A 57,671-nucleotide genomic window follows, 5' to 3' on the forward strand; every position below is an offset into this window, starting at 1 on the left:
CCGCGGCACAAAGCTCCGGCCTCCCGGCAGCCACGGACGGAACAAGTTGCCGCAGAATACGACGATTTTGCCGAGGTTTAGAAAAGATTCAATAATTGCTTTCTCCTTGTACAGGTGCTCCTGATCGGCAATGCCATCAATCGCAAGGCAAATGTAGGGCGAAAGATCGCACTGGGCAAGCTCGTATTGATCCCCCAAATCGATTCCTTCCACGTTCGGAGGCGATCCCATCTGCTCGCCGGTAAAGTAAGTTTCCACCCGAAGCAGCAAAATACGTTGTTGGCTATTATTCATCGTAAAAACTCCTTTTTCAAAAACGATCCAGCTCTTTCAAGGCTCCGATCAAGCTCTGCGTGTACGGATGCTGCGGGCGGGCGATGAGATCCCGGACCGGACCGGCCTCGACGATTTCTCCGCAATTCAGCACAAGCAGACGATCGCAGAAGCCCGCGGTAAGAGCGATATCGTGCGTAATAAACAAGTAGGAGACCGAATGCTTGACGCTCAGCCGCTTCATTACTTGAAGCAGCTCGAGCCGCAGCGACGTATCAAGCATGGACGTCGGCTCGTCGGCGACGATGAGCCGGGGACGACAGATGAAAGCGCGCGCCAGGCCGACGCGCTGGCGTTCTCCGCCGGACAGCTCGTGAGGATAACGCGACATGTACCGTTCAGCCGTCAGCGAAACCTCTTCAAGCGCTTCCCTGACAAGCTCCCGGCGCTGCTCCGCATCTTCTGTCTTCCGTCCGCGAATGACTAGCGGCTCGGCGACAAGCTGCTGAACCGTCATTCGCGGGGAGAGCGATTCGTACGGATCCTGAAACACAGTCTGAATGTCCTGCGCCGCATGTCTGCGCTCGCGGGCATTCATCCTCAGCAGATCCTTTCCCTCGAACAGCAGCCTGCCGCCATCCGGCTTCTCCAGTCCGGCGACGATTCGTCCAATCGTGCTTTTCCCTGCGCCGCTGCCGCCGACAAGCCCGACGGTTTCGTTGCGTCCGACTGCAAAATCAATGCCGTTCAGAACATTGGATGCGCCTTGGCCGGGCAGCCTGTACGATTTGCGCAGCCGCTCCGCCAGCAGCACGGCTTCATCGCCCTGATTTTCTCGTGCGGACGGGCCAGTCTTCACAATCGCCAATGTCCGTTCCTCCTTTCATTCCTCTGCCGCCTTTGTCGCCGAAATCCGGGGAATCGCCTCCATCAACCTGCGCGTATACGGATGGGAGGGGGAACGCGCCAGCGTCGCCGCTTCTCCTTCATCGACAATTTTTCCGTTCTCCAGCATTACGATCTTATCCGCAAGCCGAAGGACAACGGGCAAATCGTGCGAGATCAGAATCATCGATATGCCCAGCCTTCCTTGCAGTTGCTCCAGCAGCTTAATAATTTCAATCTGCACCTTCACATCCAGCCCCGTGGTAGGCTCATCGGCGATAACCAAGGCAGGCTCGTTAATAAGCGCCATGGCGATGACGACTCGCTGACGCATGCCCCCGCTCAGCTCATGGGGGTAGGCGGAGCTCCAATCGGAGGATAATCCGACCTGTTCGAGCGCCTGTTCGACCAAACGCCGCAATTCCGCTTTGCCGATGCTGCGATGAGCGCGAACAGCTTCGGCAAGCTGCGCGCCCACCGTCAGCACCGGATTGAGCGCATTCATCGCAGCTTGCGGTATTAACGCCATCCGGCGGCCTCTCAATTGACGCAAAGCTTCCGGCGGCAAGCCGTTCAATTCCTCGCCCTGCAAACGAATGAAGCCGCCGCTCACCTCTGCCGGCTGCTTCAGCATCCCCATGATGGAAGAAGCAATCGTAGACTTGCCGCTCCCGGATTCGCCGACAATACCGACAATTTCCCCTTTGCACACTGTAAAATCAACGTGATTGAGCGCCAAGACCGCTTCGCCGGTCCTATTGTATGTCACTGTCAGACCTTCCACTTCAAGCACCGGACCCGCTTCGCCGGATTTCGGCTTCAATGCATTGCCCGCAAGAGCAGTCGCCCAATTCGCCCAACGGGCATGGGAGGACGCGCCGCGCAGCCGCGGACTCACTCGCTCCTCAAGATAATATCCGAGCAAGGAAAAAGAGAGCACGGTCAAAATAATGCACACTCCCGGAGGAATAACCCACCAAATCCAAGAATCCGTCAAAAAAGCGTTGCGGACGTTGGCGTAATAAAGAATGCTGCCCCAGCTTTTGGCCAACGGATCGCCCAAGCCGAGAAAGCTTAAGGACGATTCAAGAATGATAGACATATTGACCGCGCGAACAAATTGAGGAATAAGCAGCGGCAATATGCCGGGCAGAAGATGCTTTCTTAGCAAGTAGACATGGCTTGCTCCCATAGATTTGGCTGCAAGAACAGGGCCTCTGCCTCGCAGCGCCATAATTTGCGAGCGAAGCTCGCGAGCTTTGCCCGCCCACATAATCAGCGTAATGACCCCTATTTGCGTATGGAGACTAGGTCCCATATACACACCGATGACGATCATGAGCGGTAAGTAAGGCAGCGTCATGCTGACGTCCACGATTCGCATGAACACCGTATCCGTCCAGCCGCCCGAATAGCCCGCGATCAAACCGATAAGCGCTCCGATTGCCGTCGCCGCAAGCGCGGACACAATGCCGACCAGCAGCGATACGCGAGCCCCTTCCGCCAGCTCGGCCAACAGGTCCTGGCCCATGTCATTAGTTCCGAGCAGGTGAGACAGGCTCGGATGCTCGAACGGAGCACCGGTCTGCTCGTAGGCGTCATGGCTTATCAACAAAGGACCGGCAACAGCAAGAAGCAAGATCGTCGCCAGCAGCGCGAGCCCGGTCAACCCGATTTTACGGGATGCGGATATTTTCATCGTGCCGCCTCCAATGCCCGCCGCGTCCGGACCCGGGGATCTACAAGCGGATAGGTCAAATCCGCAAGCAGGTTCGCGATAATAACTCCGACGGTGATCATCAGAAACACGCCCTGCATCATCGGATAATCTCTTGCAATGACGCTTTCGTAAAGCAATCGACCGATGCCCGGGTAGGAAAAGACGGTCTCGACGATAACCGCGCCTCCAAGCAATATGCCTAGACTCATCGTAAAGTGCGTATACACCGGCAGCAGCGCGTTGCGCAGCGCATGCCCGTAGAGCAGCCTGCGCGGCCGGACGCCTTTCGCCTCCGCCATCGTCATATAATCCTGTCCCAGCGTATCCAGCATCGAAAATCTCGTCATTAGAAAATAAGTTCCGATCGACGAGAACGTAATTGTAATGACCGGAAGCACCATACGGCGCAGCACTTCAAGCCCGTAATCCAGCGTGTTGCCCGGATGGATGAGCGGCACGGCGCCGTAGGATGGCAGCCAGCCAAGCTGCACCGAGAATATGGCAATGAGCAGCATGCCCGCCCAGAAAACAGGCATCGCTTCCATCGTCAACATTAGGACGAGCAGCACAATATCTCTGCGCTTCGCCCGATGCCAGGCCGCATAGGCGCCGAACAAAATTCCGGCGAACGGACTGAGCAGCAGCGCCGGCCCGATAATGAGCAGAGACCACGGCAAGCTGTCCGCGAGCACTTCCGTTACGGGCTTGCCGAATTTGGTGGAGCTGCCAAGCTCCAGCGTGAACGCCCCGGCAAGGAAGTCCGCATACTGCGACAGTATCGAACGATCCAGCCCCAATTCGCTGTTCACCTGGTCTCTCTGCTCTTCACTGAGCGAATTGACCTCCGTGCCGAACAAATAGCTGAGCGGATCGCCCGGAGCAAGCCGCGGCAAGCTGAAATTGATCGTCAGCGCAATGAACAGCACCAGCGCGTATTGACACGCCTTGCGGCCGATTCGGCTCCAGTAGACATATTTACTCTCCCTGCCGTTAACCGTCGATTGTGCCATTCAACGTTTCCTCAGCTTTCTCCAAGCGCCGTCTTGCGGGCTTCGGCGGACAGGAAGGAAAACTTGTTCACGATTCCGTATCCCGGAAGCTTGACCCAATTGTCATATTTATCCGCTTTATAAGCGTATCTGCCTTCCGGATAATACAGCGCGATCGAAGTCGGCTGATTGTTGAATAACGTCTGCATCTTGAATGCGATTTGCTTGCGCTTCGCTAAATCGCTCTCTGCCTCCCATTCGGCAATAATGCTGTCCATCTCCGGATACGCAACGCCCTTGGTCCACAAGTAAGACGACTTGTGCGATTGGACGAATTGATCCGGGTCCGCTACGCCGTGCGGCACAATCTCGGCAATGAACATGTCGAATTCCCGCGTCTGCATAAGCGTGCCGATCGTTCCCGCATCCAGCACCTCGACTTTGATTTCAATGCCCGCAGCGGCAAATTGCTTCTTGAGCAGCTCCGCCGCTCTGATGTGTGTCGGCTCGGTTGACGCGACCTTGAGGGAGAAGGAGAGCGCCTTGCCGTCCGTTGTCTCCCGAATGCCGTCGCCGTTGCCGTCAACGTACTTCGATTGTTCCAAGATGCGGTTCGCTTCCGCAACGTCAAACGGTGTGCTCAGCTCCGGATTGGTCCAAGGCGAATCAGGGTGCGGATAGCCCTTGACTCCCGCCCGCGCCTTGCCGAGCAGAACGGTATCCACGATCGCCTGACGGTCTACCGCTAGTGCCAGCGCTCGTCTGAATGCCGGCGTACTGAACGGCTCTTTGTCATAATTCACGCGCATATCCACAATGGTCAGCGGCGAGGTTTCTCCGATTTTCATACCGGGCAGCCCGGCGAACGTATCCTGCAGCTCGGCGGGAACGCTTCTCGTTACGACGTCCACCTCTCCGGCACGAAGCGCGTTGAATATCGCGGTCGGATCTTTAATAATCGGTACGTTGAGCGTTGCCACCGTTGGAGCGCCCATGAAATAATCCTTATTCGCTTCGAACTTGTAATACTGCTCGGGCTTGTATTCCGTAAGCTTGTAAGGACCGGTTCCAATGGCGAGCTCGGTGAACTTGCGAGGATTTTCGACATTTTTCCATATGTGCTCCGGAAGAATCGGCAAATCCGCCAGCGTTACATTAACAAGCGTCGGACAAGCAGTCGCGCACGTAAACTTTACCGTAGAAGCATCTTCTAGCGTTATCGTCTTAATATTGGGCGTGTCGTTCACATGATGCGTATAACGGTTTGCAGGACCGTCCCTGTAGTACTCGAACGTAAATTTGACGTCTTCGGCCGAAAAAGCTTCGCCGTCATGCCATTTAATGCCGGAGCGGATTTTCACCAGCCAGTTGAACTCGTCAAGCTGCTCCGCCGATTCGGCCAGCCAAGGCTGAGGCTGATCGACATAAGGCGATGGCGCGTAAAGCTTGTCGAATACAAGCTCGACAAGATAGTCCAGGCTTGCGGCGCTCGTATAGATGTTAAGCGGACCCGCGTCTCCGGGAACGGCTATTTTCAACTCCGAGACGGCGTTGCCTGCCGTTGGAACAGCCGAGGCGGCGCTTGAGGCCGGAGGAACGCTGGAAGAGGCATTTGAGTCGGCCGAATTGTCCGAGGAACAAGCTGAAAGCGCTGCGGAAAGCAAAATACAAATAACGAGCGTAACAAAAATCGATTTGCTTCGAGAAAACATGATCAGGTCATCCTCCAATGTCAACTTATTGAATCTGTTATTAGCGCGCGAAGCCTTCCTCCGTACCTTCCTTTCGCAACCAAGCCATAAAACCGTACATGAACGATTTTCCTTGATCGATAAAACCAAGTCCGAGGTGGAACATCGGATCCAGCGACGTTACCAGCAGTGTGCCTTCGTAGCTGACATCGTCAATATAGAGGATTGAGCGTCCCTCGGGCGTATTGACAAGCGAAAATGCGCCTTGAGGCACCCCGAACGTGCCGTGGTAATGCCACTTTACATCCCGCATCCCGATATATCGAAACAAGGAGTGCGTCATGTTATCCAGCGATAGAGGCAAGTCTCCGTTCTCCTTCACCCACCAACTGAAATTGACAGGGCTGTTCTCCCAGTCCACCCCGGGCAGCCAACCGTCGATGACTTCGCCGAATACGATGAGCTTCTTCCCGGCATTAAGCATTTTCAGAAATAAAGACTGATACCGCTTCAATAGCTGAAGAGACATCCGCTCGGGAATGATGAGCGTGTCGTACTGAAGCAAGTCATATTCCTCCAGCCTTCTGATGTTGAGTACATCGTCGTACAGCGGCCTGAACTCTTCCATCTGGTAAAATCGGTAATGATAGCTGTACCCATTGCTCAGAATCGCGATTTTCATTGAGGATGCCTCCCCTCGTTGCGCGCGCGCTCCGCCCGAATCCAATTGACCAGTTGCGGAACGGCGGCTCTGGACGTATTGCCCGGGGAAGAGAACATCGCGGGATCTCCGCCTGCGCCGGCCAGAACCGTGCCGCCAGTCGCCAAGCGTTGGCTGTACATAATAACGCTGCCGGATTGATCGACAATAATCGGCTCCGCCCCATCCGGCATTTCAAAATAACCGCGGGAGAAAAAACCGCGAACGCCTTCCTTATAATTCAGATCATAAGGATCAATGTCTTGAAAAATCGGATGCCCGTCACCCGCCACAATAATTTCCCGATCCTTCAGCGGGATCGGAGAACGCTGCCAGAGCACGCCGCCGGGCAGCCATGGCAAGTATGGCTCCGCAAAAGAACAAACCACGCCGCCTGACTGCAAAAAATGATGAATGATCGATCTGTGCTCGTACAAATACTCCTCGTCGATATAATTTGTCAGAACGACTCCTGCATACGCCGACAAATCCGTATAAGGCAAATCGTACAGCATGACAGAGCTGAGGCCTGTTTGCCGCATTTCCTTGCTTAGTCCCGTAAACTGAATGCCATTGCTTACATGCGCGACAGGCTTCATAGACAGCCTCCTTATGCCAAGTTCTCGTTGAATGCTCTCGTTTACAAGCATATAATACATTGAAAATGATTATCAATATCAAAATTGGCATGGAAACGGATTGCAGCGGGCAATTTGCAACAACTCGCCTGCCGTTAGCGCTTTCATTACTTTTTTGGATAGTTTCATTCGAAAAAATTATCGTGCCCCTCATGCAAAGAGATGCCGTCCTCCAAGGCGTAAACAGCCTTGAAGAACGGCATCTCTGAGTGTATCGATCAAATGGGCTGCGCATGAGATTGAAAATGATTTTGCGCAATTGTGCAAAAGGCGGTTTCTATCGGAGACAATGACGCATTCTTGCGTATAATGATCCCGTTTCTTCGTCGAATATGCAGCCCTGAGACGGGACGGACGACCAGCTCTCCTCTTCGGATTTCGTCCGCAACAACGCTTGACGGCAAAAAGGCGAGGCCCAGATGCGACTTCACCGCCTGTCTGATCAGCTCGAAGTTGCTCATCTGCAAGAAAGTGACGTTAACCCCGCTGAGTTCCATCTGTTCGCTTACGATTTTTTGAAAATAACTGCTGCTGGGCAGCAGAATCTTTTCATTTTGAAGGTCTCTGCCGAGAAGCAGCTTGCGCGATGCCCATGGATGGTCGGAGGGCAAAATAAGCTGAAATTGTTCTTGAAACAGCTCTATATAATCAAATTGATCGTGAATATTTTCATCTTCGCTATAGTAAGGCATGAATGCAAAATCCGTTCTCTTCTCCATTAGCGCTCGCTTCAGATCATCGTAGCAGAACGAATAGATTTCCATAACCTGCTTTGGATTATCCCGATTGAACCTGTCGAGAATATCTGCAAAATAATAGTTGGACAAGTATATACTGGCGTAGACTGACAGCACCTGCTGTTTTGCCGATTTTCTGATTTGCTCCGATGCTTCCTCCATTAAACGGTTCATCTGCCGGGCGTATGCCAAATAGATCTCGCCCGATTTCGTCAGCTGCACAGCCTTCCCGGAACGCTTGAACAAGGAAGCGCCCACCATTTCCTCCAGCTTCTGAATCTGGTTGGTGACGGCAGGCTGCGAGCGATACAGCCGTTTGGCCGTTTCCGTAAATGAGCCGCATTCAGCAAGGACAAGGAAGGTTTCGATTTGCTCGATGGATTTCAATTGGAAGCACCTCTCAATGGTGACCGTTCTATTATTGAGAAAGATTATCATTATCGAAATACTTTGTCAATTTAATCGCTTCTTTTGTCCGCTGTCACGGCACGAAAAACCGCCGCTTTTCCAATGGAACCCGCGGCGGTCTTCCTGCATCGTTATCTATTAAGCAAGCTCCCCACATATTTCAGCAGCTCGTTGGCGCATACGGGGCAGTAGCCATGCTCGTCGATCAGACGTTTCGTTACTTCGTTCATGCGCTTGAGCTGATTTTCATCCGGCGTTTTCGTCGACGTCGTGATCTTCACGATATCCTTCAAGTCGGCGAACAGCTTCTTCTCAATAGCTTCCCGCAGCCGTTCGTGAGTGCTGTAATCGAACTTTTTGCTTTTGCGGGAATAGGCCGATATTCGGATGAGAATTTCCTCTCGGAACGCTTTTTTCGCATTCTCGGATACGCCGATTTGCTCCTCGATCGACCGCATGAGCCGCTCGTCGGGATCCATCTCTTCCCCGGTCAGCGGATCTTTCATTTTCGCCCAGTTGCAATAAGCCTCGATGTTATCGAGATAGTTCTCGAACAGCGTGCGCGCAGACTCCTCGAACGAATAGACAAACGCCTTCTGCACTTCTTTTTTCGCCAGATTATCGTATTCCTTGCGCGCGACGGAAATGTAATTGAGATATTTCTCGCGTTCCTCCTTCGTAATGGAAGGATGCTGGTCGAGGCCTTCCTTCAAGGCGCGAAGCACATCCAAAGCGTTAATGCACGGCATGTCATGCTTAATAAGCGCGCTCGAAATCCGGTTGATGACATACCTCGGATCGATGCCGGACATTCCCTCCTCGGGGAATTCGTTCTGCATTTCCTTCAGATCGGCTTCCTTGTACCCCTCCACTTCCTCCCCGTCGTAGATGCGCATTTTTTTGACGAGGTCCATTCCTTGCTTTTTCGATTCCTTTAACCGGGTAAGTATGGAAAAGATAGCGGCAGCTCTAAGCGCATGCGGAGAAATATGAATGTGGTTCATATCGGACTGGGAAATGAGCTTCTGATAGATTTTTTCCTCGTCGGTTACTTTCAAGTTGTAAGGAACGGGCATGACGATCATACGGGACTGCAGCGCCTCGTTCTTCTTATTGGATATGAAAGCTTTGTACTCCGTTTCGTTCGTGTGGGCAATGATAAGCTCATCGGCCGAAATTAACGCGAACCGCCCCGCCTTGAAGTTCCCCTCCTGAGTCAAGGACAGCAAATTCCACAAAAACTTCTCGTCGCACTTCAGCATTTCCTGAAACTCCATCAGCCCGCGATTCGCCTTATTCAGCTCCCCGTCGAACCGGTAAGCGCGCGGATCCGATTCCGAGCCGTATTCCGTAATCGTCGAAAAATCGATGCTCCCCGTCAGATCGGCAATATCTTGCGATTTTGGATCCGAAGGGCTGAACGTGCCGATCCCGACGCGGTTCGCTTCCGATATAAGGACGCGCTCCACGGGCAAACGCATAATGTCACCCTCGAATTCGGTACGCAGCCTCATCTCGCAATGCGGGCACAAGTTCCCTTCGATCCTTACCTTCAGCTCCCGTTCTGCGTCGGTCCTCAGCTCGCTCGGGATGAGATGAAGCGGGTCCTCGTGCATCGGGCAGCCTTTGATGGCATACACCGCGCCGCGCTCCGTCCGGGAATATTGCTCCAGCCCTTTCTTCAGCAGCGTAACGATCGTCGACTTTCCTCCGCTGACCGGTCCCATAAGCAGCAAAATCCGTTTCCGAACGTCCAGCCGACGGGCCGCCGAATGAAAATATTCTTCCACCAGCTTTTCCATCGTCCGATCCAGGCCGTAAATGTCCGACTCAAAAAATTTATAGCGCTTGTGCGCGCCCCTCTCCTCCACGCCGTGTGACTCGATCATGTCATAAACTCTGGCATGCGCGGTCATCGCAGGTTTAGGATTGAGGCGCAGCAACTCGATATAATCCCGGAGCGTTCCCGTCCAATTCAGCTTTTCACTCTCTGCTCGATAATCCGCAATCCGATCAAATAGGTCCATGCCGCTTCCTCCTCGCTCTCTGTCTCTACAAAAACGTATTACATACCTATGCGGATAGACGGACGAAATTGCCCGGAAAACAAATGAAAACATTCCATGCTCCGCAAGGCCGATCAAGCTCTAACGTTGAAAACGGAAGAGAGATTCTTTCATGGTATAATGGACGGAAGAGTATCGCAGCGAATGCCGAAGGAGGAGCCGTATTGGCTGTCGAACGAGAAACCGAGCTGTATCCGCCCGTCAAGGCGTTCTTCGCAAAGCGCGGCTATGAAGTCAAAGCGGAAGTCCGAGGCTGCGATCTCGTCGCCGTCCGGGCGGACGAACCGACGCCGACCATCGTGGAGATGAAAAAAACGTTCACGCTGCCCTTGCTTCTGCAAGGAGCCGATCGTCAGCGCACAGGCGCCTTCGTATGGCTGGCCGTGGAACGAAACCGTTCCAAGCGGGGCGCCCACAATCAACGCTTCCAGGAGCTGTCCGCGATTTGTCGCAGGCTCGGACTCGGGTTTCTGACTATTACTTTCTACAAAACGAAGGAGCCCGTCGCGGAAGTGTGGTGCGAGCCGGCAGGCTCCGGATCGGTTAACGCCGCGACCCGCATACGGAACGGATCCAGCCTTGCCACAGCGGAGACGAGTGCAGCCTATTCGTCTGCCGCAGCTGCAGGCGGGGGCAGACGACGCAAAGGCACTGCCAAGCTGCTGCAGGAATTCGAAAGCCGCAGCGGCGATTACAACGTCGGCGGCAGCAACCGCAGCAAGCTCGTTACCGCCTATCGCGAGAAGGCGCTGCAATGCATGCTGGCCATTCGCTGTCACGGCCCTTCCGCTCCGCGGCACGTTCGCTCTTGGACAGGGTGCCCGAATGCCGCCCTTATTTTAAGAGATAACTATTACGGTTGGTTTCAACGAGTCAAAAAAGGGGTTTACGGCTTGAGCGAATCCGGCCATGCCGCTTTGGCGGAATACGCGGACATCGCTTCCGTATGGGCGGCCCGGTTCGCTTGGGCGTCCGAATGGAAATCAGCGGCTTCCGATACGACGGCAGCCGATTCCGCATCGGCTGTCTCAGGAGGTGAATCGCTCACGTGAACGGAATAGATCTTGGAGAGCTTCATGCCTTTCCGGAGCTTCCTGCCAAAGTCGATATCGGGCCTGACCCTTATTGGCTCGTTAAAACAAACGACGGAGAGTATCGGCTGCTGTCCGGCATTTGCCCCATGCGGGGGGAGAAATCCGCCTCATCGACGGAGGCGTTCTATTATGTCCCCTGCACTTCTGGACGTTCGACTCCGCATCGGGCGACTGTACGAGCATGCCAGGCGAGAGACTTCTGTTTCGGCAAGTAAGCGTCTCGAATGGCCGCCTCATCGCTTTCGAATCCGACAAGTAACGTTTATATCTACTTGACAGCTTCCCTCACATCGATCGCCCCAGAAACTCTCCCATCGCCTCGATTAATCGGGCGGCGCCGGCCTTCATCTGCCGATCGTCGGCGAAAGCGAAAGTTAACCGCACCGTGTTGCGCTGCGGCTCCGTCGCATAGAACGGCGTGCCGGGCTGAAACATGAGACCCTTCAGCCATGCGCCGCGAAGCAGAGCTTCCCCGTCCAGCGCGGGCGGGAGCGTCAGCCACAGATGGATGCCGCCTTCCGGCGAAACCCATGTCAATTTCGGAACTTGCGACAATGCAAGCAGCTCGGTCAATCTTCTCATTTTCCGGCCGCATTGCACGTTGAGCATATCCAGAAGCGGACTAAGCGGCTGTTCGCGCAGCAAAGCGGCAAGCGCGGCTCTTTCAAGAGAAGTTGGCTGCAGCTCGGCCTGAACCTGCGGAGGAAGCCATCGCTCCATGTCCTCCGACGTTCCGGCTACCCACCCGAATTTCAATCCGCCTACCAATCCGGGAGGAAGCTGTCCGACGGATAGCACTCCTGCTTCCTCTCTTACGCCGCTTCGTAAATTCAAGTCCTTTTTGCCATACCGAATCAGTTCCTGCCGATCGTCTCGAAGCATAAGCACGCCTGCCTTCCGGCATAACCGGATTGCCGAGGCCAGCCTTTCCTTATTCCATGCGGCTCCCTCCGGATCCGTGCACGATGGGGCGGCGTACACGAGCCGCGGACGATGGATCGATAGAGCCTCCTGGAGCGCTTCCGGATTCATCCCCTCCCGGTCTCCTCCCACCGGTACGATCCGGACGCCCGCTTTGCGAAGCAGCTGCAATACCGAACGGGACGTCAGCTTCTCCGTCAACACGACATCTCCCGGGCTTAACAGCCTCTCAGCCAGCTTGCCAATCGCCGCATCGGCTCCCGATACGAGTACGAGCAAGCCCGCTCCTTCGTTTATGCCGCTGCCGGGCAACAGATCTCCGGCAATAGCGGCGCGAAGCTCCGAATCCGACTCGCTTTCCTTTCGAACGGGGCTCGCGGCACCGGACTTTTGCTCGGATGCGGCCGCCGCCAGCCGTTCCTCCCACTCCGAGGCCGCGACAAGTCCTTCCTTAGGCCAACCGCCCATCCAGTTAATGATCGTAGTCATTTCGCTCCCTCCCGTACCAGCCGTCTTCCCTACCATTGTATGCCGCTCTCTTCGCCCCAAGCCGAAGGATTAACGAAAAGAGCCCGAGAAGGCTCCCCGGCTCCTGGTGCATGACATGATTTGAACATCATAAATATTGCCGATCCTCGACCGAAGTCCTTCTCCGGCAAATCGCACGTTTTGTCACAACTTTTTGCGTTTTCTTTTTGCCGCGCGTTGGTTATAATAAAGGGAGTTAAGCGGAGGTGTGGAAGATGTTTCTAGCGGAAGAAGCCGTCAAACATGCAATTACGTTCCTCGGAATGTCCGACAAATTTTGGATTTGCATGCTCATATTCGTCCTGTTCCTGACCGCGATTCTTACGTCGTCTTACAATGACGACAAAACCAAAGGGCTGTAATTCTGCTCTAAAGAAACGGTCCGATTGCGGCTTGTGCCGACAATCGGCCGTTTTTTTATACAGTGCGCAGCCGGTTTGCCCGACTCGGCTCGGCTCGGTTCGGTTGTCGTGTGTGTAAAAGAAAATACGCATCTCTCCGCCTCTGCGGTCTGACGTGAAGTCAAACAAACTTCCCCTCCTAGTTCTCCTCCTTTGCTGCTGAACGGGCAGTTAAACCAACCTCCTCTCCCAGTTCTGCTCCTCTGCTGCTTGACGGGTAGTTAAACAAACCCGCCGTCCCAATTCTCCTCCTTTGCTGCCTGACGGGCAGTTAAACAAACCCGCCGTCCCAATTCTCCTTTGCTGCCTGACGGGCAGTTAAACAAGCCCACCGCCCCAGTTCTTTTCCTCTTTTGCCTGACGGGCAGTTGATTAACTGCAATAGATACAGCTATCCTTCCTCTTGAGCCACGCCGTTGGGAATGTACTGCAAAAAGTACATTTAATTTTTGATATTTCGGAGATTGACGCTAATAGCATCCTCAATACATGTACCATTTGCAGGTAATATCGCTAGAACACCGATCTATCATCAAAATAAATGTATGTTTTGCAGTTGAGCGTCGGGCTAGGCAAGGATCGGCGGGCTAGGCAAGGATCGGCGGGCTAAGCGAGGATCGACGGGCTAGGCGAGGATCGGCGGCTAAGCGAGGATCGACGGGCTAGGCGAGGATCGACGGGCTAGACGAGGATCGGCGGCTGGGCGAGGATCGGCAGGCTGGGCGAGGATCGGCGGGCTAGGCGAGGATCGGCGAGCTAGGCGAGGATCGGCAGGCTAGGCAAGGATCGGCGAGCTAGGCGAAGATAGGCGGGCATATGCGTCCTCAAGCAATAGCGCCAAAAAAAGAAAGCCGATCAACGCCAATAAGGCGCCGAACGGCTTTCCAGCTTATTTTACAGCCCGCCCATTTCCGACATGCAAGCGCTGCAGACGTAACGCTCTTTGAACTCCGAGACGCCTTCCATCGAAGTGCAAAATACGCAGCGAGGCCGATAACGTTCCAAAATAATATGATCACCTTGGACTAAAATCTCCACAGGATCTCCCTCGTTCATCTGATATCGCTTACGAAGCGATTTAGGCAATACGATCCGTCCCAATTGGTCTACCTTACGAACTACGCCAGCCGGTTTCAATGCAGTTCCTCCCATTCTTCCGCTACTCATGTTAGTTATAGTTAAACATGGAACCCAAAGCTACACCTATAGCGTTTCGATAAATGACCTCAAAAATCCTTCTTTTAACGCTAATTATCTTAGTATCTTACAAAACTACATATAAAAACAAGAGAAAATTCAAAAATGCTACGAACGATCTAAAAGTCCGGGAAAATCGGTCTGCCTAAGCGCCTCGTAAACAACGATCGCCGCGGAATTCGCCAAATTCAAAGAACGCACCTTGTCCGTCATCGGCATGCGCATCCCCGTATCCGGATTCGCGTCGAGAAGCTCCTGCGGCAGCCCCTTCGTCTCTTTGCCGAATACGAACATATCGCCGTCTCGAAATTCAAAATCGGAATAGCGCTTGTCCGCCCGAGTGCTCGCGAAAAAAAACCGGCTCTCCGGATGAGCCTGCTCCACTTCCTCGAACGAATCGTAATACGTAATGTTGACTGCATACCAGTAATCCAGACCGGCCCGCTTCAGCTCCCGGTCGTCGGTTGAGAAGCCGAGAGGCCGTACGAGGTGAAGATGCGTACCGGTCGCCGCGCACGTGCGGGCGATATTGCCCGTATTCGCCGGGATTTCCGGATGTACGAGAACGATGTGAAACGGCATAATACGTGTTCCTCCTCGAATGCCTGACCGCGCGAAAAAACGGAAATAGCGGCGACACCGCTATTTCCGAGATCGATCCCGGTTCGGTTATCCGTTCCGGCTTTGGAAATCCTTCATGAATGAGACGAGAGCTTGGACGCTCTCAGGAGGTACGGCATTGTAGATCGAAGCCCGTAAGCCGCCTACGCTCCGATGTCCTTTAAGCCCAACGAAGCCGTTCGCTTCCGATTCCTTGGCGAATTGCTTCTCCAGTTCCTCGCTGCCCATACGGAACGTGACGTTCATGATCGAACGGCTCGCGCTTTCGGCAAAGCCGCGGTAAAATCCGCCGCTTCCGTCGATTGCATCGTACAAAAGCTTTGCTTTTTCCCCGTTACGCGCTGCCATGCCGGCTGCTCCGCCGTTCGCTTTTACCCATTTCAGAACCGTATTCACCATATAAATAGCGAATGTCGGCGGAGTATTGTACAACGAATCGGCCTTGGCGTGGGTCGAATAGCGCAGCATCGTCGGTACGGTCATGGACGGCTTGCCGATCAAGTCTTCGCGAATGACGGCGATCGTAACGCCTGAAGGTCCCAGGTTCTTTTGCGCTCCCGCATAGATTAAGCCGAACCGGGAGACGTCGATCGGACGGCAAAGGATATCGCTGGACAAGTCGCCGATCAGCGGAACGCTGCCGCTATCGGGATAAGCTTGCCACTGCGTACCTTCGATCGTCTCGTTCGAGGTAACGTGCAGGTAAGCGGCGTTATCCGGAATCTTTACATCAGTAAGCGAAGGAATTCGCGCATATTTGTCCGCTTCGGAAGAAGCCGCGATCGCCGTATCGCCGAACAGCTTCGCTTCCTCGATCGCTTTGGTCGCCCAGCTTCCCGTCGCCACGTATGCGCCAACCTTGCCCGGAGAGAGCAGGTTCATCGGAATCATGGCGAACTGCGTGCTCGCTCCGCCTTGAAGGAACAATACTTTGTATCCTTCCGGAATGCCGAGCAGCTCGCGAAGCAGATTTTCCGTTTCGTAGTGCACTTTTTCGTATACGGCGCCGCGATGGGACATCTCCATCAGCGACATGCCGGTATTGTCGAATTCAACGAATTGCTCCTGCGCCTGCTGCAATACTTCCAATGGCAGCGCGGCAGGACCCGCGTTGAAATTGTAAGCGCGGTTTGCCATCCCATTCCCACCTTGTCAAAATAATGATAGGCTTATCATATCAAAGCCGACAGTCTGCAAGCAACATGCAATCCTTCCGTTTCGTGGCGATATGAGCACAATTCCGAACGAAAGCTGGCGACATATTGGAAAATTTTCGTCTTTTTGTCGGTGTCGCAGTGTCAAACGACGTTATTCGCGCAATGACGCCAATATTGAGCCAATTGTCGGCCTCCCTGCCGTTCAAACGTTGGACTCACCCCGCCGATTTGCACGTCACTTTGCACTTCTTGGGCGATGTAGCCGTTAATCGCGTGGAAAATCTTTACGAGGCCATGGCGAGAATAGCCCAGACTGCTTCTCCTTTTCGACTGCAGCTAGGCGAACTAGCGACATTCGGACAACCGGACGCCCCACGCGTCTTATGGTGCAAAGTAAGCGAGCCTGCGCCCGCTGCTGCAGCATCCATCGCCGCATCGCAAGAAGATCCGCTCGCGTCGCTGCATGACGCGCTCGCCACCCCTCTCGCCTCCGCGGGCTTCGCCCTAGAGGCAAGACCGTTCCGCGCGCACGTCACGCTCGCGCGGAACGGCAACGCGGCTTGCGGCCCGGCCGCCATCGCCGCGGCATGGAGCGAGGCGACCGCCCAATCGGGCGCGGTCGCCCCGCTGGCTTGGACGGCGGAACGCGTAACCGTGTTCCGCACGCACATCGGCCGGCGCCCGGGCTACGAGCGGCTGGCCGAATTTCCGCTGCGCGGAGCTCTCTAGCCGAACGCGCCGCCTCCCGCCTGCGTTGCCGCCGCGCCCCTAAGCCTGACGAGCCGCGCAATCATTTACTGCCGTAGCCTTCATCTTTTCCAACAAAATCTCGCTCGCTTTCTCAGCCCCCTGCCCTGTAACCTTCCCATCCATTATCCAAAAATACAATTGCAGCGACGCGAAGCGAGCCTGCTATCGGCAGGATTGCTTCGCATCGCAAAAAAGCCCCCGCCCGCTAATCGCGGACGGAGGCTTACGTATCAAACAAATATTAGCAGTCGAAGTACAGGCTGTACTCGTGAGGATGAACGCGGATGGAAACGGCTTTCGCTTCGCCGCGTTTGAGCGCCACGTAGTTGTCGATGAATTCCTTCGTGAAGACGCCGCCTTCGGTCAAGAATTCGCTGTCTGCTTCAAGAGCGTCAAGCGCTTCGTCCAGAGTGCCTGGAACGCTGCGGATTTCTTTCTTTTGCTCGTCGGACAGCTCGTAAATGTTCGTGTCGAAAGGTCCATAGCCAAGAGCGGCTGGATCGATTTTGCGTTTGATTCCGTCCAGACCTGCCATCAGCATCGCTGCGAACGCAAGGTAAGGGTTAGCCGTGGAATCCGGCGTACGGAACTCGATGCGGCATCCTTTAGGCGTAACAGCTGCAACCGGAATACGAACGGCTGCGGAACGATTGCCTTTGGAGTAAACAAGGTTAACCGGCGCTTCGTAACCAGGAACGAGACGTTTGAACGAGTTCGTGGACGGGTTCGTGATCGCGATCAGAGCCGGAGCGTGGTGCAGAATGCCTCCGATGTAGTACAGAGCCATTTGGCTCAGGTTACCGTAGCCGCCTTTTTCATAGAACAGAGGCTCGCCGCCGTCGAAGATCGATTGGTGAACGTGCATTCCGCTGCCGTTGTCGCCGAAGAGCGGTTTAGGCATGAACGTTGCAACTTTGCCGTATTGACGAGCAACGTTGTGGATAATGTATTTGTATTTCATAAGGTTATCGGCAGTCGTCGTCAACGTGTCGAAACGGAAGTTGATTTCCGCTTGTCCGGCCGTCGCCACTTCATGGTGGTGACGCTCAACGCGCAAGCCGGTTTCTTGCATAATGCGAACCATTTCGCTGCGGATATCTTGCTGGGAATCGGTTGGAGCAACCGGCACATAGCCGCCTTTAACGCGGACTTTGAAACCAAGGTTGCCGCCTTCTTCTTTGCGGTTCGTGTTCCAAGCCGCTTCCTCGGAATCAACCGAGAAGGAAGAAGAGTTCATCGTGCTTTCATAACGAACGTCGTCGAAAATAAAGAATTCGGATTCCGGTGCGAAGAACGCGGTCGTTCCAACGCCGGCTTTTTGCAAATATTCTTCCGCTTTGTGGGCGATCGAACGCGGATCGCGCTCGTAACGCTCGCCGTCAGGCGTGTGGATGTTACACATGATAATGAGGGTCGAGTGAGCGGTGAACGGATCGACATAAGCGGTTTCCGTATCCGGCATCATGACCATATCGGATTCTTCAATTCCGCGGAAGCCCGGGATCGAAGAGCCGTCGAATGCTACGCCGTTGACGAAAGTATCGGCGTCAACTTCAGTAGTAGGAAGAGTAATGTGATGAGCTTGACCGGCAAGGCTGATGAAGCGGAAGTCTACGAACTCGATATTCTTTTCCTTAAGCAAATCCAAAACTTTTTCGACTGACATTTTCGAGTTTCCTCCCTATTTCCGAACATTTAGAGTGTGTTACCAGTGAATCGTTCAAGTTTTCACTCAACGTATGACGTTATTATAGAACTCTGTTTAGGGAGCGTCAATACTTATGTAAGGTATTTTTTGCGAATATGTTAGCAATTCTCACACCTTTCATTAATTATTCACAATGCCAAAACCCTATGTCCCGCGCGGGTTTCTCACCTTTTTAATCGAGCAGTTCGAATAGATCCGCCAGCCTTTCGTAGCTGCGCACCCGTTTGTTAAAATCCGACATTATACAAGTAACCAATATTTCATTCGTTCGGTAACTATCCGCAAATGACTCCAGCTCTTTTTTCACCTTTGAAGGCCCTCCGACGATTATGCGCTTCCGATTTTCGGTTATCCGAAGCCGATCCCAATCGCAGTAAGGATATGCGTTCGCTTCTTCCATCGTCGGGAACGGCTGCTGGAATTGCCCTTTTTCCAAATAAAGCAAACGCAAATCCGTCAATCTCGCTTCCCCTTCCGCCGCCTCGTCCGTCTCCGCGCAAATGACAAAAACGCATGCGCTCACGTTCGGACGATCGCCCAGAGGTCCGGGACGGAAGTGCTTCAAGTAGTCCCGGACCGCACCTTGCCCGCCTTCCCCATTAATAAAATGGGCAAAGGAGAAGCCCGCCCCCATCTGGGCAGCGACGGCGGCGCTATAGATGCTCGATCCAAGCAGCCAAACTTCCGGCGTCGTATCCACGTGCGGCGACGCGTTCAGCTCGGCGAACGGGTGAGTCGGCTCCAGCCGCTCCCCCTTTCCGATGTAGGCGGCCAGCTCTCTTAGCGACTGCGGAAAATGCTCGTCGGGCTCTTTCGGAGAATCTTTGCGCAGAGCGCGGGACGACAAAGGCATGCCGCCCGGCGCTCTTCCGATTCCGAGATCTACCCGGCCGGCATAGAGCCCCTCCAGCACCCGAAAATTTTCCGCTACCTTATACGGACTATAGTGAGGAAGCAGCACACCTCCTGATCCGATGCGAATTCGCGAAGTATGCGCTCCGATCGCGGCGAGGAGCACTTCCGGCGAAGAGCCGGCCAAGCTTTTCGAATCGTGATGCTCCGACACCCAAAATCTCGAATAGCCCCATCGTTCCGCAGCCCTCGCCAACGCGAGCGTATGCTGCAGCGCCGTTGCGGCCGTTTCTCCTCGTCCGATCGGCGATTGATCCAACACACCGAGCTTTAGCTTCATCCTTGTGGCCTCCTAATCCGCTTCTTCGCTTCTATCTCTCTTATATGACCGATTGTACTCCCTTATGGCGGCAAAAGAAAAAGCGAACCGCGATCGGCCCGCTTGTTTCCTGGTACAATTATTTTTTCCATTCTCGGAACGCTTCGGCCGGCTCCTTCGCCGTGTCGAACTTCTTGCCGCAAAGCGGAGCAAGCTGCTCAAGCTCCTTCAGCAAATTCGCGAATTGATCCGGGAACAGCGATTGTACGCCGTCTCCCGTCGCCGAATTGTCCGGATCGGTATGCATCTCGATAATAAGTCCATTCGCGCCGCGGCTACCGACGCCTTCGTCATCGTCTCGACCAGCTCTCGGCGTCCCGTCGCGTGGCTCGGGTCGGCGATAACCGGCAAGTGGGAAAGCTGTTGGACGACCGGGACAGCGGCGAGGTCGAACGTATTGCGGGTGTACGTCTCGAATGTGCGGATGCCGCGTTCGCAGAGCATAACGTTCGGGTTGCCCCCGGCAAGGATGTATTCCGCTGCGTTGAGCCATTCGTCGTAAGTGGCGCTCATTCCTCGCTTGAGCAATACCGGGTTGTTGATTGTTCCGAGCTTGCGGAGCAGATCGAAGTTCTGCATGTTCCGGGTGCCGACCTGCATGATGTCCGCGTATTCCGCGCACACGTCCACGAATTCCGGCGCCATTACTTCGGTAATGGTCAACAGGCCGTATTTGTCGCCGGCATCCTTCATCCATTTCAATCCTTCGATTCCGATACCTTGGAAGCTGTACGGACCGGTGCGGGGCTTGAACGCGCCGCCGCGAAGCACTTGGCCGCCGGCCGCCTTGACGAGACGGGCGATTTCGTCGATTTGCTCCGGCGTCTCAACCGCGCAAGGGCCGCCCATAACGACGAGATTGTTTCCGCCGATTTTGACGCCTTTTACTTCAATAATCGTATCGTCCGGGTGGAATTCCCGGCTTGCAAGCTTGTAGGACTTCGAGATTTTGATGACGTTCTCGACGCCCTTCATCGAACGGATATGCTCGGCTAGATGCGGATCCGCTTTGCCGATAATGCCGATAACGGTGCGGTCCGTGCCGCGGGATACGTGCGCTTGAACGCCGCTGTTCTCGATTTGGCGGACGATTTCCGCAATGCGCTCTTCTTCGATATGAGGGGATGTGATGACGATCATGATTGTACACGCTCCAATTCGGTATGTTATTGTCGATTCGCTTTTTCACTTAGACGCTTGTTCGCTTCGACGCTTATACGCTTTTAAGCACTAAAGTAAATATACGCGAAAAAACGTATTTCTGTCAACCCTTCGCTTATTCCAATAGTAACCTGCTTTATGAGACAGCCGGTCGTCTTCGGTTGCTAAGGCGTGGCCGAAATAGAGTGATTTTCTCGTCTTATTCACACCTAACAAGTAGTGTTAGAACAAAATAAGACGAAAATTTGGCGCTATTCCTTTAATGAAGGCTGTTTTGAAGGTGCCTGCTATGTAATAAGACGAATTCATCGTCTTATCCACCCATGTGGGAACCGGTCTGGTGGAATAGAGCGATTTTTTCGTCTTATTTTTGTACGTTTCCTATTCCGCCGCAGGACGCGTATCCAAGCGGGTCGAATGTCTCAACTTGCGCTTCTCCCTGCGCTTGTTTTTGTATGCTTCGATACTAAGCTTGATAGGGTAATAACAGACTGCGCCCAGCAAGATTCCGTTGATGACGCCGCCTACGATCAGCTTCAAATTCGCCAGCAGCAGCTTGTTTACCCACATCCAAGGCAGATGGATGCTCATATGGCTGGGCAGTACCCAAGCCCCAACCATTGTGTTCAGAATAGCCATCGGCAAGTAGATGACCTTGCCGACGACGAAGCCTACCAGCGCAGCGGGCAAATTGCCCTTGAACAAATAAACGAGCGGAAATATGAGCACGAACGCGAAGCCTAAGGTCGGGAGCGTGAACATCTCCACGGCGATGCCGATTGCAAAACCCATGGCGACCATGGATGCCCCGCCCTTAGCTCGAATTAGCATCATATACTTGTATTTCATCCATCGTCTCAGCTTGCGAAGTCTCTCTTGCATGATGGTGCTCCTCTCCGAGCCAAACAAAAAAAGAAACCGTCTCTCTGTATAGGAATTAAGCTGTCGGAGCGACCCCTGTATTTTTCTCGCGTACAGTCGGCAGCAGCTTGGGCCGGATTGACCGTTCGGCGAATTTCCCAAGTCGCGGCATTATTCGGATCGTACTGCTCCAAGTACGAAATGACTTCTTTCGTCAACGGAGTCGGAGTCGACGCGCCGGAAGTAACCGATACTTTGCTTATTCCTCGCAGCCATGCAGGATCGAGCTCGGACAAATCCGAAATCCGGTAAGCCTTCACTCCGCCAATCTCTTCCGAAACTTGAGCAAGACGATTGGAGTTATTGCTGCGCGGATCGCCGACTACGATGCATAGATCGGAGTCCTTGACCTGCTCCGCCACCGCTTCCTGCCGCACTTGCGTCGCCAGACAAATTTCGTTATGAATCTCCGCATGGGGATAGGCTTCCAAAAGACGCGAAATCAAAGCTTTAATATCCCATTGGGACATCGTTGTTTGGTTCGTTATTATAATACGTTCGGACGAGAGTCCCAGTTCCGAAATTTCTTCTTCCTTCTCTATCAAGTGAACATGGTTGGGTGCGATCCCGATTGCGCCTTCCGGCTCGGGATGGCCTTTTTTGCCGATATAGATCACTTCGTAGCCATCTTCGACCTTCTCGCGAATCAAATCATGAGTCTTCGTAACGTCCGGGCAAGTAGCGTCTACGAGAGTCAATCCTTTGTCCCTGGCGCGCTTGCGTACTTCGGGAGACACGCCGTGAGCGGTGAAAATAACGGTGCCGCTCTCGATTTGCTCCAGGATTTCCAGCCTGTTGGGGCCGTCGAGCGTAATGATCCCTTCGTCCTTGAACGAGTCGGTGACGTGGCTGTTATGAACGATCATGCCCAAAATATAAATAGGGCGCGGCAAATCCAGGTTTCGCGCCGTCTGAAGCGCTAATACCATGGCATCTACCACGCCGTAACAGTAACCTCTTGGAGATATTTTGACGACTTCCATGCAAGCTGCCTGCTTTCCCGCCCTTAATCTTGATCTTCCCGCGATTCCGAATTCGAGAAGTCCGGGCGCTCCGATGGTTCCATTATACCGTATTCGCCCGATTGGGCAAAGTCGACGGTCCTTGGGTTCAAAGTCGGAAGCCATAGAGTAAAGGAGGTGCCTTCTTCCGTTCGCGATTTTACTTCCAGCTTTGCCTTGTGCATGTCTGCGATCCACTTCGCAATGGATAGGCCGAGACCCGTACCGGACGTCTGCCCCCTCGATTGATCCGCTCGGTAGAACCGATCGAAAATATGCGGCAAATCTTCAGCGGCGAGGCCGATCCCGGTATCGGAAACGGTAAGGCCGACATGGTTCCCGCTTCTCGATGCGTAGAGCCTGACTTTGCCGGACGGCGTGTACTTGAAGCCGTTCTCGATTAGAATAAACAAAAGCTGAAGCAAATAATCTTTATTTCCCTTCACCCAAACGCCGTCGAGCGCTTCGAACGGGCCGACGATCCACTCCGCGTGCCGCGGCAAGAAGGAAGCGCGCCTCGCGGCCTCTTCCGCCAACGGACGAAGCGACAAGGTATTCATCTCCATCGCATAACCCGCGTCGGCTCTTGCGAGCGAAAGCAAGTCGTTGACGAGCCGGCTCATCCGGCGCGCTTCATCCGCTATATCGCTTATCGCTTCGAGCGACATCGTCTTTCGTTCGGCTTCCGGAAGCTTATGCGCAGCGTGCCCCTCTGAGCCTTCCGGAGGAAGCGTCCAAATTTTCTCAAGCAAATCGACGTTGCCGCGTATCGTCGTCAGCGGCGTGCGCAGCTCATGCGATGCGTCGGAGACGAATCGCCTCTGCGCCGTATTCGACTCCTCCAGATGGTTGTACGCGACCTCCAGCCGGGCCAGCATGCCGTTCAACGTGTCGGTCAGCCGGCCGATTTCGTCGTTCGGCGTTTCCCTCGGAATGCGCAATCCAAGCTCCGAGCCGCTCTGGATTTGCTCGGCCGCCTCGGTAACGCGTCCAATCGGTCGAAGAGCTTTGCGGGACACGAGCATCCCCAGACTGAACGCCGCCGCAATGCTGAACAGACCCGCGAAAATCAGGATCGACCTCAAAAAGGAAAAAAGGCTTTCCTCGCGTTCCGTATACGCTCCTACTTGAAGCATCCCGACGAGATTCCCATCCAACGTTAACAACGGCGTTTCGTAAATCAAAAACCGGGTCCCGCCCAAGGTGTCGGAAAAAAACCTTCCTTTGGCTTGCGGATCAACCTTGCTGAAGTCGGATACAGGAAACGTAATGTTTGTGCGAATAAGATTATTCGTTTTGTCGATGGATTTCCCGCTTTTGTCCTGGGTATAATTCACAAGCTGAATGCCGTAAATGTTCGCATCGAATCCTTGAGGCACTTGCGCATTCAAATCCAGACCGCCATTAAAAATTTTGGCCTGCACTCGCATGTTCGCGGATAGCTTTGCCAGCTCCCCTCTAATATCCGACATCGTGCTATTATATACAACGCTGTAAATAAGCAGCCCGAACCCGATAAGAACGGCCGCCAGCAGCCCGGAATACCACAATGTTAGCCGAAGCCTGATGGACATGCTAGCTATCCCCTTTCAGGACGTACCCCGCTCCCCGCACGGTTTGAATAATTCGCTTGCCCCCGTGCTCCTCCATCTTCTGCCTCAGCATCGCCACGTATACTTCAAGCACGTTGGATTCGCCGCTGTAATCGTAGCCCCAAATCCGCTCCATAATCTGATCGCGGGAAAGCACGCGCTTCGGGTTCTGCATGAACAGATGCAGCAGATCGAATTCCTTGGCGGTCAGCTCGATCCTCTTGCCGTCGCGAATCGTTTCCCTGCCGTCGTAATCAAGCGTCACGTCTTCGAATCTCAGCCTGCCGTCTTCCTCCGCTCTTTCCGGACGTCGGCGAAGAAGCGCCCGTACGCGCGCCATCAGCTCCTCCAGAGCGAAAGGCTTCACCAAGTAATCGTCCGCTCCGAGATCGAGCCCCTTCACGCGATCCTGCACCTCGTCGCGCGCCGTCAGCAAAAGCACAGGCGCGGAGATGCCCGCTTCCCTGAGCCGACGGCATACTTCCCAGCCGTCCAGCTTCGGCATCATGACGTCCAGTATGATCAGCTCCGCGTTCTTCTCCCCAAGCAACCGAATTCCGTCAGCCCCATCGTGAGCCGTCGTTACTTCGTATCCTTCGAACGCCAAGCTGCGGCGAAGCAGCGACGTAATTTTGTCGTCATCGTCTATGACTACGATATGAGGTCTCATTCCCGACCGGCCTCCTAAGCGCGCTCTATTGCCCTGATTGTACTCTATGAAAGGGAAAAGCGGGAAGCCCTGAAGGACTGCCCGCTTCCTGGTGTGCGAATACGTTATTCGACATCCTCGAAATCGTTTTTGTTGCCGACCTCGACCTTAACGTCGATTTTATTGCCGCCGCGAATGACGTTCAAGGTCACTTTATCGCCGATCGCTTTCTTCTGAATGGCTGCAATAAGATCGTCCGGCGTATTATACGACGTGCCGTCCATCCCCGTGATGACGTCGTATTGGCGCAGATCGCCGCGATAAGCCGGCGTGCCGTATACGACATTCGATACGATAGAGCCTTTGGTGGTGTCGATGCCCAATTTCTTCGCGATATCCGACGTAATGGCCGTCAATTTCGCTCCGATGAAAGGCACCGGCTTTTTCGGAATTTGCGTATTCGATTTCAGGTTTTCCAGAACATCCGTAATTGTGCTGGTCGGAATGGCGAAGCCGATGCCTTGCGCCTCCGAGCTGACTGCCGTGTTGATGCCGATGACTTCTCCGTTAAGATTCAGCAAAGGCCCGCCCGAGTTGCCCGGATTAATCGATGCGTCCGTCTGCAGCAAATGTTCATAGTTGCGTTGGCCTTCCGTATCCTGAATGCTGATTTGGCGTTCGTTGGCGCTCAGCACGCCGACCGTTACCGTATGATCGAAGCCGTAAGGGTTGCCGATAGCCACAACCCAGTCGCCCATGTTCGCGCTGCCGGAATCGCCCAGCTTCAACGTCGGGAAGGTCGCTCCTTCGATCTTCAATACCGCAAGGTCCAGATCGCGGCTGGAGCCGAGCAGCTTGGCCGTGAACGGCTTGTTGTGGCCGATGACGGTAACCTCGATTTTGTCGGCATCCGCCACGACGTGCTGGTTAGTCAAAATGTAGCCCGTCGAGTCGAAAATAAAGCCGGAGCCCATTCCGCTTTCCTGCAATGTTCCGTCGGTGCCGTTACTGCCGTTGTTGCCGTTGCTTCCGTTATTGCCGTCTTGGCCGCTGCCGTCATCGCCGAAAAACTGGCGGAAGAACGGATCGTCGAACATGCTGTTATTGCTCCGCGAGTTTGTACGAACATTCGTATATGTCTCGATCTTCACGACCGCAGGAGATGATTGCTCGAATATTTTCGCGATATTGTTCGGCCTCACGACGTCCGCCGCATTATTGACTGTCGTACTGGCTGCCTTCACTCCGGAATTTTGCGTGGAAGCGTTGCTTACGTAAGTCTCGTTTCCGAACCAGTTGCCGCGATCGGCGGCGAACATAAGGCCACCCACCGCTACGACGCCGACCATGAAAGCCGAGAAAATGCCGCGGAACGACGTTCTTTTCGGCTTTGCTCCGTCCCAGCCGCCGCGGCCTCCTCCGCCTCCGCCCGATACGGTGAAAGGACGGTATTCCCTTGAGCTTGCGACAACTTCCACCGGTTCTTGTCCTTGCTCGGAAGTCGGCTCCAATCTATCGTTCGATGAGCTGTAAGCGGACGTTCCGCCAAAAGGGCCGTAAGTATAGGTTTCCGGTTCACGACGCGTTTCGGCGAAAGAGTCTTCGCTTTCCTGCCGGAAACCATTGTCCTCTTTGCGATCGCTTGGTCCAAACGGAAATTCGTTCCATTCTTCCGGTTTTTTGTTTTGATCGTCCATCTTCCATTCCTCCTATAGCGTGCTATCGCGAGCGCGCCTTTCTGTCTTGCTTGTTACCCATAATGAACCTCCAACCTTAAAATTAACTTAAACGAAAATGAAAGACCCATAAAACCTCGAACAAAAATAGAGAGCGCGATTTTTTCGAACCGCAAATAAATAGCGGCACTGCCTAGTGCCGCTATCGTCGGGTATAGTTCCAATATGGATTGCGGGTTCAAACCGGAAAGATCGTCTCCACTTCCCGCAGCTTGCGGCCCGCCGCCTCGACCCAGGCAGGTTCGATGCTTGCGTCGGGATCGACCGGATCGGAAAATTGATCGAACAGCGCTCCTAACGTACGGGCTTGCGCCTCGGAATCGAGTCCTTCATTGTAGAGATGTCTCAAGACAAAGGGCTGACCGAATCTTATTTGAGCTTCATTGTTGGCCGTCTCGCTGTCCAGCCTGCCGACCTCGACGTCGAACGGAATGCGGAGGAACACGGTATTCGCTTCGTCGAGCGCGCAGTCGAACGAACCGTGATCGTATTCCCAGCCTCCGCCCAGCGCGAACCCTTTTTCCGCCAAAGCGTCCTGCACCGGAACGAATTCGAGTTGACGAGAAGTTAGCGAGGATGCAAGGGAATGCATGGGGAAACCCCCTTTTATTAAAGTAGGTTATCCCTAAGTTGCCCCGTTTAACCCTCTTTTACCCATCCTTTTCGATGCGCGTATATGGCAAGCTGGGTTCGGTCGTCCACTTCGCACTTCATCAACAGGTTGCTGACGTGGGTTTTGACCGTTTTGATGCTGATATGAAGCTCGTCGCCGATTTCTTTATTCGCTTTCCCTTCCGCGATCAGAAGCAGGACTTCCCGTTCGCGTTCGGTAAGACCTTCGCCGTCATTCTGAACGGAGCGCTTGCGCAGCCCTCTCGTCAGCGCCTGGGATACATCCCCGCTCATGACCGGCATGTTCTTGATCGCCCCTTGCATCGCGTATAAAAGCTCGTCGGCCGATACCGTTTTGAGCACGTAGCTCACAGCTCCCGCCTCGATTGCTTCGACCACCTTGTCGTCTTCCAGAAAGCTTGTCAAAATAATAATTCGCAGCTCCGGAAAGGAGTCCAGAAGCGCCTTCGTCGTCTCGACTCCGTCCATATGGGGCATCATGAGATCCATGAGGACGAGTTGGGGCATTCTCCCGTCAAAGCCGCCGTTCTTCAGCTTTTCGAGAGCATCGATGCCGCTGGCCGCTTCTCCGATCACTTCAAACCGCGAATCCAGCATCAAATATGTACGAAGCCCCATTCGGACCATTTCGTGATCGTCCACGATCATGACTTTCCATGAGACTCCCGTTTCGTTCGTCATTTTGGCGTACTCTCCTTCTCAGTGCTAGGTTCGAATTTCGGAAACCAGACCTTGACTCTCGTTCCCGAGCCCGGCTTGGTTACGATTTCGGCTTCTCCGCCAAGCTTTTGGGCTCGCTCCCGCATCGTGGACAGCCCATAGGCCCCGGTTCGAACCTGTTCGGCCCGGAAGCCGGCTCCGTCGTCTTCGATGTTCAAAGACAGCTGCCTGTCCGTCTCCCCGAGGAATAACCGTACGACTTTCGCTTCCGCATGCTTCACCACATTCGCCATCGCTTCCTGAATAATGAGAAACAGCTGGTGCTCCATCGCTTCCGAGACCGGACTCCGCAATTGTATGTCCAGCGTTCCTTGCAAGCCGTTCTGCCGGCAGTAGTCGGGAAACCACCTGTCCAGAGCCTCTTCCAGCGTTCGGCCTTGCAGCTCCAACGGACGAAGCTGGGCGATCAGGCTCCGCATCTGCCGTTGGGCGGTAGACGACATCGCAATCAACTGCTCCATAACCTTCGCCGCGTGCTCCGCATCCCGCTCCAGCAGCTTGGGCAGCGAGGATGCCGACATGTGAAGCGCAAAAAGCTGCTGGCTTACCGTATCGTGCAAATCCCGCGCCAATCGGCGCCGTTCCTCGAGCACGGCATTTTCCTGCGAGGACACTTCCTCGACGCTCTTCTCGCCAAGCTGTTGAAGCAGCTTGAGCCGCGACTCCAACGCGCTCAGCATGGCGTTGAAATCCAGAAATACGCCGGCAAAGGCATCCATTCCGAGGGAAGGCAGCTTGGCCGTCCAATTGCCGGCCGCCGCTTGTTTGATCGCAAGCTGCAGCTGATCGATCCGTTGCTGCGTCCGCCTCCCCAACACGTAGCCGACCGCCATCGCGAGAACGATCAGCCCCGCAGCCCAGCCGTACCAGTCTTTCCCTTCAATCGGACTATCGGACGTCTCCGTCCAAGCGAAGAACAGCGCCATGGCAAGCGAGATGGCTCCGGTGTAAAGCGTCCACTCCCATTTGCTGTTCCGAACGAATCGCATCATCGGACGCTCAGCCCACCTTCGTCACTCGAACGTCGCCGATGAACGAGCTTACGACGAGTACGACTTTTTTTTCCGTGTCTTGGTAGCTGAGCGTTTCTACCGTCGTCTGGTTAAATAATCCGCCGCGCTTCTGATCCAGTATGGAGACGTCGCCGATCAGGCAGCTCGACACGACTTGAACGCCGATGTTTGCGTCGTTAGGCACGAACACCTTCACATCCCCGATAAAAGAGGAAATATACAGCTTTGTCTCGCCGCTCGGAATTTGCGCTTTCGTCAGATCGATCGTCGTATCGCCGATGAACATCGATATGTTCATGGGACGCAGCTCCCAGTAATCGTTGCCGAGAAAGATATCGCCGATGAAGCGGCTGTGGCTCTGTTTCCCTTCGTGCCAGCGGTCTTTCCAATGATCCTTGTGCCAATGGCGCCCATGATGGTGAGCGTGTCTCTCATCCCTATAGTGCTGACGGTATTGGTCGCGCTCTTGCCGATAGGGGTCGCTGTGCTGCTGACGCTCCTGAGCGTGTGACTGCCGTTCCCGCTCATCGGAGTATGCAGCAGGATCGTTAACGGGAGCGCCGTTCGCATTCGTGAACGAGGCCGCCGGATCGTCCGTTAGCGGAGGGGCCGGCGGAGGGCCGTGATGCTGGAACGGATTCGGCGGCACCGGCGGAGGGGTCACGGAATTCCATCCGTCCGCTCCGTGATCGGCTTGGCGATCGGTACGCTTCGGCCGATTGCCTCGAAACAGCATGCAGATGCCGATCCATATGACGACAGCGGGCCATAGCTGGCCGATTTCCCACTCGAACCAGTCCAGATTTCTGCCCAGAAAATAAACGCCGACCGCAACGACGATCGGATTCCAGCACAAGCCGCCGTTGCGTTGGAGCAGCAGTCCCTGCAGCCCGAAAAAAATGACAATTACCGGCCAATATACGGAGAATAGCTCGCCGATATCGAACGATGCCGCCCCTGTCTGATTCAAGAGGAAGACGACTCCGATCGCGATGACGACGATCCCCCAGAAAAAGCGGTGAAGGAAAGACGATTGCATAAATACCTACCTCCGAGTAGCGAGTTGTTAATTCTAGTATAAGGGATGAGGAAGCCCGATAGACAGCGTCGGGAGGTTGAAAATTCCCTCGGTCTCGAGACTGAGGCGGCCGATTTTCACGCTCGAATAACTAACACGAAACATGTGTATGTTAAATTTCTTTACAGCCATCGTTGACATATGTGACTCTCGCCTATATAATGAGGGCGAATTTCTGCTTATTATGTTAGATTTCTACAATGTTTGTGGGGGAATAAAAGATGGAGATAGCGGAACTATCCCGTGGCATGGACACGATATGGGTCGTGTTGACCGCAGCCATGATTTTGCTTATGGAGGGCGGCTTCGCCTTGCTTGAGGCCGGCTTCGTTCGCCAGAAAAACGCGGTCAGCATCATTATGAAGGTGTTTGTCGACATTTCGTTCGGCGCGCTTGTTTTTTATTTCATGGGCTTCGCCATCATGTACGGCAAGGATGCCGGCGGCCTGATCGGCACTACAGGGTTTTGGATGGACGGAGACCTCTCCCATCTTCAGCTCAACATCTCGACAGATACCTATTGGCTGTTCCAGTGCGCGTTCGTCATTGCCGTCATTTCCATTGTGTCGGGAGCGGTAGCCGAGCGAATTCATTTCAGAGCTTACATCGTCTATACCATTCTAATGACAGGCTTGATCTATCCGATATCCGGCCACTGGATTTGGTCTCCGAGCGGATGGCTGGCCAAGCTCGGCATGATCGACTTCGCCGGCTCCGCCGCCATTCACGCTCTCGGCGGCTTCGCGGCGCTTGCGGCCGCCCTGTTCCTCGGACCTCGGATCGGACGGTTCGGAGCCGACGGACGCACGAATATCGTGCCGCCTTCCAATTTGCCGCTCGCCTCCGTAGGAGCCTTCATTCTCTGGTTCGGCTGGTTCGGCTTTAATTCCGGCAGCACGTTAAGCGCTACCAACGAAAATATCGGGCACATCGCCGTCACGACGATGCTCGCTTCCGCCGCAGGCTGCGCCGCATGCATTCTATTTACCCTGTTCCGCTACCAAAAAGCCGATCCTCCCATGGCGATTAACGGCGCGCTAGCAGGGCTCGTCGGCATTACGGCGGGCTGCGCATTCGTCTCCGACGGAGCCGCGATCCTGATCGGTGCCGTATCCGGCATCGTTATGATACTCGCCAGCGAACGACTCGAGAAGCATCGTGTCGACGACCCCGTCGGAGCTTTTGCAGTGCACGGCATCAGCGGCAGCATCGGCACGCTGGCCGTCGGATTGTTCGCTTTGCCGGGAAGCGCCGCGCATACGGGACTCTTCTACGGCGGCGGATGGTATTTGCTCGGCGTCCAAGCGCTTGGATTAGCGGTTGTGGCCGTCTGGGGATTTGCTCTGACATGGGGGGCGTTAAAGCTGATCCAATGGTTCAAGCCGGTGCGAGTCTCGCGGGACGATGAATTGATCGGCCTCGACGTCGGCATCCACGGAGTTCCCGCCTATAACCAAGAGCACGATTTCCTCGATGTCGATAAGCTTCGTTCGAATTAAGTCGACGATTTTGAAGAGACGGGTTGAGCAGCAACTGCTCGACCCGTCTCTTTAATTATGCACATCAACCACCGTCCGCTGAATGTACAGGATCTCATCCCACTGTCGCTCCGATCCGCCAGCCGTCCGCTGAATGTACGGTACCTCTTCCCACTATTGCACCGATCCGCCAGCCAATCGACGAATGTACGGTACCTCCTCCCACTTTTGCTCCGATCCGCCAGCCAATCGACGAATGTATGGTACCTCCTCCCACTGTTGCTCCGATCCGCCAGCCATCCGTCGAATGTATGGTACCTCTTCCCACTGTTGCTCCGATCCTCCAGCCATCCGTCGAATGTATGGTACCTCCTCCCACTGTTGCTCCGATCCGCCAGCCAATCGACGAATGTATGGTACCTCTTCCCACTGTTGCTCCGATCCTCCAGCCATCCCGTCCCGTCACTTCACACAAACAAAAAAAGACCGTCCCCCGGCCAAAATGACCTTGAGGACAGCCCCATCGTACTCTTAATCCAGAAGGGAGCTCGGCAGCTCAGCCGGCACCGTACCGTCGAGCATAGCGCGATACTTGCCGATCTCTTCCCGAAGCGAATGCACTCGCTCCATCGGCTTCTTCACGTAATGAATGTATTCAAGTGCAAGATGATGATCCGGCTTCTTGCCGGCCAGCATCCTCCGAATGGGCGACATCGTGCGGTAAGCCTGTTGTTCCATGCGCAGGCGGCGTTCGTACCTGTCCACCATTTGTTCGATTTCCGCTATTTCCGATTCGCGCTTCAAAATAAGCGTTTCGAGAAGCGAGTGCACCTCGGCGGTTTTGCGGCGAGACGTCGGCGCAGGAGACGCCGAGCTTGCGGGCTCATTCATGAATGATCACCATCTATTCATTGTGAACTTTTATTACATTTAAGCTCATTGTAATAGATAATGACCATTTTGAGAACTACCTATGGGAAGTTTTTTATCAGGAAACCACAATATCGATTCCGACAACCCCTATTGCCACTCCATCCGGACGAGTCAGTGGCATGGAAACTGTCATACAAGGCCTCTTCGTAATAGCGGAAATGTACACGTCGGACACGTAAGTCTCGCCCTCCATCGCTCTTTTCCACCATTCCCGGCTGCGCGCGTTAAGCAGTCCCGCTTCCGGCTCGGAGAATACGAAGGAGCCGTCGCTTCGATTCGACCACACCGCCTCCATGCCCGGCGATCTGTTCATCCAGGTTCCGAGCAATTCCCGGTGGACGCCCTCGTCCAATCCATTCAAGGAAGGGTCCGAAGCCAACGCCCGAAGAAGCTCGATCCACTTGCCGGCATCCATCGTAACCGATTGCTCCCAGCCCCGGTCTCCGGACTTCTGCACGGCCGCCTTGAGCTCGTCGGCAGAATCCTTCATCTCTTCGGACACGCGGCCCAAATTAACGATCTCCGTCCGTTGCCGTTTGTTATTGACGAGAAGCTGATCCACGCTCTCCATCGTAAGGCCGACGGAATCGACGACACCCTTCAACATTTCGTTCGTTGCCGAAGTGCGGCGGGCTTGCTCGACCGCGGCATCCAGAGTTTGTCCGACCCGCTGGTCGACTTTGACGATTTGGTTGAAAATCTCGTCCATTCGTTCGCGATTTTTCCCCATCTCGCTCATTCCTTGCGCTACGGAACGCTTTTCCATATCGACCGAGCTGACGACTTCCCGAATACCGGCTTCGATATTCTGGACGATTGCCGTCGAACGCTTTACCGCTTGACCGCTCTGCTCCGCCAATAACCTTATTTCCGAAGCGACCACCGAAAAGCCTAATCCATGCTCTCCCGCATGGGCGGCTTCAATAGCCGCATTGATCGCAAGAAGCGACGTCTGGGCGACAATCTCTTGAATAAGTGCGTTGATTTCCCCGATTCGCGACGCCTGCTCGATAAGAGATCGCACACGAGCCTCCATCGTCTCATGATTGACGGACAAATCGTTCATGACCGCATCCGTCTGGTTCAGAGAACGGCACACTTCAACGACGATATCTCGCGTTTGCCTGCTCTGATCGCTCAAAACGGTTGAAGTTCCGCGAATTTCTTCGGAGGCAGCCGCCACTTCCTGCAGTGCAGAGAACGCTTCATCCAGTCGTTCCATCGCGAATTGGCCGTTGCGGCGGAGTCTCTCCTCCTGCTCCGTCGACTTGTTGACGATACCTTCGAGCTGTCCCATGCTTGAATCGACTTCGGATACGGCCGCTTGTAGTCGATCCGAGATGACGACTGCCTCTTCCACCATATGCCTAAGAGCTCCGGGATTCGACCGTTCGTCATAATCAGACTGTTTGGCAGGATGACGGAACCCGGGACGCGCTTCGCTGCGGGACCGACCCTGCGATATATTGCGAAACCAGCTTTGCCATTGACTCACGTCACCATCTCCCGATTGCTCATTCACTTTATGTGAGCTTTTCTAACATTGTATCCCATAAATCGACAAAAATAAAGAGGAACCTCAGGGGGTTCCTCACTAATTTCCGCTATTTTCGACAATTATCAACAACGCCCGTTACGGATGAGACAGAGCCGATCCGTTAACGGTTCTGCTGATTCGAGTTCCGCTGAGATGATTTTCCGGAAAAGCCGTTGTTGTTCGCGGATGACGATTCCGATGCGAACTCGGCGTCGAAAGCGTCTGCGGATTTGCTCGTGTTCTGCTTGTTTTTCTTAGCCATGTTGATCCTCACCTCCCCGCCCCATAGCATGAACGAAGGAGAAAACATTTATGTATTCGACGGATAGCCTTCATCATTCGAATTCGATTTCAATCTTGCTTTGCTTCGGTGAATGCGGGCTTTGACGGTTCCGACGGGAACGTCAAGGGCAGTTGCAATTTCGTCGTCCTTAAATCCGTAATAGAACTTGTAAAGCAGCAGCGTTCGGGTAGCCGGGTCAAGCCTCCCTAACGCATCGGAAAGAACGGCGATCAGTTCCGGTTCGGCTGATTGACTACCGCCTCGCAAAAATTCCGCATATCCTTCATAGACCGTTTCGAGCCTGCGACGAGAACGATTGGCGCTGGATGCCAAATTCGATGCAATGGTTCTAGCCCACGGAAACAACTTGTCCGCTTCCCGCAAGCTATGTCCATTCTCAAGAATTCGAACCCATGCCTCTTGAACCACATCGCCTGCATCGCCTTTGTTGTAAAGCTTGCTTCGCGCAACGCGAAGCATCTGACGGTAGAGTTCACCCATTACTTCTTCTTCCGTCCATAGCGAATGAATCGGATCAGGCTCTCGAAGGAAGCTCATTGTGGTCGGTCACCTCGTCAGTGGCGTCAAGTAATTTCATTCTATCATAACCACGTTAAAAAGAGAATATTTTCCATTTAATAGTAAAATATCGACAACTCCCGACCATCGAAATAGTAAGAAAAAGCTTGCCGTCGCCCAAAAGGCAACGGCAAGCTTCCCTGCTTGACCATTTCTCAAGATTAATCCACTTTTTTGGAGGAAATTTCACCGGTAATCCGCTCGATAAATTGTTCGACGGACTGCGCGCCCAAGTCTCCCTCGCCCCGACGCCGTACGGACACCGTGTTGCTCGATGCCTCGTTGTCGCCAACGACGAGCATGTAAGGCACTTTCTCCAGTTGGGCTTCGCGGATTTTGTATCCGAGCTTTTCATTGCGCAGATCGGCTTCGACTTGCACGCCGGCTTCGCGCAGCTTCTCGGCAACCTCGCGTACGTAAGACTCGTACGCCAAGCTAACCGGCAGCACCTTCACTTGAACCGGGGACAGCCACACCGGCAAAGCGCCTGCGAAATTCTCGAGCAAGAAGGCGGTCATCCGCTCCATCGTGCTGATAATGCCGCGATGGATAACGACCGGGCGATGCTTTTTCCCGTCGTCTCCGACATATTCGAGCTCGAACCGATCCGGCAGCAGAACGTCGATCTGAGCGGTGGACAGCGTCTCTTCCTTGCCGAGAGCGGTCTTCACCTGAACGTCAAGCTTCGGCCCGTAGAACGCCGCTTCTCCTTCCGCCTCGAAGAACGGCAAATCCAGCTCCTCGACGACTTCACGCAGCATCCGTTGGGACGTTTCCCACATGACGTCGTCCGGCCAATATTTCTCTTTGTCCTGCGGATCGCGGTACGACAGGCGGAACCGGTATTCCTTGATTCCGAAATCTTCGTACACGCGCTGAATGAGCTGAACGACGCGCTTGAACTCTTCCTTGATCTGATCGAGACGGCAAAAAATATGCGAATCGTTCAGCGTCATCGCTCTTACGCGGTGAAGCCCGGTCAATGCGCCGGACATTTCGTAACGGTGCATCATGCCAAGCTCTGCGATCCGGATAGGCAGGTCGCGATAGCTCCGCATTTCGCTTTTGTACACCATCATATGGTGAGGACAGTTCATCGGACGAAGCACGAGCTCCTCGTTGTCAAGCTGCATGGGAGGGAACATGTCTTCCTGATAATGCTCCCAGTGTCCCGACGTTTTGTACAATTCTACGTTGGCTAGAACCGGAGTGTACACGTGCAAATAGCCAAGACGCTCTTCCAAGTCCACGATATAGCGTTCGAGAGTCCGGCGAAGCTTGGCGCCGTAGGGCAGCCACAGCGGCAAGCCTTGACCGACCTCGCGGCTGAAGGTGAACATATTCAGCTCTTTACCCAATTTGCGATGATCGCGTTTTTTCGCTTCTTCGAGGAAGTGGAGGTGCTCGTCAAGCTGGGCTTTCTTGGCGAATGCCGTCGCGTAAATCCGCTGCAGCATTTTGTTCTTGCTGTCGCCGCGCCAGTAAGCGCCGGCAACGCTAAGCAGCTTGAACGACTTGATTTTGCCAGTAGAAGGAAGGTGCGGACCGCGGCACAAATCGAAAAACTCGCCTTGGTCGTAAATCGTTATAACGGCTTCCTGAGGAAGATCGCGAATAAGCTCCAGCTTCAGCGGATCTTCGATTTCTCCGAATATGCGAAGAGCTTCCTCGCGGCTCACTTCCCGGCGAACGATCGGCAAGTCCTCCTTGACGATCTTCTCCATCTCTTTCTCGATGCTGGCGAGATCGTCCGGAGTAATCGATTGCTCCAGATCGATGTCGTAGTAAAAGCCGTCTTCGATGACTGGTCCGATGCCGAGCTTCACTTTATCTCCGCCAAAAATCCGTTTGATCGCCTGAGCCATCAAATGCGCGGTGCTGTGACGCATAACTTCGAGACCATCCTGGCTGTCCAGCGTCAAAATTTCAAGCGAGACGTCTTCCGCGATCGGCGTGTTCAGATCGACGACTTTACCGTTGATTTTGCCGGCCACGGCATTTTTCTTAAGTCCGGGGCTGATCGAGAATGCAACATCCTCAATCGATACGCCGGAATCGTATTCGCGGACGTTGCCATCCGGCAATTTTACTTTGATGGACATAGTGTTGTTCCTCCTGAATATCGTTAGTTCCGCAAGAAAAAACAAAAAAGCACCTCGTCCCAAAGGGACGGGTGCTGATCTTGCGGCCCGTGGTTCCACCCTCCATCAATCTCGCCGATTGGCGCGCAACAGTAAAACAGCGCAATGGTGAGATTCTCAGGCATGAGTTAACGATCATGACTCGTCAGCGCATAATGCCGAAACCGCTAATATCGCGTTCGCGACCGCGATCAATCGGATTCAGGTTCTGCGCCAAAGCTCGAAAGGGGTCAATGCTAGCCGGATACGGAAGGAACTTGCAGCCTGTGGTTCCTCTCTCTGAGCCGCCCTGAAGCTAACGTCGGTGTCTTTCTCATCGCTGTTGGGGAAGGATTATTACCGCAAATTATACGCGCTCCGGGTCTGTCGCGTCAAGTCGCTTCTCGACACATCTTCCCGGAGCGTCCCCTTCGTCTAATCCGTACAAAGCGCAGCCCGTTCTCCGAATATGCCGATCAACGTTCGAATGACCTGGGATTCCGGCTCCGGAGTATGAATATAGAGCTGGCGGGGCGACACCGCCAACAGCCGGCTGACGAGCAAGCTTTCTTCCTCCGCCTCTCCTCGGGGCTCCGGCGGTTCCGTTTCTTTTTCCAATGGCCGCATCTGTTCGTCAAGCAGCCGAAAGGCATGTCCGCCGGAATGCATCACATGAACGGCTGAAATTCGCGTATCCTGCCATTCGACCATTGCCTTGAGAAGAGTCATGAATTCTTGATACTGGCGTTCCATCATCCGCTCTTCCATAGCCGCCTCTGCCGCTTCCTCCACTTCGGCGCGGTATTCGCCAAGCCGGAACCGCAAAAAACCGTCCAGATTGAGCCTCTCGTTATCCTCCAGGTAACCGGCATATTTCAAGGTCAGCTTGCGAAGGCGTCTATCCCGTCCGCGGCCTCCGCACGAATCTCCCGGCTCTGGCTCTCCGTTCAGCAGCGATACGGCTTCCGCGATAATTGCGTCCGTCTCCAGTTCGTCCTTCATGCCGAATTTACGTTGGAAAATATCTCTTAGAATGGACGGTTCCTGATCCGTCAACGTGTAGTCCGCCAGCACGCGCGCTACCTTATCGCATGCCGCCTTTTTGGCGGAAGGACTCGGCCCGATCGGAAACTGGCATCGAATGGACCCTTCCCGCCCGGAGACGATCCAATGAACCGCATCGACCGGACGTTTGGTATGCTCGGTCGTCCGGTTCAGCATAGCAGCCAACCGTTCCAATGAAGCCGGATCTTGCCGCAATCCGGACATATAGGGTACCCGCTTCATGTTTCCACCCACTCTTTTCAGCATGTAATTAACTATATGGCGACCCAAATGGGGATATACGACGGGGCGGCTTCTCCGGCATTTTTAATCCACGCGGCTGCAATTTATTCGCCAAGCTTCCGTTAGGCGAGAACGTCATCGGTCTCGTCCGTTCTTTCCTTTACGAAGTATCTCCTTCCGTTGCCGATTTGCCCCTGCCTTAGGCAGCATCTTTTATTTCCAATTCCGGGAACGCAAATAGCGGCCCCGCAAAAAATCGCGGAGCCGCAGCTATTTCCGATATTATTAGTTCTGCATGACGAAATCGTGGGCGACCGAATCGTTCTCGTTGTACATCTTTAAAATCCGGTACTTCGTATCGCGCTGCGCCGGAATTTTCCCGCACTCCCGAATCAGGCGAAGAATGCTCTCGATGTTGACTTTGTGCGTTGTGCCCGCCGCGGAGACGACGTTCTCCTCGATCATCGTGCTGCCGAAGTCGTTGCACCCGTACGAGAGCGACAGCTTGCCGATTTCCGGCCCCATCGTTACCCATGACGATTGCAAATTGTCGATGTTATCCAGCGTGATCCGGCTGATCGCGAGCGTCTTCAGATACTCTTCCGGAGTCGCCTTTTCGCGCTTCATATTCGTGTTTTCCGGCTGGAACGTCCACGGAATGAACGCAAGGAAGCCCGGCGACGGATAACCGTTGTTCAGGCACTCGTCCTGAGCATCGCGCACGCGCAGAAGATGAAGCGCCCGCTCCTCCATCTCTTCCCGAACCCGATGACCATCGTGGCCGTCGTGTTCATCCCTTCCTTGTGGGCGGTCGTCATTACGTCCATCCAATCGCGCCAGGAGCCTTTCAGACGGCTGATTTTGCGGCGCGTGCGGTCGTCGAGTATTTCCCCGCCGCCGCCCGGCAAAGAGTCGAGCCCTGCCTCGTGCAACTGTCTGACGACATCCTCCATCGGAATGTTGCCCGCCACGACCTGCATCTTCCGGATTTCCGCCGGAGAGAAGGAGTGCATCGTAATTTCCGGGAACCGCACTTTGATTTCCCGCAGCAAATCGAGATAATAGCTGAACGGCAAATCCGGGTTCGTACCGCCTTGCATCAAAATTTCGGTTCCGCCAACGTCTATTGTTTCCTGGATTTTCTGGAAAATGACTTCATTCGGAAGAACGTAGCCCTCCTTGGAGCCGGGAGCCCGATAGAATGCGCAAAACCTGCAATAAACGTCGCAGACGTTCGTGTAATTGATATTCCGGCCAACGACGAATGTCGCAATCGGATCCGGGTGCCGCCGCATCATAAGCTGATTCGCGACATGTCCCATCTTCTCGATCTCATCCGATTCGAACAAGGCAACAATATCTGCAAGCTCCAGCCTCTGCCCCCGGAGCGCTCCATCCAAAATCCGATCCACCTGGTTCAATGCCGGCACCTCCTCGCCTGCGGGACTCCTGTCCCGGGCTCTCATTTCCCCATCTTAACATAAAAAAACCGCGGGAGGTACCCGCGGCGATCCGAACAGCGCATTGTTAACAGAAACTTCAAATCGGGTGAAAACGTTTTATCGATGGCGCTGCGTTCGCCGATTACGAGGCGACTTGACCGCGGCGGAGCTGAATTTTTTCCTTCATTTCCCGGAAAATCTCCCGCTCATGCTCGTGAAGCAGAACGTTAGGTCTTGCGAAGTAAAAGCCTTGCCCCATCGCGACGTCGAGACGGAACAGGACATCCGCTTCCTCTTCCCGTTCCACGCCTTCGGCCACGACTTCGCATTTCATCTCCCGCGCAGCGGTCAATAAGGCGCGAAGCAAGCTTTCCTTGATCGCAACGCGATCTACTTGTTGAATAACGGAGCGATCGATCTTGATAAGCTCGGGCACAAGCTCGCTGATCCATTGCAGGCTCGAATAGCCTGCTCCGGCATCATCTACTGCGAAGCGGAAGCCGTACTTGCGGAATTCTCGAAGAATACCCGCCATCGCTTCAAGATCGGCCACTTCATGGCGCTCCGTAATTTCAAAGTAAATCTGCTTCGGACTAAGCAGCGGGTGATGCTCCAAGCATTGCAGAACGTGCTGCAAAAAGAGCGGATGAGACAAAGTAACGGCCGTAACGTTCAAAAACACGGGCTCGCGAATTCGGCGTGAAGCGATCTCTTCCAAAGCCCGCTTCACGATCATGAATTCCAATCGGCTGAGCAGCCGGGTCTGAGTGGCAAATCGAAACAGCTCGTCGGGCATATGGAAGTAGCTGCCTTCCGGACCTCTCGCTAATATCTCCCACCCATATATGTCGCCGGTCGATAAATTCATAATCGGCTGCGATAAGACGGACACGGCTCCTTCATCCAAAAACCGCTCCAATTGCTTGCGCATAGCTTCCGTCTGCGTCGTCCATTGGCGCGTCGCGAGCGCAAGAGCCAGCTGGTAGGCGTTCTCCAACGCTTGTTCCGTTCCTCGCGGCTCGGCAAGAGATTCGACCGGAACGCAATGAACGGTAACCTTCAAGCAATGACGCCAAGCCGGAAAAAGGCTGGCTAGAGCGATTTCGACATCGGAGCGGATAATGTCCGCAGAGCAGCGCAGCTCGAAAGGAACGATCGCGCCATGCTCCTTCTTGTCTTGCGACCAAGCAAGAAGAGCATAATCGGTTCTCGAATATTGACGCAGCGCGATCAGCGAATCTTCCGGCAGCCGATCCCCGGCGCTAATCTTCATCTGACGGCGGCAGCCATTCTGAAGCTCGTCCCAAATCTCGTTCGGAACTTCCTGGTGAAGCATCGAAAAGTCAAGTCGGAACAACGCCAAGTAACCGTCCCCATCGCGGCTCGCACGCTTCTTCAAAAGCGCGATTTCAGGACGTCGAAACGTAAAGTCGGGTGGAAAAAACTTCAATGCCCGATCGGGCATTAGAAGCTTGAAGCCGAGTTGAAGCTTTTCGATCAACGTCTGGACGCTCAAGGGATTCCATCCTTGTCTCACTTAAGTTGATCTCATTGTAGCATGAATTACCAGTGCGTAATAGCGGAACTTGTCATAGAAAGTCGAGCTCGATCCGTTAGCGCGAGTCTACAATAAAAAGCCCGAATCACTATTAGGATCCGGGCTTTCTCCGTTTATGCTTTTGCGGCGGCTTCTTGCGCCGCAGCTTCCGAAAACAGCCTCAGAGCTTCAAGCAGCAGCTCCCGGCGGCAAGCCAGATTCACGCGCAGAAATCCGGCTCCTTGCGTGCCGAACACCGATCCTTCGCTGAAGGCGACGCCGGCCTTTTCGAACATGAGCTTCTTCAGCGTCTGAGGATCTTCCGAGATGGCCCGGCAATCGAGCCATACCATATAGGTGCCTTCCGGCTTGATGGCCTTCACCGAAGGAATATGCTTCTCCACATATTCCAGCAGGGCGTCCCGGTTGCCTTCGAGATAGACGAGCAGCTGCTCCAGCCACTCTTCCCCATGCTTGTAGCTCGTTTCGACGGCCGTCAAGCCAAAATAGCTTTCCATGTGAAGCGACAGCGTCTTCAGCAAGTAATTGTACTTCCTTCTAAGCTCGGCGTTCGGAATAATAACGGACGCCGCCTGCAATCCCGCCAGATTGAACGTCTTGCTCGGCGCGATGCACGTGATGGAAGCTTGCTCGAACGACGGTCCGAGCGTCGCGTACGGAACATGCTTGTGCCCGCTGAATACGAGATCGTGGTGAATTTCGTCCGCGATAACAAGCACACCGTGCTTTTGACAGATTTCGCCGATTTTGCGAAGCTCCTCTTCCTTCCACACCCGGCCGCCCGGTTGTGGGGAGAGCAAAGCAGCAGCATTTTCGCGCCGTCCGCCGCTTGACGTTCGAGAAGCTCGAAATCGATGCGATATTGTCCGTCGGTTAAAATCAAGGCATTGTCGACGACGATCCGGTCGTTCATCCGGATGACGTCGTAGAACGGGTAGTAGACCGGCGATTGGAGAATGATCTTGTCGCCCGGCTCCGTGAACGCCTGTACGGCTATGCTGAGCGCCGGTACGATGCCGGGACCCGACGTCACCCACTCGTGCCGGATCGTCCAGCCGTGGCGGCGGGACAGCCAGCCGGCCACGGCTTCATAATACCCTTCGGTACGTATCGTATAGCCGTAGATGCCTTCCTTGGCGCGCGCCACAATGGCGTCGACAACCTCTTTGGGCGGCTCGAAGTCCATGTCCGCCACCCATAGCGGAAGCACGTCAGCGCGTCCGAACAGCTTCTCGGATTGATCCCATTTGTAGGAGGCTTTGCCCGTCCGGTCGATATATCGGTCGAAATCGTAAGTTTGGCTCATAGGCTGCTTACTTCCTTTTCCGCCGATTGGATAGCTTGTCCCAAGTCCGCGATGATATCGTCGATATGCTCGATACCGACGGAGAACCGAAGAAGCCGATCGTCCACCCCGACGGCGTTGCGGATTTCGAGAGGGATATCAGCATGAGTCTGAACGGCCGGATAAGTCATCAACGACTCGACGCCTCCCAGGCTTTCCGCGAACGCGATCAGCTTGACGTGTCGAAGAATGGGCTCGATCGTGCGGGCGTCCTTCATTTTGAACGACAAAATGCCGGTGTTGCCGGAAGACTGCTTGCTCTGAACGTCGTGACCGGGATGATCGGCCAAGCCCGGGTAATAGACGGTTTCGACGGCCGGATTCGTCTGCAGCCATTCGGCGACGCGCGTCGCGTTAAATTGATGACGTTCCATCCGCAGCGCCAATGTCTTCATTCCGCGCATAAGCAGCCACGAATCCTGAGGGCCCAGAACGGCACCGATCGAATTATGAAGAAACGCGATCTCGGCGGAAACCTCTTCCCCTTTGGTGACGATCAGACCCGCAAGCACGTCGTTGTGGCCTCCGAGATATTTCGTCGCGCTATGAATGACGATATCCGCTCCCAGCTCAATCGGCCTTTGGAAAAAAGGAGTCAGCAGCGTATTGTCGACGATGGTGAGATACCCTCTGCTCTTCGCCCAAGCGGCAACCTTCCCGATGTCGGTGACCATCATGAGCGGGTTCGTCGGCGTCTCGATAAGAACCGCCTTCGTGTTCGGGGTGCTCAAGGACTCCAGTCCGTCAAGATCGTTCGTATCGACATAGGAGGCCGTCACGCCGAAGCGGGACATGATTTGCTCCAGCAATCGGTAGGTTCCGCCGTAGAGATCGAGGGAAACGAGGAGATGATCGCCTTGCTTGAACATGGCGAAAATCGTTTGCAAGGCGGCCATCCCCGTGCTGCATGCAAAGCCTGCGTCGCCTTTTTCCAGCTCCGCCGCGGCAGCTTCCAGAACGGCTCTCGTCGGACTTTTGGAGCGGGCGTAGTCGAAGCCTGTGCTTTGTCCGAGACGAGGGTGCCGGAACGCTGTCGAATGATAGACCGGGAAGCTGACTCCTCCGGTTGCGGGATCCTCCAAGGATCCGATTTGGGCAAGACGGCTTTCGATTTTCATGAAATTTGGTCAGCCTCCTATAGGGGACGTTTGCTTCTCGGCAGCGCCAAGCTCGAACGGCGTTGCTTGGTACACGTAATAGTTCAACCAGTTGGAGAACAGCAGATTGGCGTGAGCTCGCCAGGTCGAGACCGGCAGCTTGGCCGGATCGTCTTGCGGAAAATAGTTTTTCGGAACGTTAACGCGCAGCCCCTTCGCTTGATCCCGGTCGAATTCCCATTTCAGCGTCAACGGATCGTACTCCGAGTGTCCCGTCACGAAAATTTGCTTGCCGTCATGAGAAGCCGCAATATAGACTCCCGCTTCCTCGGACTCCGACAGGACGTCGATTCCCGGCGCTTTCTCGATATCCTCGCGGCGAACTTCGGTATGCCTCGATTGCGGCACGTAGAACATTTCGTCGAAGCCGCTTAACAGCTTCGTGTTCGGCTTCGTCACGGCGTGAGGGAAAACTCCGAACATTTTGTCCGGCAAAGGATACTTCTGAACGCCGAAGTGATGGTACAGTCCCGCTTGGGCGCCCCAACAGATGTGCAGCGTCGAAGTTACGTTTTGAACCGACCAATCCATAATTTCCTTCAGCTCGTCCCAATAATTCACTTCTTCAAATGGAAGATGCTCGACGGGAGCGCCGGTTATGATCATGCCGTCGTAGCGCTGATCCTTAATGTCCTCGAACGTCTTGTAGAACGACTCCAGATGCTCGGCGGACGTGTTCTTGGACGTATGGGTTTTCGGATGGAGCAGCACCGCTTCAAGCTGCAGCGGAGTGTTGCCGATCAGCCGAAGAAGCTGCGTCTCCGTCGTTTCCTTCGTCGGCATTAAATTCAAGATCGCAATGCGCAGAGGACGAATATCTTGATGGTAAGCTACGCTTTCATCCATAACGAAAATATTTTCCCCAGCGAGCACTTCCTTGGCGGGCAAATTGTCGGGTACTTTGATGGGCATAAGTCTGCTCCCCTTTCGTCGCGGCAAAATAAAAAACGACCCCTCGAATTAAAAAGGGTCGTGTCGGAACATGGTTTACACGCCCTCTCATCTGTCAGAAACGGTGACGTTTCCGCAAGAATTAGCACCGTGCGACATTGCTGTACGCCGGTTGCCGGGCTTCATCGGGCTAGTCCCTCCGCCTGCTCTTGATAAGATGGCAAATCGATATTCGATTGAGTTGGTAAAACTACACCTAATGTACCCGAAAATCGGCAGTCCGTCAAGCGCCCGCCCTCCCCTCCGCGCGCCTTGAAATTATCCTTGAAAAAAAGGATAACGCAGGCTTATACTAATCACGTTAACCGTTCAAAAACGCTTGCGACGCAAGGATTCAAGAGGGAGGGAGCCGGACATGGAAGGCGATCATCCAAGGTCAGAAAACGAAGATCACAAGATTATCGCAGGATCGATTTCCGCAATGGAAACGAACGCTTGGTCCGGCTTATTCGGCTAAGCTCCCTTTTCCATGGGAATCGTCCTGCATGAACCGTTACGTATCGGACATGCAAAGGAGTGAGTCCCATGAAAATCCGTCTCGTCCAGAACGGCGTATTTACGACTGTCGAGGACGTCAGCGAGGCGCTGATCGCCCCGGCCGAAGGCTTCTATTGGATCGACGCGGACGATGAAGATCTCGTCGTCTTGCAGCCGCTATTCGGTCTTCACGACCTGGCCGTCGAGGATTGCCTTACCGAAGAGGAGCAGCGGCCGAAGCTCGAAGTGTACGAAAACCAATATTTTCTTGTTATCAATAGCATTCGTTTCGACGACGAGGAAATTTTCCTCCGCGCGCTCAACATTTTCCTCGGCCGTCATTACCTCATTACCGTTACCCGCCAGAAGATCAACGAGCTGCGCAGCGTAAAGCCCGTGCTGTGGGAGCAGGAGGTCAACCGGCCGGACCGGTTCCTGTACCATCTGGTCGACATCGTCGTCGACAACTACTTTACCGTAGGCGACCGGATCGAGGCGCGGATCGAACGGCTGGAAGAAGATATACTGATGCACACGAAAAAATCGCACCTGAACGAAATCATCGGTCTTCGCAGCGAAATTTTATGGCTGAAGAAGGTTCTCGGTCCTCAGCGCGAGGTCATCGGCATCCTGAACAAGAGAGATCTTCGCCTGATCGACGATCAACTGCAAAAGTATTTCGGCGACATTTACGAGAATGCGGTCAAAATTTTCGAGACCTTCGAGACGTACCGCGACTTGATGGGCAACTTGCGGGAGGCTTACCAATCCAGCCTGGCGAGCCGAGCCAACGATATTATGCGTGTGTTTACCGCCTTGACGACGATCTTCATGCCGCTTACCTTCATTACCGGCATTTACGGAATGAACTTCGACTACATCCCGGGAATGCACGACCATTACGGATCGGTCGCGCTGCTCGTCGTTATGGCGCTCCTTGGGGTCGGTATGTTTTACTTGTTCCGAAAAAAAGATTGGCTATAAAATAAAACCGTCAGGGAGCTGTATCCTGACGGTTTTGTCTGTTTTTGAGCATCACGCTTCAACTGCATCGGCAGAGCTCGTCCCACTGACTCGCGTCTCATCCCACCAACCGCAGAATGTGTGGGAGCTCATCCCACTGATTCACGGCTGAGCCAGCCAATCGCCGAATGTGTGGGAGCTAGTCCTACTTTTACGCGCCCTAGCTCACCAACCGCCGAATGTGTGAGGTCGAGCTCGCGTTATACGGCCTTCTGCCCTTCTCTGCGGAGCCGTATTCTCATCATCCGCAGCTTCTCGTAGCGCCGCTCCACCTCCTGATCTCCGGCGGCCGGCTCGCCGTAAACCTCCCGCAAGATCGGCTTCAAGTATCGGTCCCCAAGCTTCGAAATCGCTCCCTGCACCTGAGTCCACTCGTCGTACGGCACCTCTCCAAGCTCTTTGTCGATAATCGGCGTGACGTCGTACCCTTCCTCGTCAAGCTTCTCGAGTCTCTCGACAAGCTTGCGGCGCGAGCATTCCAGAAGCTTCTCAAGCTCCGCTAACGTCTGTCCGTCGCGAATGGCGGATAACAGCGCCTTTTTCTCCCGGACGGTAACCAGCGCTCTGCCATACTTGTCTTCGCGCAGACGAAACAGCCAAACGCGGAACGTCTCGGGCTCGACAGCCCTCTCCACCCACTGGAGCGGGAACGAATGAGGGCGGGACTCGTCAAGCAGCATGCCGATCAGTTGCTTTCCATATTTCTCTATCTTGATCTTACCGAAGCCCGGAATTTGGCCCAGCTCGTCCAACGTCTGCGGAATGAAGACCGCAAGAAGCTGAATTTCCTTGTTCGTAGCTACCAAATAAGCGGAACGACCCTCCTCTTGAGACTTCGTCTTCCTCCAATGCTTGAGCTTGACCGCAAGCGCGCTTTCCGGCTGCGCGTCGGCGTAGCATTGCAGAAGCTGGGGCAGCGTCGGCTTTTCCCAGAACGGCTTCTCCTCCAGCATCCCGTCGAGAAGCGGGCGATAACCCGCCACCATCTTGCCGGCTACGCCGTGACGGAATGAAGCTAGAAGCTCCTCCCAGCTTACTCCTTCGTACCAAGTCTCTTCCGTGGCGTCCGGTTGTTGATCGAAGGGCTGCCACCCGGCCGTCCAGTTGCCCTGGTCTTCCCCGATGTACACTTGGCCGCGCTCCTCGGTCTTCCCTTCCACCCGTTCCAGCCGATTCAAAAACACGATATTCATTGCGCTTCCTCCTTCGTCCGCATGCGACGGACCCATCGTATTCGTTCGGCGGCACCCTGAACCGGATTCGGAGGAATAGACGCAAAAAAGCACCTCCCGCCGATCCGGCGAATGAGGTGCTTCCTCTTCCGTGCAACCTTGAACAACTTTAGATTAGCAAAATTTTCCGACGGATTCAAGAGGGGCGACGACGACTTGCCGCCGCTTTCCTTGGAACTGTCACAGGAAAGACTTTGCCCGGCTCCGACAACTTGTGATAAGGTAAATCCAACAACTATGCCAGCCGGGCGAATCGGCTGAGGAGGCTGCGCCACCGATGAAGAAATCGGCCCACAACTTGTTGCATCCAACCGTCGATGCCGAACTGATTCGCGAAGCGGAAAGCTTCCTGCGAACCTGCCATCAAGAGCTTGGCAAATCCGAAGAAGAAGCCGAAATTCGAGTAAAAGCCATGCTTAACGACGTCGGAAGCAGAGGAACCTATACGCATACGAACGAGGAGCTTGTTCTCGGAGCCCGGATGGCTTGGCGCAATTCCAACCGCTGCATCGGGCGGCTGTTCTGGAATCGGCTGCACGTCATCGACGCGCGCGATTGCCAAAAGACCGACGACGTATGGCGCGCGTTGCTGCATCATATCGAATTCGCTACGAACGGCGGAGAAATCCGCCCTGTCATTACGGTGCTCCCCCTTGTAACCGCGATGGCTCCGCTCCGTTTCGGATTTGGAACCATCAGTTGCTCCGATATGCCGGTTACGAGACGCAAGACGGCATCGTGGGAGATCCCGCTTCCGTACGGTTAACCCGATCATGTATGGATATGGGCTGGAAAAGCGCCGGAACTCCCTTCGATCTGCTGCCCTTGGTCATTCAGCGGCAAGGGGAAGAGCCGAAGCTGTTCTCCATTCCGAAGAAAATCGTTATGGAAGTGCCTATCGCCCATCCGGAATACGATTTATTTCAAAATCAACCCGTCAAATGGTACGCGGTGCCCATCATCTCCGACATGGAGCTTGAGATCGGCGGAATCCGTTATCCCGCTGCGCCATTCAACGGCTGGTACATGGGCACGGAGATCGGCGCCCGGAATTTGGCGGACGAAGCGCGCTACAACATGCTTCCCATCGTCGCCCGCAGCTTGGGACTGGATACATCCTCCGCTTCTTCGCTTTGGAAGGACCGCGCTCTCCTTGAGCTTAACGTAGCCGTTCTGAATTCCTTCAAAGCAAGGAAAGCGAGCATCGTCGACCACCATACTGCCGCCCAACAATTCGCCATGTTCCAGCGCAACGAAGAGAAGAGCGGCAGAGACGTAACCGGCAGATGGTCTTGGCTTATTCCGCCTATGTCTCCCGCGACGACCGCTATTTTTCACGAAAGCTTCAACGACAAAACCGTAACGCCGAATTTCTTTCCCCGACAGGCGCCGTATTAAGGACTAAGCCTGAACGGCCTAACAGGAGGCAATGCCAGCCATGATTCTTAAAGATTTCGATTTTCTATCCGACAGCACCGAGCAGACGTCCACCCGCTACGTCACCTTCATAACTCCCGGCATGCACCGTTTCGATCTCGCTATTTTGACGACTAACCGTTTCTACGGCAAGAAGCTTGTCGTCGACATGCAGTCCGGACGCAGCGGCGTGCTAGGACCGGACGACCTCGAAGAAGAGGGCGTGCTCGAATCCATCTACAAGATCGACGAGGAAGCGGCCTCTGAATTGGCGCAATTTCTGTATCTCGTTCTCGGAGCGGTCACCTTCACCGACTAATTCGGCGAGCCTATGGAGAACCTATCGGGAAATCACCTCTGGGGAGGATTGCCCGATGTTTTCTTTCCGGTCCGAAAAAAAACAGCCGACGACCGACCTCGCTACGGTAGAGTCCTCGCGCAACGATCTAACGGCCGAGGAATTCCCGGAAGGGCCTTACGGCTCCGACCTTCTGTCGGAATCGGTCGGCAAAGCCGAATGGCGGGAAGACCAGCGAGGCCCGGCCCCGTTCGGCTATGAGAACCGCGAGCTTCACGCCAATCTGGAACGAGGGTATCCGGCCGATCACGACTTGCATGACCAGGAAGGCGGATAACCGTTCGATTCGAAAATTACAGCAAACGCCCCTCCGACTGCGCAGCCGCAGAAGAAGGGGCGTTCTTATTGGGTACGGCTTGTCTTACCCGATCCAGCGGATCGAATCCTTGAACTCTACCGTCTCGCACATCGTCTTGACGCGATCCAGGTCGACGCACCAGAGACACTCTGCAAATTCAACCGTGACAGGAGCCTCGCAATGAATGGTCGCCAGCTCCCGCGATAGCCGGAGCATGTCCAAATCCGCTTCGATTTTGCCTCGCAGCGTCTTCGGAAGACTTTCCAGGTTACTCAAAATACCGTCTATCGATCGATATTCCAGTATGAGCTTCAGAGCCGTCTTCTCGCCCACGCCTCTCACGCCCGGGTAATTATCGCTCGTATCTCCCATGAGCCCTTTCATATCGATGATTTGGGCAGGCGTCATCTGACGCTCTTCCATGAGGAAGTCCGGCGTATACACTTGATAATTGCCGTGGCCCTTCTTCATGATGACGACTGAAATTCGCTCGTCGACGATTTGCAGTAAATCGTGGTCCCCGGTCAGCACGTAGACGTGGGCGTCCGCCGCGAACCGGCGAGCCAGCGTGCCGATGCAATCATCCGCCTCGTAGCCTTCGGCGCTAACGTTCAGAATGCCGAAGCTTTCCACGACGTCTTTGATCAAGCCGAACTGCGGAATGAGATCCTCCGGAGCCTCCGGCCGATTGCCCTTATAGCTGTCGTAACGCTGGGCGCGGAACGTCTGCCCGCCCAAATCCCAGCAGCATACGAGATGGGTGGGCCTGATTTTCTTGACGGCGTCCGCCAAGTAGCGCAAAAATCCATGAATGGCGTTAACCGGAACGCCGTCCCGCGTTCTCTTCACAGGCCCTCCTCCGTAAGCCGAAGCGAAATAGGCCCGGAACAAAAGCGCCATTCCATCCACAAGCAGCACTGCATCCCCGTTATCGTTCGATTCTCTGATCATAAAATAGTTTCCCCCTATGTCGCCAGCAGGACGTTAGCTAGCTGTTGTTCGGCTCGGAGCTACGCAAAAAAGCGCCGATTCGATCGGCCGCCTCGCATAGGCGTTCTTCCTTTTCCACTAGCGCCAGCCGCACGTAACCTTCGCCTCTGTCGCCGAAGGCGTTGCCGGGAATGGACGCAACTCCCGTTTTCTTTAGCAGCGACCGGGAAAACTCCCGCGACGACCAGCCTTCGGGGATTCGCGCCCATACGAACATCGTCGCCGCCGGAAGAGGCACATCCCAGCCTTCGTTCCTAAGCCTTCCGACGAAGACGTCGCGGCGCCTTTCGTACAACGCGGATACCGGAGCGAGCGTCCCTTCCATATCCCGCTCCATCGCCGCAATTCCAGCCGTCTGCGTACCGAGAAATACGCCGAAATCGATATTGTTTTTCAAAGCCCTAAGGTTGGCAATCACTTGCCGGTTTCCGACGGCGTAGCCCAATCGGGTCCCGGCCAGATTAAAGGTTTTGGATAACGAATGAAATTCGATCGCCACCTCGAACGACCCCGGAATTTCGAGCACGCTTGGAGGCCGATAGCCGTCGAATGCCATCTCGCTGTAAGCATTGTCATGAACGAGAAGCACCCCGTGGCGACGCGCCGCATAAACAGCACGCTCGAAAAACGCCAAATCGGCGACGGCGGACAGCGGGTTGCTCGGATAGTTCAAAATCATGAACTTGACCTTGTCCCAAACCGATTGCGGAACCGCGTCGAAATCGGGCAAATACCCCTTTTGCTCGTCAAGAGGAAGAGGGATCGGAGTTACGCCCGCCACGGCAAGACCGGCTCCGTATACCGGGTATCCGGGATCGGGCAGCAGAGCTCCGTCTCCCGGATCGGTGACGGCAAGCGCAAGATGGGCCAAGCCGTCCTGCGTTCCCATCAGCGATAAAATTTCGTTCGCCGGATCCAGCCCGACGCCGAAGCGCCGCTCGAACCATCTTGCAACCGTCTCGCGGAACGGCCCCGTCCCTTCCGTTCCGGGATAACGGTAAGCTTCCGGCTGCATGCACGCAGCCGCCAGCGTCTCCCTAATTTCCTCCGCAGGAGGCTGATCCGGGCTGCCGATGTCGAGCGCAATGACGTCCAATCCGTCCGCCCGGGCTGCCGCCTTCCATTCCGCCACTTCCGAAAAGATGGCGGAGCCAAGCCGATCAAGCCGACCGGACCGCCAACGTTGCTGATTCATTTTCCGATTCCCCCATGCCTCTAGCTTCGACAACGGTCCAAACCGAGCTTGGACGATTACAATGTTTTCAAGCCCATCTCGCCCATTTTCCAAATAAGAAAGACGAGCACGCCGATCAAGCCTCCGTATACGACTCCGATTTTCACGCGAACCGGCATCGGAACGTCATAGAAAGTCTCTTGAAGGAATCGCTCTCCTTCCGCGCGCACCGTGAATTGAACGGAACCTGCGGCGTTCGGCTCGGTTATATTCGTCACGTACATCTTATGAATAAGACACGGCTCGGAGAGAGGCAGCTCCCCCCTGTAAGACATGGCTTCCCAATGAAACTCCGCCACGTGCTCGCCGTCCATCCTGCAGTAGCAAGTAAACGGAAGCTCCCTGCGATGCTCGCCGCTCTTCAAGTACCATTCCGGCAAATGCGGATCGACGATAGCGACATACTGTCCATCTGCGAGAAACTTGGGCTTTTTGCGCTTTTGACGAAAAAACCGGTTATACATTTCCCACACGAACCAAGCCCACAGCAGGAAAAAGAGCGGACTCTTCGTATACCAGATGAGAAAAGGACCTCCCGCGACGCCGACCGCCCACAGCCATCGGGATACGGCTCCTACGATACGTCCGCCGTCCAGCGGTCTCATCGGCATCAGATTAATCAAATTGAGCAAAAAACCGACATAAGCGAGCGCGTACCAGAGGTGGTAATCGGTCCACCAGCCGACGGCATAGCATGCGAATGCGCCAACCGTGCCGAGCAGCGGACCTCCCAGAGCCATGTACGCTTCCGTCTTCGCGTCCTTCGGATGCCGCTTCATAATAATTGCGGCTCCCAGAAACGGAATGAAAATCGGAGCCGATACCGGGAGCCCTACGCGTTTGGCTGCCCACACATGACCCAGTTCATGAACGAACAGCAGCAAGACCAATCCGATAGCGAACTCCCATGGATAAAGAATCGCATAGGCGCCGACGCTGATCGCCATCATCCAGATCGGTTTTCCCAGCTTCAGCAGCAGAAATGCGCCCGTTTTGAGCTTGGACAGCGCCACCAACAGTGCGGCCCCGATCCCCAAGGCCGATTTACGGCCCGCTCCGGTCTTGCGCTGCTGCCGCTGCTCCTGCTCCGTATCCCGCACCGGCTCAGCCATGGCGCCACTCGGTCCGGAACGAGTCCTCTTTGTACCCGACGGTCGTACGCGTTCCGTCCGTCACAATCGGACGCTTGATCAGCATCCCGTTGCTCGCGAGCAGCTCGATTTTTTGCTCGTCCGACATATCCTTCAGCTTGTCCTTCAAATTCATCGCTCGATAGGCGTCGCCCGAAACGTTAAAAAACTTTTGCAACGGCAGCCCGCTCGCGGCGATCAGCTCCCGAAGCTGTTCCGCCGTCGGTGTCTGTTCCACAATATGACGCGTATCCAGCTCGTTTCCTTGCTCCTTGAGCTGCTTGATCGCCTTGCGGCAAGTGTCGCATTGCGGAAGATGGTAAACGGTTAATGAGGTCGACATTCTACGATGGTTCTCCTCTCGTGTTGGCGGCGAGCTCCTGCTCTAGCCGCAATAAGTCCTCCGGCAGCGAAGCCGTCAGACGCATCCGCTCCCCCGAGACGGGATGATCGAACGCCAGCTCGACCGCGTGAAGCGCTTGTCTTTCGATAACGTCCGCCAGCTTCACGGATAAAGGCGAATAACTAAGCCGTTCGTCTACGTAATAGCCGTCCCCGATAAGCGGACAGCCGATATGCAGCATGTGCACGCGTATCTGATGCGTTCGGCCGGTGCCCAGCCGAATGTCCATCGCCGATGCTCCGCACTCGTATTCATTAGCCAAACGGTAGAAGGTAAGCGAAGCGGCGCCATCCTCCCGCACGATTCGGCGGTGCGGATCGTCCGAGGATCTGCCGATCGGCTCGTTCACTTCGCCCTCCGTCAGGGGAGGCTTCCCGTACACGTAAGCGCGGTACCTCTTCTCCATTCCGCCCTGCATCATTTGGGAAGCCATTTGTTGATTGGCGTATTGGTTTTTTGCAATAACGACCAAGCCGGACGTGTGCTCATCCAGCCGATGCACGGGCCGAAACCGGATGCGCTCGCCGCGCTCGTTCCAATGATGGACGACGCCGTTCGCGAGCGTGTTCAAATAGTGCCCCGACGTCGGATGCACGATCAACCCCGCCGGCTTGTTCACGACGAGCAAATGATCGTCTTCGAAGACGATATCGAGCTCCATCGGCTGCGGAAAAATCGTCTCGGATTGCTCTTCCAGCATTCTGAGCTCGATCCGGTCTCCCGTCGTTACGCGATCCTTCGTCCAGGCGCGGCGCCCGTTGACGGACAGTCCTTCCTCGGCCGTCCGAAGCTTGATCATCAGCCTTCTGGATATGCCCATTCGGTTCTTAATGACATCCCTTACCGTCCGGCCGGCATCCGCCGCTTCCACTATGTGTACGATCGGAGCATAATAGGAGCCGGATTCGGACTCGGTTCCGACAGACGATGCCGAATCGCGTTCATTCCTGCTCCAATCCTCGCGCAGTCTTTCACTCATGGCTCCCGCCGTCTGAACACGGCGGCTCCGCGCTCGTATTCGATATCCGGAACGGATAATGCCGCATTCGCCAGTCGCGCCGCCGCGAAGAAAAAGTCCGATAGACGATTCAAAAAACGGCGGACTTCATCCGGATACGGCTGGTCGACGCCAAGCGTAACGACGCGGCGCTCCGCCCGGCGGCATACCGTCCTGCATACATGCAGAAGCGCCGCGGACTCGCTTCCTCCGGGAAGGATGAACCTCTCGATCGGCGGAGTCTGCGCCTCGCTTTCGTCGATCCAGACTTCCAGCCTCTCCGTCATTTCCGCAGATACTTTCATTTTGTCGGGCGAAGGCGCTGCATAACATAAATCGGAGCCGCAATCGAACAGCTCATGCTGCACGAGAATAAGCCGCTCGGCCAATTGCTGCAGCTTTTCCTCGGGAGCCTTCAGCAGGACAGCTACGGCTTGACCGACATACGAATTCAACTCGTCCACCGTCCCGTATGCTTCGACGCGGGCGTCGTCCTTCCTTACGCGGCCTCCCCCGATAACGGATGTTTTCCCTTCGTCCCCGGTTCTCGTATATAATTTCAACTTCGTTCGTGCCTCCGTTCTCTTTTTGCGCGGTGACCTTTGATTTCGGACGCTACCCCCGCAGTCATGCGGAACATTCGGTGGCTCGCCTCGGACAGCGCGCGGTTCGCTCTCGCAAGCTGTCCGGCGTACCAGCCTTCCCACGGATCGAGCGCCAATCCCGTTACCGTATCTTCCGTCACGACGATGCAAAAGCCTTGGAACGAAAATACCGCTTCCAGCAATTTTCGCCATTCTTTCTCAACTCGTGCGGCATGTTCCCCGAAGACGGCGCCTGCGTTCAGCGCCTCGTATATTCTCGCGCGGAGCCAGCCCGACAGGCTGTCCACGACGACAACCCGCGATTCCGATCGAAACAAGTTGGACTCCAGGTTGATCTCGTTCAGCTTGTCCGTGAGCCGGGAATCCGCGGCAAATTGCTTCCATACGAAGCCCGGCCTCGCCGCTGGCAGCGGCCTTCCCGCTTCGATAGATTCATAGGGCAAAGCGGGACAGCTAAGACGGATCGCCTCGCGTCCGAGCGACATGGCCCACTCGTCGGCGTAAGCCGATTTGCCGTTGCCTAGTCCTCCCGTCACGACGACCATCATCCGAGCTTCCCCCTCCCCATTCTACTCCCACTATAGCACAAACGGATATATCGCCCAAACTAGTAATACTCGGCTTTTTCGTATGTCCACACGACACTTCTTCTGCCGCTGTTATGCTCGAATTCGTCACAATTACTCTCCAACTACTCGCCGTCAGCCTCCGTTGTGCTCATATCCGTCACAGCTCCTTGCAGCTGCCTCGCTGTCAGCTTCCGTTATGCTTAATTACGCCAGCACTCAAAAAAAACGCCCGGCGACGAAGTCACCGAGCCTGCTTGCCGCGCACCGAATGCGCCATGTATTCATTGATCTTAATGTCCAGCTGCCTGCTGATATGAATGACGGAGTCGGCCGTAAGAGAAGCTTCTTTAAGAAACATATCCGTCATAATGCTGCGAAGACGGTCGATCTCTTCCGACAGACGAAAATCGGAGGAGTAAAAGCCGCCGACATTAGCATCCGATCGATCCGAGCTCGACGAGATGACATGGGCTCCGGCAAATTCGTTTGCAGTTGTATTGTGTTCCGCCGCGTCCATGCACGATCTCCCTTCTTCTTCGAAATCCAACTTAATCCAAAATCACTGGTAATTATAGCAAAATAAAAGCAAAAATAACATCGTTTTCAGTCGTAAATAAAATTATCTTAATTTATAGACAAAATTACCGATACGTTCCAACGCTTCGTTCAATTGTGCGACAGAATTCGCGTACGTACAGCGCACAAATCCTTCTCCGCCCTTGCCGAATACATGGCCCGGAACGGCCGCCACCTTCGCTTCCTGAACGAGCCGTTGGGAAAATTCCTCGGAGGACAAGCCCGTCGATTGAATCGAAGGGAACGCGTAGAACGCTCCTTGAGGCTCATGACAGGCGAGCCCGATATCCCTGAAGCCTTGGACGATGAGCCGTCTCCGCTGATTGTACGATTCGACCATCCGGTCTTTTTCTTCCAATCCTCCGCTCGTCAGCGATTCGAGCGCGGCCACTTGCCCCATGATCGGAGCGCACATCACCGTATACTGGTGAATTTTCAGCATAGCTCCGATCAAGTCCGGATGTCCGCAAGCGTAGCCCATCCGCCATCCGGTCATTGCGAACGCTTTGGAAAAACCGCTGACGAGAATCGTGCGGTCCTTCATGCCGGGCAGCGAAGCGAAGCTTACGTGTTTCGCTCCATAGGTCAACTCGGCGTAAATCTCATCGGATATGACGATAAGGTCGTGCTCTTCGACCAGTTTGGCAATCGGCAGCATCTCTTCGTAAGTCATGATCGCGCCGGTAGGATTGCTCGGGTAGCAAAGCACGAGAATCTTGGAACGGGGAGTAATGGCCGCTCGAAGCGATTCCGCCGTCAGCTTGAATTCGTCCTTCGCCGACGTCTCGATACCGACCGCCACTCCACCCCCGATCGTCGTAATCGGCGAGTAAGAAATATAGCACGGCTCGGGAATGAGAATTTCGTCGCCTTGTTCGATCAGCGCCCGCAAGGCGAGGTCGATGCCTTCGCTGCCGCCGACCGTTACGAGAATCTCGTTCGCGGGATTGTAGACAACCTGGAACCGGTCGCTCAAATATTGTCCGATCGCTTCCCTAAGCTCGGGCGTTCCGGCGTTCGGCGTATATTGGGTTTTCCCCTTCTCCAAGGCGTAGACAGCCGCATCCCGAACGCGCCACGGAGTAACGAAATCGGGCTCCCCGACTCCGAGAGAAATAATATCTTTATCCTTGCTGTTGCTCACCAAGTCAAAAAAACGCCGAATCCCGGAAGGAGGGATAGCGCGCGCCTGGGCAGACAAATAATCCTGCATCTCTTTTTTTCTCGGCTGCTCAGTTAGCGTCTTGGGCCGTTCCTCGTCTTTTATCATCGCGCATCGTTCCTTTTCGGTGAACTGGCGGAGGCGTACGTCAAGGGGAGACGATCAAGCGATGGTCGTCCTCGAACTCCTCGAAAATGATGCCGTCCTGCTTGTATTTTTTCAAAATAAAAAAGGTTTTCGTGGAAATGACCGATTCGATGGTGGACAGCTTGTTGGATACGAAGGAAGCGACTTCCTTGAGGTTCTTGCCTT

Annotated in this window: 52 protein-coding genes, 5 pseudogenes and 1 riboswitch (2 of these 58 only partly in view); of the genes and pseudogenes, 10 read left to right on the forward strand and 47 right to left on the reverse strand. The window is 54.6% G+C overall.

Annotated features, from left to right (window positions below):
- The 7 genes in view from D3H35_RS08830 to D3H35_RS08860 are tightly spaced (at most 40 nt apart) and all read right to left on the reverse strand, a layout consistent with a single transcriptional unit that may run on beyond the window.
- On the reverse strand, positions 1-294 hold the 5' portion of the coding sequence (locus D3H35_RS08830; protein ID WP_119148721.1) for a phosphate starvation-inducible protein PhoH. It extends 351 nt beyond the left edge of the window; 294 of the gene's 645 nt are visible here — the first part of the coding sequence; the start codon lies at positions 292-294; its stop codon lies off the left edge, out of view.
- A 16-nt stretch (positions 295-310) separates the two neighbouring features.
- Entirely contained in the window at positions 311-1,132 is an 822-nt protein-coding gene (locus D3H35_RS08835) for an ABC transporter ATP-binding protein (protein ID WP_119148807.1), read from the reverse strand.
- Between the two features lie 24 nt (positions 1,133-1,156).
- Complete coding sequence (locus D3H35_RS08840) at positions 1,157-2,857, reverse strand: dipeptide/oligopeptide/nickel ABC transporter permease/ATP-binding protein (RefSeq protein WP_199728495.1); 1,701 nt, start codon at positions 2,855-2,857, stop codon at positions 1,157-1,159.
- Positions 2,854-3,888, reverse strand: coding sequence for an ABC transporter permease (locus D3H35_RS08845; RefSeq protein WP_119148722.1), 1,035 nt, complete (start codon positions 3,886-3,888; stop codon positions 2,854-2,856). Before D3H35_RS08845 ends, D3H35_RS08840 begins: the two co-directional genes overlap by 4 nt.
- An 11-nt stretch (positions 3,889-3,899) precedes the next feature.
- On the reverse strand, positions 3,900-5,579 hold the full coding sequence (locus D3H35_RS08850) for an ABC transporter substrate-binding protein (protein WP_119148723.1): 1,680 nt from the start codon (positions 5,577-5,579) through the stop codon (positions 3,900-3,902).
- A gap of 40 nt (positions 5,580-5,619) precedes the next feature.
- Positions 5,620-6,240 (reverse strand): hypothetical protein, encoded by a 621-nt coding sequence (locus D3H35_RS08855; protein WP_119148724.1) that lies wholly within the window; start codon positions 6,238-6,240, stop codon positions 5,620-5,622.
- Complete coding sequence (locus D3H35_RS08860) at positions 6,237-6,857, reverse strand: aspartate/tyrosine/aromatic aminotransferase (RefSeq protein ID WP_119148725.1); 621 nt, start codon at positions 6,855-6,857, stop codon at positions 6,237-6,239. Before D3H35_RS08860 ends, D3H35_RS08855 begins: the two co-directional genes overlap by 4 nt.
- A gap of 59 nt (positions 6,858-6,916) precedes the next feature.
- On the opposite strand from D3H35_RS08860, the gene D3H35_RS30285 reads away from it, so the two are divergent.
- Positions 6,917-7,105: a hypothetical protein gene (locus tag D3H35_RS30285; protein WP_147355784.1), complete on the forward strand. Its 189-nt coding sequence runs from the start codon at positions 6,917-6,919 to the stop codon at positions 7,103-7,105.
- A gap of 9 nt (positions 7,106-7,114) precedes the next feature.
- Here the strand turns inward: D3H35_RS30285 and D3H35_RS08865 are convergent, their stop codons facing one another.
- Both D3H35_RS08865 and D3H35_RS08870 read right to left on the reverse strand, forming a co-directional pair.
- Positions 7,115-8,020, reverse strand: a complete 906-nt coding sequence (locus D3H35_RS08865; protein ID WP_233567842.1) for a LysR family transcriptional regulator — start codon at positions 8,018-8,020, stop codon at positions 7,115-7,117.
- A gap of 152 nt (positions 8,021-8,172) precedes the next feature.
- Positions 8,173-10,068 (reverse strand): PrkA family serine protein kinase, encoded by a 1,896-nt coding sequence (locus D3H35_RS08870; RefSeq protein ID WP_119148727.1) that lies wholly within the window; start codon positions 10,066-10,068, stop codon positions 8,173-8,175.
- A gap of 203 nt (positions 10,069-10,271) precedes the next feature.
- Here D3H35_RS08870 and D3H35_RS08875 point away from each other — a divergent pair, with 203 nt between their 5' ends.
- Positions 10,272-11,159, forward strand: a complete 888-nt coding sequence (locus tag D3H35_RS08875; protein ID WP_119148809.1) for a DUF2161 domain-containing phosphodiesterase — start codon at positions 10,272-10,274, stop codon at positions 11,157-11,159.
- 121 nt (positions 11,160-11,280) lie between these two features.
- A complete protein-coding gene (locus D3H35_RS34710) occupies positions 11,281-11,460 on the forward strand; it encodes a Rieske (2Fe-2S) protein (RefSeq protein WP_119148728.1) in 180 nt (59 codons plus the stop codon).
- A gap of 26 nt (positions 11,461-11,486) precedes the next feature.
- On the opposite strand, the gene D3H35_RS08885 is transcribed toward D3H35_RS34710, so the two are convergent.
- Positions 11,487-12,611: an aminotransferase class I/II-fold pyridoxal phosphate-dependent enzyme gene (locus D3H35_RS08885; protein ID WP_158594011.1), complete on the reverse strand. Its 1,125-nt coding sequence runs from the start codon at positions 12,609-12,611 to the stop codon at positions 11,487-11,489.
- Positions 12,612-12,865: 254 nt separating this feature from the next.
- Here D3H35_RS08885 and D3H35_RS30655 point away from each other — a divergent pair, with 254 nt between their 5' ends.
- Positions 12,866-13,012: a hypothetical protein gene (locus tag D3H35_RS30655; RefSeq protein WP_158594012.1), complete on the forward strand. Its 147-nt coding sequence runs from the start codon at positions 12,866-12,868 to the stop codon at positions 13,010-13,012.
- A gap of 933 nt (positions 13,013-13,945) precedes the next feature.
- On the opposite strand, the gene D3H35_RS08890 is transcribed toward D3H35_RS30655, so the two are convergent.
- From D3H35_RS08890 to serC, 3 genes are all read right to left on the reverse strand, one after another.
- A complete protein-coding gene (locus D3H35_RS08890; protein ID WP_119148730.1) occupies positions 13,946-14,188 on the reverse strand; it encodes an AbrB/MazE/SpoVT family DNA-binding domain-containing protein in 243 nt (80 codons plus the stop codon).
- Between the two features lie 168 nt (positions 14,189-14,356).
- Positions 14,357-14,830, reverse strand: a complete 474-nt coding sequence (gene trmL / locus D3H35_RS08895) for a tRNA (uridine(34)/cytosine(34)/5-carboxymethylaminomethyluridine(34)-2'-O)-methyltransferase TrmL (protein ID WP_119148731.1) — start codon at positions 14,828-14,830, stop codon at positions 14,357-14,359.
- Positions 14,831-14,917: 87 nt separating this feature from the next.
- Entirely contained in the window at positions 14,918-16,006 is a 1,089-nt protein-coding gene (gene serC, locus D3H35_RS08900) for a 3-phosphoserine/phosphohydroxythreonine transaminase (protein WP_119148732.1), read from the reverse strand.
- A 125-nt stretch (positions 16,007-16,131) separates the two neighbouring features.
- Here serC and thpR point away from each other — a divergent pair, with 125 nt between their 5' ends.
- Entirely contained in the window at positions 16,132-16,755 is a 624-nt protein-coding gene (gene thpR, locus D3H35_RS08905) for an RNA 2',3'-cyclic phosphodiesterase (protein ID WP_119148733.1), read from the forward strand.
- 262 nt (positions 16,756-17,017) lie between these two features.
- Here the strand turns inward: thpR and glnA are convergent, their stop codons facing one another.
- The 12 genes and pseudogenes from glnA to liaF all read right to left on the reverse strand — a co-directional run bounded on the left by glnA (position 17,018) and on the right by liaF (position 30,180).
- A complete protein-coding gene (gene glnA, locus D3H35_RS08910; RefSeq protein ID WP_119148734.1) occupies positions 17,018-18,442 on the reverse strand; it encodes a type I glutamate--ammonia ligase in 1,425 nt (474 codons plus the stop codon).
- Positions 18,443-18,656: 214 nt separating this feature from the next.
- Positions 18,657-19,676, reverse strand: a complete 1,020-nt coding sequence (locus D3H35_RS08915; protein WP_119148735.1) for an LLM class flavin-dependent oxidoreductase — start codon at positions 19,674-19,676, stop codon at positions 18,657-18,659.
- Between the two features lie 118 nt (positions 19,677-19,794).
- A pseudogene (gene aroF, locus D3H35_RS08920) lies at positions 19,795-20,855 on the reverse strand (3-deoxy-7-phosphoheptulonate synthase).
- Positions 20,856-21,257: 402 nt separating this feature from the next.
- Entirely contained in the window at positions 21,258-21,758 is a 501-nt protein-coding gene (locus D3H35_RS08925; RefSeq protein ID WP_233567645.1) for a DUF2062 domain-containing protein, read from the reverse strand.
- Positions 21,759-21,813: 55 nt separating this feature from the next.
- Positions 21,814-22,780: pseudogene (locus D3H35_RS08930) on the reverse strand (4-hydroxy-3-methylbut-2-enyl diphosphate reductase).
- 23 nt (positions 22,781-22,803) lie between these two features.
- Positions 22,804-24,372 carry a sensor histidine kinase gene (locus tag D3H35_RS08935; RefSeq protein ID WP_119147251.1) on the reverse strand — a complete coding sequence of 523 codons (1,569 nt, stop codon included), beginning with the start codon at positions 24,370-24,372 and terminating at the stop codon, positions 22,804-22,806.
- A 1-nt stretch (position 24,373) separates the two neighbouring features.
- Positions 24,374-25,060 carry a response regulator transcription factor gene (locus D3H35_RS08940; protein WP_119147252.1) on the reverse strand — a complete coding sequence of 229 codons (687 nt, stop codon included), beginning with the start codon at positions 25,058-25,060 and terminating at the stop codon, positions 24,374-24,376.
- Positions 25,061-25,164: 104 nt separating this feature from the next.
- On the reverse strand, positions 25,165-26,736 hold the full coding sequence (locus D3H35_RS08945; RefSeq protein WP_119147253.1) for a S1C family serine protease: 1,572 nt from the start codon (positions 26,734-26,736) through the stop codon (positions 25,165-25,167).
- Between the two features lie 217 nt (positions 26,737-26,953).
- Positions 26,954-27,367: a YugN family protein gene (locus D3H35_RS08950; RefSeq protein ID WP_119147254.1), complete on the reverse strand. Its 414-nt coding sequence runs from the start codon at positions 27,365-27,367 to the stop codon at positions 26,954-26,956.
- A gap of 47 nt (positions 27,368-27,414) precedes the next feature.
- The gene (locus D3H35_RS08955; RefSeq protein ID WP_119147255.1) at positions 27,415-28,089 is read right to left on the reverse strand and encodes a response regulator; all 675 of its coding nucleotides are present in this window, start codon (positions 28,087-28,089) and stop codon (positions 27,415-27,417) included.
- Positions 28,086-29,120: a HAMP domain-containing sensor histidine kinase gene (locus tag D3H35_RS08960; RefSeq protein ID WP_325049964.1), complete on the reverse strand. Its 1,035-nt coding sequence runs from the start codon at positions 29,118-29,120 to the stop codon at positions 28,086-28,088. The genes D3H35_RS08955 and D3H35_RS08960 overlap by 4 nt, the downstream gene beginning before the upstream one ends.
- Before the next feature lie 7 nt (positions 29,121-29,127).
- On the reverse strand, positions 29,128-30,180 hold the full coding sequence (liaF, locus tag D3H35_RS08965; RefSeq protein WP_233567694.1) for a cell wall-active antibiotics response protein LiaF: 1,053 nt from the start codon (positions 30,178-30,180) through the stop codon (positions 29,128-29,130).
- Positions 30,181-30,440: 260 nt separating this feature from the next.
- Between liaF and D3H35_RS08970 the strand changes: the two genes are divergently transcribed.
- Positions 30,441-31,718: an ammonium transporter gene (locus D3H35_RS08970; protein ID WP_119148736.1), complete on the forward strand. Its 1,278-nt coding sequence runs from the start codon at positions 30,441-30,443 to the stop codon at positions 31,716-31,718.
- 510 nt (positions 31,719-32,228) lie between these two features.
- On the opposite strand, the gene D3H35_RS08980 is transcribed toward D3H35_RS08970, so the two are convergent.
- From D3H35_RS08980 to metA, 11 genes and pseudogenes are all read right to left on the reverse strand, one after another.
- Complete coding sequence (locus tag D3H35_RS08980) at positions 32,229-32,588, reverse strand: hypothetical protein (protein WP_119148738.1); 360 nt, start codon at positions 32,586-32,588, stop codon at positions 32,229-32,231.
- Between the two features lie 97 nt (positions 32,589-32,685).
- Entirely contained in the window at positions 32,686-34,125 is a 1,440-nt protein-coding gene (locus D3H35_RS08985; RefSeq protein WP_147355787.1) for a methyl-accepting chemotaxis protein, read from the reverse strand.
- 163 nt (positions 34,126-34,288) lie between these two features.
- The gene (locus tag D3H35_RS30660; protein WP_158594014.1) at positions 34,289-34,429 is read right to left on the reverse strand and encodes a hypothetical protein; all 141 of its coding nucleotides are present in this window, start codon (positions 34,427-34,429) and stop codon (positions 34,289-34,291) included.
- A 48-nt stretch (positions 34,430-34,477) separates the two neighbouring features.
- Positions 34,478-35,008 carry an RNA polymerase sigma factor gene (locus D3H35_RS08995; RefSeq protein WP_119148741.1) on the reverse strand — a complete coding sequence of 177 codons (531 nt, stop codon included), beginning with the start codon at positions 35,006-35,008 and terminating at the stop codon, positions 34,478-34,480.
- A gap of 182 nt (positions 35,009-35,190) precedes the next feature.
- Positions 35,191-37,131, reverse strand: a complete 1,941-nt coding sequence (thrS, locus tag D3H35_RS09000) for a threonine--tRNA ligase (protein WP_119148742.1) — start codon at positions 37,129-37,131, stop codon at positions 35,191-35,193.
- A gap of 453 nt (positions 37,132-37,584) precedes the next feature.
- The gene (locus D3H35_RS09005) at positions 37,585-38,436 is read right to left on the reverse strand and encodes a putative sporulation protein YtxC (protein WP_158594015.1); all 852 of its coding nucleotides are present in this window, start codon (positions 38,434-38,436) and stop codon (positions 37,585-37,587) included.
- 285 nt (positions 38,437-38,721) lie between these two features.
- A pseudogene (gene mqnC, locus D3H35_RS09010) lies at positions 38,722-39,857 on the reverse strand (cyclic dehypoxanthinyl futalosine synthase).
- 163 nt (positions 39,858-40,020) lie between these two features.
- On the reverse strand, positions 40,021-41,394 hold the full coding sequence (locus D3H35_RS09015) for an EAL domain-containing protein (protein ID WP_119148744.1): 1,374 nt from the start codon (positions 41,392-41,394) through the stop codon (positions 40,021-40,023).
- 155 nt (positions 41,395-41,549) lie between these two features.
- Positions 41,550-42,742 (reverse strand): annotated as a pseudogene (locus D3H35_RS09020) (MalY/PatB family protein).
- Positions 42,739-43,899: a PLP-dependent transferase gene (locus tag D3H35_RS09025; protein WP_119148745.1), complete on the reverse strand. Its 1,161-nt coding sequence runs from the start codon at positions 43,897-43,899 to the stop codon at positions 42,739-42,741. The pseudogene D3H35_RS09020 and the gene D3H35_RS09025 overlap by 4 nt, the downstream one beginning before the upstream one ends.
- Before the next feature lie 9 nt (positions 43,900-43,908).
- A complete protein-coding gene (gene metA, locus D3H35_RS09030; protein WP_119148746.1) occupies positions 43,909-44,850 on the reverse strand; it encodes a homoserine O-acetyltransferase MetA in 942 nt (313 codons plus the stop codon).
- Between the two features lie 84 nt (positions 44,851-44,934).
- Positions 44,935-45,048: riboswitch (SAM riboswitch) on the reverse strand.
- 366 nt (positions 45,049-45,414) lie between these two features.
- On the opposite strand from metA, the gene corA reads away from it, so the two are divergent.
- A complete protein-coding gene (gene corA / locus D3H35_RS09035) occupies positions 45,415-46,350 on the forward strand; it encodes a magnesium/cobalt transporter CorA (RefSeq protein ID WP_119148747.1) in 936 nt (311 codons plus the stop codon).
- Positions 46,351-46,589: 239 nt separating this feature from the next.
- On the opposite strand, the gene D3H35_RS09040 is transcribed toward corA, so the two are convergent.
- Positions 46,590-47,582: an HRDC domain-containing protein gene (locus D3H35_RS09040; protein ID WP_158594016.1), complete on the reverse strand. Its 993-nt coding sequence runs from the start codon at positions 47,580-47,582 to the stop codon at positions 46,590-46,592.
- A gap of 316 nt (positions 47,583-47,898) precedes the next feature.
- Between D3H35_RS09040 and D3H35_RS09045 the strand changes: the two are divergent.
- The 3 genes and pseudogenes from D3H35_RS09045 (at position 47,899) to D3H35_RS09055 (ending at position 49,672) form a co-directional block, all read left to right on the forward strand.
- Positions 47,899-49,019: pseudogene (locus D3H35_RS09045) on the forward strand (nitric oxide synthase oxygenase).
- A 40-nt stretch (positions 49,020-49,059) separates the two neighbouring features.
- Positions 49,060-49,356 (forward strand): DUF3055 domain-containing protein, encoded by a 297-nt coding sequence (locus tag D3H35_RS09050; RefSeq protein ID WP_119148749.1) that lies wholly within the window; start codon positions 49,060-49,062, stop codon positions 49,354-49,356.
- 55 nt (positions 49,357-49,411) lie between these two features.
- On the forward strand, positions 49,412-49,672 hold the full coding sequence (locus D3H35_RS09055) for a hypothetical protein (protein WP_119148750.1): 261 nt from the start codon (positions 49,412-49,414) through the stop codon (positions 49,670-49,672).
- Between the two features lie 84 nt (positions 49,673-49,756).
- On the opposite strand, the gene D3H35_RS09060 is transcribed toward D3H35_RS09055, so the two are convergent.
- The 10 genes from D3H35_RS09060 to D3H35_RS09105 all read right to left on the reverse strand — a co-directional run.
- A complete protein-coding gene (locus tag D3H35_RS09060) occupies positions 49,757-50,644 on the reverse strand; it encodes a 5'-3' exonuclease (RefSeq protein WP_119148751.1) in 888 nt (295 codons plus the stop codon).
- 37 nt (positions 50,645-50,681) lie between these two features.
- Positions 50,682-51,878, reverse strand: a complete 1,197-nt coding sequence (locus tag D3H35_RS09065) for an aminotransferase class I/II-fold pyridoxal phosphate-dependent enzyme (protein ID WP_119148752.1) — start codon at positions 51,876-51,878, stop codon at positions 50,682-50,684.
- A 56-nt stretch (positions 51,879-51,934) separates the two neighbouring features.
- Complete coding sequence (locus D3H35_RS09070) at positions 51,935-53,029, reverse strand: site-2 protease family protein (protein WP_119148753.1); 1,095 nt, start codon at positions 53,027-53,029, stop codon at positions 51,935-51,937.
- Positions 53,022-53,390, reverse strand: a complete 369-nt coding sequence (locus D3H35_RS09075) for an arsenate reductase family protein (protein ID WP_119148754.1) — start codon at positions 53,388-53,390, stop codon at positions 53,022-53,024. Before D3H35_RS09075 ends, D3H35_RS09070 begins: the two co-directional genes overlap by 8 nt.
- 1 nt (position 53,391) lies before the next feature.
- Entirely contained in the window at positions 53,392-54,429 is a 1,038-nt protein-coding gene (locus D3H35_RS09080; protein ID WP_119148755.1) for an RluA family pseudouridine synthase, read from the reverse strand.
- A complete protein-coding gene (locus D3H35_RS09085) occupies positions 54,426-55,010 on the reverse strand; it encodes a cob(I)yrinic acid a,c-diamide adenosyltransferase (RefSeq protein WP_119148756.1) in 585 nt (194 codons plus the stop codon). The genes D3H35_RS09080 and D3H35_RS09085 overlap by 4 nt, the downstream gene beginning before the upstream one ends.
- Entirely contained in the window at positions 55,007-55,600 is a 594-nt protein-coding gene (locus D3H35_RS09090; RefSeq protein WP_119148757.1) for a bifunctional adenosylcobinamide kinase/adenosylcobinamide-phosphate guanylyltransferase, read from the reverse strand. Before D3H35_RS09090 ends, D3H35_RS09085 begins: the two co-directional genes overlap by 4 nt.
- Before the next feature lie 262 nt (positions 55,601-55,862).
- Positions 55,863-56,138 carry an aspartyl-phosphate phosphatase Spo0E family protein gene (locus D3H35_RS09095; protein ID WP_119148758.1) on the reverse strand — a complete coding sequence of 92 codons (276 nt, stop codon included), beginning with the start codon at positions 56,136-56,138 and terminating at the stop codon, positions 55,863-55,865.
- A 102-nt stretch (positions 56,139-56,240) separates the two neighbouring features.
- A complete protein-coding gene (locus D3H35_RS09100; protein ID WP_119148759.1) occupies positions 56,241-57,467 on the reverse strand; it encodes an aminotransferase class I/II-fold pyridoxal phosphate-dependent enzyme in 1,227 nt (408 codons plus the stop codon).
- A 40-nt stretch (positions 57,468-57,507) separates the two neighbouring features.
- Positions 57,508-57,671, reverse strand: partial view of an Lrp/AsnC family transcriptional regulator gene (locus tag D3H35_RS09105; RefSeq protein ID WP_119148760.1) — the end only. 328 nt of this gene lie beyond the right edge of the window; only the last 164 of its 492 coding nucleotides appear in the window; the start codon falls outside the window, past its right edge; its stop codon occupies positions 57,508-57,510.

The sequence above is a fragment of the Cohnella faecalis genome, from assembly GCF_003570905.1.
GTDB classification, from domain to species: Bacteria; Bacillota; Bacilli; order Paenibacillales; family Paenibacillaceae; genus Cohnella; species Cohnella faecalis.

Bases quoted from the DNA above. Each gene is read 5' to 3' on its own strand.
- D3H35_RS08840 (WP_199728495.1), bottom strand. From the start codon at position 2,857: ATGAAAATATCCGCATCCCGTAAAATCGGGTTGACCGGGCTCGCGCTG.
- D3H35_RS08845 (WP_119148722.1), bottom strand. From the start codon at position 3,888: ATGGCACAATCGACGGTTAACGGCAGGGAGAGTAAATATGTCTACTGG.
- D3H35_RS08850 (WP_119148723.1), bottom strand. From the start codon at position 5,579: ATGTTTTCTCGAAGCAAATCGATTTTTGTTACGCTCGTTATTTGTATT.
- D3H35_RS08855 (WP_119148724.1), bottom strand. From the start codon at position 6,240: ATGAAAATCGCGATTCTGAGCAATGGGTACAGCTATCATTACCGATTT.
- D3H35_RS08860 (WP_119148725.1), bottom strand. From the start codon at position 6,857: ATGAAGCCTGTCGCGCATGTAAGCAATGGCATTCAGTTTACGGGACTA.
- D3H35_RS08870 (WP_119148727.1), bottom strand. From the start codon at position 10,068: ATGGACCTATTTGATCGGATTGCGGATTATCGAGCAGAGAGTGAAAAG.
- D3H35_RS08885 (WP_158594011.1), bottom strand. From the start codon at position 12,611: ATGACTACGATCATTAACTGGATGGGCGGTTGGCCTAAGGAAGGACTT.
- D3H35_RS30655 (WP_158594012.1), top strand. From the start codon at position 12,866: ATGTTTCTAGCGGAAGAAGCCGTCAAACATGCAATTACGTTCCTCGGA.
- trmL (WP_119148731.1), bottom strand. From the start codon at position 14,830: ATGCCGTTTCACATCGTTCTCGTACATCCGGAAATCCCGGCGAATACG.
- serC (WP_119148732.1), bottom strand. From the start codon at position 16,006: ATGGCAAACCGCGCTTACAATTTCAACGCGGGTCCTGCCGCGCTGCCA.
- glnA (WP_119148734.1), bottom strand. From the start codon at position 18,442: ATGTCAGTCGAAAAAGTTTTGGATTTGCTTAAGGAAAAGAATATCGAG.
- D3H35_RS08915 (WP_119148735.1), bottom strand. From the start codon at position 19,676: ATGAAGCTAAAGCTCGGTGTGTTGGATCAATCGCCGATCGGACGAGGA.
- D3H35_RS08925 (WP_233567645.1), bottom strand. From the start codon at position 21,758: ATGCAAGAGAGACTTCGCAAGCTGAGACGATGGATGAAATACAAGTAT.
- D3H35_RS08935 (WP_119147251.1), bottom strand. From the start codon at position 24,372: ATGTCCATCAGGCTTCGGCTAACATTGTGGTATTCCGGGCTGCTGGCG.
- D3H35_RS08940 (WP_119147252.1), bottom strand. From the start codon at position 25,060: ATGAGACCTCATATCGTAGTCATAGACGATGACGACAAAATTACGTCG.
- D3H35_RS08945 (WP_119147253.1), bottom strand. From the start codon at position 26,736: ATGGACGATCAAAACAAAAAACCGGAAGAATGGAACGAATTTCCGTTT.
- D3H35_RS08950 (WP_119147254.1), bottom strand. From the start codon at position 27,367: ATGCATTCCCTTGCATCCTCGCTAACTTCTCGTCAACTCGAATTCGTT.
- D3H35_RS08955 (WP_119147255.1), bottom strand. From the start codon at position 28,089: ATGACGAACGAAACGGGAGTCTCATGGAAAGTCATGATCGTGGACGAT.
- D3H35_RS08960 (WP_325049964.1), bottom strand. From the start codon at position 29,120: ATGATGCGATTCGTTCGGAACAGCAAATGGGAGTGGACGCTTTACACC.
- liaF (WP_233567694.1), bottom strand. From the start codon at position 30,180: ATGCAATCGTCTTTCCTTCACCGCTTTTTCTGGGGGATCGTCGTCATC.
- D3H35_RS08970 (WP_119148736.1), top strand. From the start codon at position 30,441: ATGGAGATAGCGGAACTATCCCGTGGCATGGACACGATATGGGTCGTG.
- D3H35_RS08980 (WP_119148738.1), bottom strand. From the start codon at position 32,588: ATGAATGAGCCCGCAAGCTCGGCGTCTCCTGCGCCGACGTCTCGCCGC.
- D3H35_RS30660 (WP_158594014.1), bottom strand. From the start codon at position 34,429: ATGGCTAAGAAAAACAAGCAGAACACGAGCAAATCCGCAGACGCTTTC.
- D3H35_RS08995 (WP_119148741.1), bottom strand. From the start codon at position 35,008: ATGAGCTTCCTTCGAGAGCCTGATCCGATTCATTCGCTATGGACGGAA.
- thrS (WP_119148742.1), bottom strand. From the start codon at position 37,131: ATGTCCATCAAAGTAAAATTGCCGGATGGCAACGTCCGCGAATACGAT.
- D3H35_RS09005 (WP_158594015.1), bottom strand. From the start codon at position 38,436: ATGAAGCGGGTACCCTATATGTCCGGATTGCGGCAAGATCCGGCTTCA.
- D3H35_RS09025 (WP_119148745.1), bottom strand. From the start codon at position 43,899: ATGAAAATCGAAAGCCGTCTTGCCCAAATCGGATCCTTGGAGGATCCC.
- metA (WP_119148746.1), bottom strand. From the start codon at position 44,850: ATGCCCATCAAAGTACCCGACAATTTGCCCGCCAAGGAAGTGCTCGCT.
- corA (WP_119148747.1), top strand. From the start codon at position 45,415: ATGAAAATCCGTCTCGTCCAGAACGGCGTATTTACGACTGTCGAGGAC.
- D3H35_RS09040 (WP_158594016.1), bottom strand. From the start codon at position 47,582: ATGAATATCGTGTTTTTGAATCGGCTGGAACGGGTGGAAGGGAAGACC.
- D3H35_RS09050 (WP_119148749.1), top strand. From the start codon at position 49,060: ATGATTCTTAAAGATTTCGATTTTCTATCCGACAGCACCGAGCAGACG.
- D3H35_RS09055 (WP_119148750.1), top strand. From the start codon at position 49,412: ATGTTTTCTTTCCGGTCCGAAAAAAAACAGCCGACGACCGACCTCGCT.
- D3H35_RS09060 (WP_119148751.1), bottom strand. From the start codon at position 50,644: ATGATCAGAGAATCGAACGATAACGGGGATGCAGTGCTGCTTGTGGAT.
- D3H35_RS09065 (WP_119148752.1), bottom strand. From the start codon at position 51,878: ATGAATCAGCAACGTTGGCGGTCCGGTCGGCTTGATCGGCTTGGCTCC.
- D3H35_RS09070 (WP_119148753.1), bottom strand. From the start codon at position 53,029: ATGGCTGAGCCGGTGCGGGATACGGAGCAGGAGCAGCGGCAGCAGCGC.
- D3H35_RS09075 (WP_119148754.1), bottom strand. From the start codon at position 53,390: ATGTCGACCTCATTAACCGTTTACCATCTTCCGCAATGCGACACTTGC.
- D3H35_RS09080 (WP_119148755.1), bottom strand. From the start codon at position 54,429: ATGAGTGAAAGACTGCGCGAGGATTGGAGCAGGAATGAACGCGATTCG.
- D3H35_RS09090 (WP_119148757.1), bottom strand. From the start codon at position 55,600: ATGATGGTCGTCGTGACGGGAGGACTAGGCAACGGCAAATCGGCTTAC.
- D3H35_RS09095 (WP_119148758.1), bottom strand. From the start codon at position 56,138: ATGGACGCGGCGGAACACAATACAACTGCAAACGAATTTGCCGGAGCC.
- D3H35_RS09100 (WP_119148759.1), bottom strand. From the start codon at position 57,467: ATGATAAAAGACGAGGAACGGCCCAAGACGCTAACTGAGCAGCCGAGA.